Annotated in this window: 53 protein-coding genes, 1 pseudogene and 3 riboswitches (1 of these 57 running past the window's edge); of the genes and pseudogenes, 47 read left to right on the top strand and 7 right to left on the bottom strand. The window is 38.1% G+C overall.

Translation table 11 applies throughout. The features are described 5' to 3' along the window. The 13 genes from FCI53_RS13025 to FCI53_RS21915 form a co-directional block, all read left to right on the top strand. Window positions 1-195: the 3' portion of an ABC transporter substrate-binding protein gene (locus FCI53_RS13025; protein ID WP_138419547.1), read on the top strand. The gene continues 1113 nt to the left of window position 1, outside the view; the window shows 195 of its 1308 coding nt (coding positions 1114-1308); its start codon lies beyond the left edge, outside the window; the stop codon is at window positions 193-195. 356 nt (window positions 196-551) lie between these two features. Beyond that, window positions 552-1436: a carbohydrate ABC transporter permease gene (locus FCI53_RS13020; protein ID WP_425457181.1), complete on the top strand. Its 885-nt coding sequence runs from the start codon at window positions 552-554 to the stop codon at window positions 1434-1436. Further along, window positions 1436-2257 carry a carbohydrate ABC transporter permease gene (locus FCI53_RS13015; protein ID WP_138419497.1) on the top strand — a complete coding sequence of 274 codons (822 nt, stop codon included), beginning with the start codon at window positions 1436-1438 and terminating at the stop codon, window positions 2255-2257. The genes FCI53_RS13020 and FCI53_RS13015 overlap by 1 nt, the downstream gene beginning before the upstream one ends. Before the next feature lie 847 nt (window positions 2258-3104). After that, window positions 3105-4112, top strand: a complete 1008-nt coding sequence (locus FCI53_RS13010; RefSeq protein ID WP_138419496.1) for a Gfo/Idh/MocA family protein — start codon at window positions 3105-3107, stop codon at window positions 4110-4112. Window positions 4113-4794: 682 nt separating this feature from the next. Further along, on the top strand, window positions 4795-5283 hold the full coding sequence (locus tag FCI53_RS13005; RefSeq protein ID WP_138419495.1) for a VanZ family protein: 489 nt from the start codon (window positions 4795-4797) through the stop codon (window positions 5281-5283). Window positions 5284-5420: 137 nt separating this feature from the next. Then, entirely contained in the window at window positions 5421-5567 is a 147-nt protein-coding gene (locus FCI53_RS21485; RefSeq protein ID WP_171038169.1) for a hypothetical protein, read from the top strand. A 454-nt stretch (window positions 5568-6021) separates the two neighbouring features. Next, window positions 6022-8040: a flagellar assembly protein A gene (locus FCI53_RS13000; RefSeq protein ID WP_138419494.1), complete on the top strand. Its 2019-nt coding sequence runs from the start codon at window positions 6022-6024 to the stop codon at window positions 8038-8040. Between the two features lie 62 nt (window positions 8041-8102). Next, a complete protein-coding gene (locus tag FCI53_RS12995) occupies window positions 8103-9233 on the top strand; it encodes an EAL domain-containing protein (RefSeq protein ID WP_138419493.1) in 1131 nt (376 codons plus the stop codon). A 2-nt stretch (window positions 9234-9235) separates the two neighbouring features. After that, a complete protein-coding gene (locus FCI53_RS12990; RefSeq protein WP_138419492.1) occupies window positions 9236-11287 on the top strand; it encodes a PAS domain S-box protein in 2052 nt (683 codons plus the stop codon). After that, entirely contained in the window at window positions 11284-11475 is a 192-nt protein-coding gene (locus FCI53_RS12985; RefSeq protein WP_138419491.1) for an aspartyl-phosphate phosphatase Spo0E family protein, read from the top strand. The genes FCI53_RS12990 and FCI53_RS12985 overlap by 4 nt, the downstream gene beginning before the upstream one ends. Before the next feature lie 818 nt (window positions 11476-12293). Next, window positions 12294-13715 carry an RAD55 family ATPase gene (locus tag FCI53_RS12980; protein WP_246050106.1) on the top strand — a complete coding sequence of 474 codons (1422 nt, stop codon included), beginning with the start codon at window positions 12294-12296 and terminating at the stop codon, window positions 13713-13715. 13 nt (window positions 13716-13728) lie between these two features. Beyond that, entirely contained in the window at window positions 13729-13956 is a 228-nt protein-coding gene (locus tag FCI53_RS12975; protein WP_138419489.1) for a hypothetical protein, read from the top strand. Window positions 13957-13965: 9 nt separating this feature from the next. Next, window positions 13966-15981, top strand: a complete 2016-nt coding sequence (locus tag FCI53_RS21915) for a helix-turn-helix domain-containing protein (RefSeq protein WP_246050101.1) — start codon at window positions 13966-13968, stop codon at window positions 15979-15981. A gap of 617 nt (window positions 15982-16598) precedes the next feature. Here the strand turns inward: FCI53_RS21915 and FCI53_RS12965 are convergent. Then, window positions 16599-17234 (bottom strand): YigZ family protein, encoded by a 636-nt coding sequence (locus FCI53_RS12965; protein ID WP_138419488.1) that lies wholly within the window; start codon window positions 17232-17234, stop codon window positions 16599-16601. Between the two features lie 640 nt (window positions 17235-17874). Here FCI53_RS12965 and FCI53_RS12960 point away from each other — a divergent pair. The 17 genes from FCI53_RS12960 (at window position 17875) to FCI53_RS12875 (ending at window position 34984) form a co-directional block, all read left to right on the top strand. Then, the gene (locus FCI53_RS12960; RefSeq protein WP_138419487.1) at window positions 17875-19020 is read left to right on the top strand and encodes a sensor histidine kinase; all 1146 of its coding nucleotides are present in this window, start codon (window positions 17875-17877) and stop codon (window positions 19018-19020) included. A gap of 134 nt (window positions 19021-19154) precedes the next feature. Further along, the gene (locus FCI53_RS12955) at window positions 19155-19835 is read left to right on the top strand and encodes a response regulator (RefSeq protein WP_138419486.1); all 681 of its coding nucleotides are present in this window, start codon (window positions 19155-19157) and stop codon (window positions 19833-19835) included. A gap of 581 nt (window positions 19836-20416) precedes the next feature. Then, entirely contained in the window at window positions 20417-21259 is an 843-nt protein-coding gene (locus FCI53_RS12950; RefSeq protein WP_138419545.1) for a DegV family protein, read from the top strand. 653 nt (window positions 21260-21912) lie between these two features. Continuing rightward, the gene (locus FCI53_RS12945; protein ID WP_138419485.1) at window positions 21913-23373 is read left to right on the top strand and encodes an ATP-dependent helicase ComFA; all 1461 of its coding nucleotides are present in this window, start codon (window positions 21913-21915) and stop codon (window positions 23371-23373) included. After that, a complete protein-coding gene (locus tag FCI53_RS12940) occupies window positions 23373-24056 on the top strand; it encodes a ComFC family protein (RefSeq protein ID WP_138419484.1) in 684 nt (227 codons plus the stop codon). Before FCI53_RS12945 ends, FCI53_RS12940 begins: the two co-directional genes overlap by 1 nt. A gap of 74 nt (window positions 24057-24130) precedes the next feature. Continuing rightward, on the top strand, window positions 24131-24544 hold the full coding sequence (locus tag FCI53_RS12935) for a TIGR03826 family flagellar region protein (protein ID WP_138419483.1): 414 nt from the start codon (window positions 24131-24133) through the stop codon (window positions 24542-24544). A 79-nt stretch (window positions 24545-24623) separates the two neighbouring features. Then, window positions 24624-24890 carry a flagellar biosynthesis anti-sigma factor FlgM gene (gene flgM, locus FCI53_RS12930; RefSeq protein WP_138419482.1) on the top strand — a complete coding sequence of 89 codons (267 nt, stop codon included), beginning with the start codon at window positions 24624-24626 and terminating at the stop codon, window positions 24888-24890. A gap of 15 nt (window positions 24891-24905) precedes the next feature. Continuing rightward, window positions 24906-25406, top strand: a complete 501-nt coding sequence (locus tag FCI53_RS12925; RefSeq protein ID WP_138419481.1) for a flagellar protein FlgN — start codon at window positions 24906-24908, stop codon at window positions 25404-25406. 19 nt (window positions 25407-25425) lie between these two features. After that, window positions 25426-26970, top strand: a complete 1545-nt coding sequence (flgK, locus tag FCI53_RS12920; RefSeq protein WP_138419480.1) for a flagellar hook-associated protein FlgK — start codon at window positions 25426-25428, stop codon at window positions 26968-26970. A gap of 10 nt (window positions 26971-26980) precedes the next feature. Beyond that, window positions 26981-27886, top strand: a complete 906-nt coding sequence (gene flgL, locus FCI53_RS12915) for a flagellar hook-associated protein FlgL (RefSeq protein ID WP_138419479.1) — start codon at window positions 26981-26983, stop codon at window positions 27884-27886. A 704-nt stretch (window positions 27887-28590) separates the two neighbouring features. Further along, window positions 28591-29826 carry a group II intron reverse transcriptase/maturase gene (gene ltrA, locus FCI53_RS12910; RefSeq protein WP_246050100.1) on the top strand — a complete coding sequence of 412 codons (1236 nt, stop codon included), beginning with the start codon at window positions 28591-28593 and terminating at the stop codon, window positions 29824-29826. 697 nt (window positions 29827-30523) lie between these two features. Then, a complete protein-coding gene (locus FCI53_RS12905) occupies window positions 30524-31108 on the top strand; it encodes a DUF6470 family protein (RefSeq protein ID WP_342774213.1) in 585 nt (194 codons plus the stop codon). Between the two features lie 16 nt (window positions 31109-31124). Next, window positions 31125-31577, top strand: a complete 453-nt coding sequence (gene fliW, locus FCI53_RS12900; protein ID WP_138419477.1) for a flagellar assembly protein FliW — start codon at window positions 31125-31127, stop codon at window positions 31575-31577. A gap of 1 nt (window position 31578) precedes the next feature. Continuing rightward, window positions 31579-31809, top strand: coding sequence for a carbon storage regulator CsrA (csrA, locus tag FCI53_RS12895; RefSeq protein WP_138419476.1), 231 nt, complete (start codon window positions 31579-31581; stop codon window positions 31807-31809). Between the two features lie 121 nt (window positions 31810-31930). After that, on the top strand, window positions 31931-33823 hold the full coding sequence (locus tag FCI53_RS22055) for a flagellin N-terminal helical domain-containing protein (protein WP_281279534.1): 1893 nt from the start codon (window positions 31931-31933) through the stop codon (window positions 33821-33823). Window positions 33824-34145: 322 nt separating this feature from the next. Next, on the top strand, window positions 34146-34280 hold the full coding sequence (locus FCI53_RS12880; RefSeq protein WP_425457180.1) for a flagellin: 135 nt from the start codon (window positions 34146-34148) through the stop codon (window positions 34278-34280). 464 nt (window positions 34281-34744) lie between these two features. Next, the gene (locus FCI53_RS12875) at window positions 34745-34984 is read left to right on the top strand and encodes a hypothetical protein (protein WP_138419475.1); all 240 of its coding nucleotides are present in this window, start codon (window positions 34745-34747) and stop codon (window positions 34982-34984) included. Between the two features lie 11 nt (window positions 34985-34995). On the opposite strand, the gene FCI53_RS12870 is transcribed toward FCI53_RS12875, so the two are convergent. From FCI53_RS12870 to FCI53_RS12860, 3 genes and pseudogenes are all read right to left on the bottom strand, one after another. After that, on the bottom strand, window positions 34996-35544 hold the full coding sequence (locus tag FCI53_RS12870; RefSeq protein WP_171038168.1) for a transposase: 549 nt from the start codon (window positions 35542-35544) through the stop codon (window positions 34996-34998). 123 nt (window positions 35545-35667) lie between these two features. Continuing rightward, window positions 35668-35982, bottom strand: a pseudogene (locus FCI53_RS22220) (IS110 family transposase); the annotation flags it as partial. A 423-nt stretch (window positions 35983-36405) separates the two neighbouring features. Continuing rightward, entirely contained in the window at window positions 36406-37107 is a 702-nt protein-coding gene (locus tag FCI53_RS12860; RefSeq protein ID WP_138419473.1) for a hypothetical protein, read from the bottom strand. 770 nt (window positions 37108-37877) lie between these two features. Between FCI53_RS12860 and FCI53_RS12855 the strand changes: the two genes are divergently transcribed. The 7 genes from FCI53_RS12855 to FCI53_RS12825 all read left to right on the top strand — a co-directional run bounded on the left by FCI53_RS12855 (window position 37878) and on the right by FCI53_RS12825 (window position 44248). Beyond that, window positions 37878-38084, top strand: a complete 207-nt coding sequence (locus tag FCI53_RS12855) for a hypothetical protein (RefSeq protein ID WP_138419472.1) — start codon at window positions 37878-37880, stop codon at window positions 38082-38084. Continuing rightward, complete coding sequence (locus tag FCI53_RS12850) at window positions 38078-39613, top strand: flagellar hook-associated protein 2 (protein ID WP_246050099.1); 1536 nt, start codon at window positions 38078-38080, stop codon at window positions 39611-39613. Before FCI53_RS12855 ends, FCI53_RS12850 begins: the two co-directional genes overlap by 7 nt. Before the next feature lie 268 nt (window positions 39614-39881). Further along, window positions 39882-41423 (top strand): flagellar hook-associated protein 2, encoded by a 1542-nt coding sequence (locus tag FCI53_RS12845; RefSeq protein WP_138419471.1) that lies wholly within the window; start codon window positions 39882-39884, stop codon window positions 41421-41423. Between the two features lie 712 nt (window positions 41424-42135). Next, entirely contained in the window at window positions 42136-43116 is a 981-nt protein-coding gene (locus tag FCI53_RS12840; RefSeq protein WP_138419470.1) for an HD-GYP domain-containing protein, read from the top strand. A gap of 13 nt (window positions 43117-43129) precedes the next feature. After that, window positions 43130-43318: a hypothetical protein gene (locus FCI53_RS12835; protein WP_138419469.1), complete on the top strand. Its 189-nt coding sequence runs from the start codon at window positions 43130-43132 to the stop codon at window positions 43316-43318. Between the two features lie 24 nt (window positions 43319-43342). Continuing rightward, window positions 43343-43543, top strand: coding sequence for a YjfB family protein (locus tag FCI53_RS12830; RefSeq protein WP_138419468.1), 201 nt, complete (start codon window positions 43343-43345; stop codon window positions 43541-43543). Window positions 43544-43791: 248 nt separating this feature from the next. Beyond that, window positions 43792-43874: riboswitch (cyclic di-GMP riboswitch) on the top strand. Window positions 43875-43939: 65 nt separating this feature from the next. Then, entirely contained in the window at window positions 43940-44248 is a 309-nt protein-coding gene (locus FCI53_RS12825; RefSeq protein WP_138419467.1) for a hypothetical protein, read from the top strand. A gap of 96 nt (window positions 44249-44344) precedes the next feature. Here the strand turns inward: FCI53_RS12825 and FCI53_RS12820 are convergent, their stop codons facing one another. Beyond that, window positions 44345-44764, bottom strand: a complete 420-nt coding sequence (locus FCI53_RS12820) for a flagellar basal body-associated FliL family protein (RefSeq protein WP_138419466.1) — start codon at window positions 44762-44764, stop codon at window positions 44345-44347. Window positions 44765-44931: 167 nt separating this feature from the next. Further along, the gene (locus FCI53_RS12815; protein WP_138419465.1) at window positions 44932-45555 is read right to left on the bottom strand and encodes a helix-turn-helix transcriptional regulator; all 624 of its coding nucleotides are present in this window, start codon (window positions 45553-45555) and stop codon (window positions 44932-44934) included. Between the two features lie 152 nt (window positions 45556-45707). Continuing rightward, window positions 45708-45800, bottom strand: a riboswitch (cyclic di-GMP riboswitch). A 414-nt stretch (window positions 45801-46214) separates the two neighbouring features. Here FCI53_RS12815 and flaG point away from each other — a divergent pair. From flaG to hpf, 10 genes are all read left to right on the top strand, one after another. Continuing rightward, on the top strand, window positions 46215-46607 hold the full coding sequence (flaG, locus tag FCI53_RS12810) for a flagellar protein FlaG (RefSeq protein ID WP_138419464.1): 393 nt from the start codon (window positions 46215-46217) through the stop codon (window positions 46605-46607). A 97-nt stretch (window positions 46608-46704) separates the two neighbouring features. Then, window positions 46705-47103, top strand: coding sequence for a flagellar export chaperone FliS (gene fliS / locus FCI53_RS12805; RefSeq protein WP_138419463.1), 399 nt, complete (start codon window positions 46705-46707; stop codon window positions 47101-47103). Beyond that, window positions 47103-47456 carry a flagellar protein FliT gene (fliT, locus tag FCI53_RS12800; RefSeq protein ID WP_138419462.1) on the top strand — a complete coding sequence of 118 codons (354 nt, stop codon included), beginning with the start codon at window positions 47103-47105 and terminating at the stop codon, window positions 47454-47456. Before fliS ends, fliT begins: the two co-directional genes overlap by 1 nt. An 8-nt stretch (window positions 47457-47464) precedes the next feature. Beyond that, window positions 47465-47848: a DUF8042 domain-containing protein gene (locus FCI53_RS12795; protein ID WP_138419461.1), complete on the top strand. Its 384-nt coding sequence runs from the start codon at window positions 47465-47467 to the stop codon at window positions 47846-47848. A 149-nt stretch (window positions 47849-47997) separates the two neighbouring features. Beyond that, window positions 47998-48092: riboswitch (cyclic di-GMP riboswitch) on the top strand. A 102-nt stretch (window positions 48093-48194) separates the two neighbouring features. Continuing rightward, window positions 48195-48653 carry a chemotaxis protein CheX gene (locus FCI53_RS12790; RefSeq protein ID WP_138419541.1) on the top strand — a complete coding sequence of 153 codons (459 nt, stop codon included), beginning with the start codon at window positions 48195-48197 and terminating at the stop codon, window positions 48651-48653. Between the two features lie 48 nt (window positions 48654-48701). Continuing rightward, entirely contained in the window at window positions 48702-50411 is a 1710-nt protein-coding gene (locus tag FCI53_RS12785) for a methyl-accepting chemotaxis protein (RefSeq protein ID WP_342774211.1), read from the top strand. 287 nt (window positions 50412-50698) lie between these two features. Then, a complete protein-coding gene (locus tag FCI53_RS12780; RefSeq protein WP_171038167.1) occupies window positions 50699-53461 on the top strand; it encodes an EAL domain-containing protein in 2763 nt (920 codons plus the stop codon). A gap of 532 nt (window positions 53462-53993) precedes the next feature. Continuing rightward, window positions 53994-55703, top strand: a complete 1710-nt coding sequence (locus tag FCI53_RS12775) for a methyl-accepting chemotaxis protein (RefSeq protein WP_138419459.1) — start codon at window positions 53994-53996, stop codon at window positions 55701-55703. 770 nt (window positions 55704-56473) lie between these two features. Then, window positions 56474-56761 carry a hypothetical protein gene (locus tag FCI53_RS12770; RefSeq protein WP_138419458.1) on the top strand — a complete coding sequence of 96 codons (288 nt, stop codon included), beginning with the start codon at window positions 56474-56476 and terminating at the stop codon, window positions 56759-56761. Between the two features lie 185 nt (window positions 56762-56946). Then, complete coding sequence (gene hpf, locus FCI53_RS12765; protein WP_138419457.1) at window positions 56947-57501, top strand: ribosome hibernation-promoting factor, HPF/YfiA family; 555 nt, start codon at window positions 56947-56949, stop codon at window positions 57499-57501. A gap of 86 nt (window positions 57502-57587) precedes the next feature. Here the strand turns inward: hpf and FCI53_RS12760 are convergent. Further along, window positions 57588-57671: IS3 family transposase (locus tag FCI53_RS12760; protein ID WP_138419539.1), on the bottom strand; the 84-nt coding region annotated here is incomplete at its 5' end.

The following is a 57671-nucleotide window of genomic DNA, read 5'->3' as shown; positions in this document are numbered from 1 at the left end:
AATTATGATGAGTATGGTCAAGATACGATGGAAGATTTCACTAATTCCCGCCTGGCACCAAGTCTAGCACACGGTTCAGCAGCACCTGAAGGGTATTTAACAAAAGTCAATCAAGCTGTAAACATCTTTGTAACACAACAAGATACGGATAACTTCATTAATACACTAGTAAACGCAGCTGCTGACCTTCAATAAACGGGGCGCCCCCGTATTGCTACAGCGATACGGGGGTTTACTCTAAGCCTAAGTTTGGTGTCGTGGCCGGCAAAGAAGTGATACAAAAATAGCGTGATATGTTCAAAATGAAATTGGCACAGTGCACGATTCAAGAAAAGAATTTTGAAAAGCAAATCTACGCTAAAGTTGCATCGGAGTCTATGTTTTTCGCGAAAAAATAACACTCCGTAAGCAACCAGCCAAGATGAAAAAAGAGCGATTGATACCTCTGAAGATAGGAGGATTTCACAATGAAACAAGAGATAAGCACCAATCAACACCTGGAGAGGCAACCAAAACTAAACAAGAAAAAGAAAATTTCAAAAGATAAACTAATGGCAATTGCGTTTTTAGCACCGTCCTTTATTTTGATTGTGATTTTTGTTTATGGATTTATTGGTTGGACGGGATGGGTGTCTGTCAGTAATTGGAATACATTAGTTCCTGACTTCTCTTTCGCCGGTTTAAAAAACTATATTTATTTGTTTAATGATTATCGCTTCCAAGCAGATTTACGAAATACCGTATTCTTTACGATTTTGTTTATTGGATTAGTCATTATTATGGGACTTGGTTTATCGACATTGATTGATCAAAAACTAAAAGGGGAATCATTCTTTCGTAATATTTTCTTATTCCCAATGGCACTATCGTTCGTAGTAACGGGGGTTGTTTGGCAATGGTTATTAAATCCATCAACAGGTTTTAATCAGTTTTTACAAGTGTTCGGTATTCAACCAAAATGGTATACCGATACGAATATCTTAGCAGGGTTTGAGTGGGGAAGTATTGAATTTGGTCTTCCTGTCGCCATTATTGCAGTCGTGATTGCAGCTGTCTGGCAGATGACGGGCTTTTCGTTGGCGATGTATTTAGCGGGATTACGAGGTATTCCTGAAGAACTGCGGGAAGCAGCACGAATCGATGGAGCGTCTGAATTTCAAATTTACCGTAAAGTTATTTTGCCGATTTTAACACCAATCACGGTAAGTGTCGTTATTATTATGGCACACATTTCATTGAAAATATTTGACTTAATTTATGCCATGACAGGATCTGGTGCAAATTTCGTAACTGATGTACCTGGTGTGTACATGTTTGAGACGACTTTCCGCGGTAACTATTATGCAAATGGTTCTGCCATCGCAATTATCATGTTATTACTTGTGGCTATATTTATCGTTCCATACTTAATAACTAGTCGAAAGGGTGATAATTGATGGCAAAGCTAAAACTATCTACCATTTTAAAATATGCGGTATTAATTGTGATGGCGATTATCTTCTTAACGCCCGTCTATGTCATTATCGTTACCAGTATAAAACCGCTTGATGAAGTGTCCTTGGACCATATGTGGGCATTACCAACGGCAATTGATTTTAGTAGTTATATAAAGGCCTTTACAGAACTTGCACCAAACTTTATGAATAGTATCTATTTAGTTGTACCGGCGACGTTATTGTCAGCATTATTAGGGGCAATGAATGGGTATGTGTTATCGAAGTGGCGGTTTAAAGGATCGGAACTATTGTTTACCATCATGCTATTTGGCATGTTTATTCCATATCAAAGTATTTTAATTCCGCTCATTCAATTTCTTCGTTCCATTGGATTGTATAACTCGATTGGTGGGTTAATCCTCACCCATGTGGTTTACGGTTTACCAATAACAACGTTGATGTTTCGAAATTTTTATGCCAATATCCCTGATTCGATGATTGAATCAGCAAAAATTGATGGCGCCAACTTCTTAGGAATTTTTAGGCACATCATTATTCCACTTTCGATTTCAGGATTCGTTGTTGTTGCCATTTGGCAGTTTACCAATATTTGGAATGAGTTTTTGTTCGCGGTAACGATTACGAATTCGGATAGTCAACCAATTATGGTTGCCTTGCAAAACCTATCTGGAAGTCAAATTGTGCAATGGAACGTACAAATGGCTGGTGCGTTGCTTGCTGCATTGCCAACCTTACTTGTCTATATTTTACTGGGTAAATATTTTGTTCGCGGATTACTAGCAGGGTCTGTTAAAGGGTAGGGCGGTGATTATACTATCTTTCTTCCGTTTTTTATTGCGTAATTGATATATAACACGCAATAACCTCCACTGCCCTTTATAAAAATAAGTGCTAATATATCGCTGCGGAAATACACTCCGCTTTCCACGGGCGGCTGATGAGCCTACTCGCTCGTCCCTCGCTGCGGGGTCTCACCGATGCCACTAGTCCCACGGGAGTCTCCGTGTATTTCCTCCGCTTATTCCAGTACTCTGAAGTTTTATAATGCCTTGCTTAATGAAGTCATATACTATATCTTTTTTATGTTAGTTAGTATGTTGTTACATTACCTTGCAGTAAATTCTTTATTTTTCTTTTATAGAGTGGCTATCGCTGATCAGAAAACTTATACCAGTGAAGGCAAAATACGGAGACTCCTCGAAAATACAAACCAATTTGCTTCGTGCGATGTATCGCTGCCTATTGAAAGCGGGGAGTATTCTGCCGTAGCGATTGTATAGCACTTATTTCAATCAGAATAGAAGAAAGCAGAATAATAGTACGATAGTTATTGCGCATTATATAGCTAATGCGCAGTAACGCAATAAGAAAAAATAGAGTGATTTCTATTAATATTATTGTTAGTGAAGCTCGGGTTCATGCCTGGGTTGTTTTTGTTTAGGGAAATTGACTGGAAAGCTATTTGTCGTAAAAAAACGAAATGCCTTGGCAAATAGAGGAATAGATCCAGGAAGTCCTACGCGTACGTGGTCACACATTTGACAAAGATAATTGTACGTAATAGTAGAGATATTTGAAGGGGACCCATCTAATACGATAGAATAATAGAGAAAGCGATTTCTACTAGATGATGAAGGGAGCGAGAATATGAAAAAAATACAATGGGGAGTTCTTAGTACAGCTAAAATAGGCCGTACACAAGTAATTCCAGCCATCCAACGATCAAAAAATGGTGAAGTAGCTGCGATTGCTAGTCGGGGTGGAGAAAAAGCAAGAGAAGTGGCAAAGTCGTTAAACATTCCAACAGCATATGACAGTTATGAAGCGTTGTTAGAGGATCAAACAATTGATGCTGTTTACATTCCACTACCAAATAGTTTACATAAAGAATGGGTCATTGAAGCGGCCAAACAAGGAAAACATATCTTATGCGAAAAGCCAGCAGCCTTAAATTCATCAGAATTAAAAGAAATGTTATTAGCTTGTGAGATGTATAAAGTTACGTTCATGGAAGCATTTATGTACCAATTCCACCCTCAACATCAATTGGTAAAAGAGTGGATTCAAGCTGGTGAGATTGGTGATGTGGCCTTTGCACGTGCTAGTTTTTCATTTGTATTGAACGATGGCTCAAACATCCGTATGAATTCTGACCTCGGTGGTGGATCTCTGTATGATATTGGCTGTTATACGATTCATTCCCTAAGGCATGTGCTTGACGAGGAACCAACGAATGTTTATGCAAGTGCCAAGCTTCATCCAGAGCTCAACGTCGATACGACTGTGGCAGGGGTATTAAATTTTGCAAGTGGTATCCGAGCTTCGTTTGATTGTAGTTTTGCCTCGATACCAAGAAACGAATATGAAATCATCGGATCCAAAGGGAAGATTGAAGTGAAAGGTGCCTATCGTCCAGATCAAAACGAAGATGGCAATGGAAGCGTTCGATTGATTAAAGATAACAACGAAGTGATCGAACGCTCAATCGAGGGTGACCAGTACAAACTTCAAGTCGAGCATTTTGCAGATTGCTTGCTAGAAAATAAACAACCAAGCTATACGATAGAAAACATGATCCATCATACAACAGTGATGGATAGCTGTTATGAATCGATTGATACAGGTAAACCTGTTGCGGTCCATTATAGTGAGTAACTGCTATTGCTGATAATGTCCACATTTTTGGAGTAAAGTACTTTTTAGCTTATAACGGAATGGGGAGCCGGTTGCTAGTTATGGACGGATCCTCATTCCGTTAAATGTTTTAAGTATGACTGAAAGAAATTGCTCGATCCTCTCATAACATAATCCACATCTCCTCGATTAGTACACTCAATATAAAACCCATTTGTAGTGATATACTTGATCACTTGGAAACTTTCGGAAAGCTGTATTTTCTATTAAGTCTATATCATGGTCGACAAAAGGGAGTAGTCGGTTGATGGCTAATTTAATCCACGATTGATGACCAAAGCGATTATTAATGATAGGATACCAAAGAGACCTTGCTGCCCCGTATGCTTGTTCAGAAAATAGAGCATGGTTTGGTACATAAAAATGATTTACTGTCCCGAAAAGGGATCTAGAGTCAGGTTTCGGTACACAAAAATGATTTACTGTCCCGAAACGAGAACTAGAATCAAATTATGGTACACAAAAAGCATTTACTGTCCCGAAAAGAGAACTAGAAACAAATTTTGGTACATAAAAACTATTTACTGTCCCGAAACGAGAACTCGAATGAAATTACGGTACACAAAAATGATTTACTGTCCCGTATAGACAAACCAACACACCTAAACCCTATGAATCTATCAAACTAGGAGGAACACCAAAAATGAAAAAGTGCCTCTATTGGCTACCAGCAATTATATGGATGGGAGTAATCTTTTATTCTTCCTCACAACCCTATCAAAATCAAGATATTAAACCATTTCTTTCTGATTATGTCGACTTAACATTTTTAATACCATTTGTTGACTGGGTATCTTTCACGTACCATAACTCTGTTGTTAGTGTGCATGAAATGGGGATTTACTCTTTTGTTGAATTTTTCATCAGAAAAGGAGCTCATGTCACTGTCTTTTTTATTTTAATGCTGGCATTTTATTATGCATTTTCGAAAACGTGGCAAAAAAGGACTTCTTCTTTTCTACTGGTGATTTCGTTTATATCAACGACAGTTTATGCTGCGTTTGACGAGTGGCACCAAGGGATTACGCCAAACCGAACCCCATATGTGGGGGATGTACTATTAGATGGCTTTGGTGGATTAATTGGAGTAGGGCTTTTGTTGCTATTTACACGAATCCGTCGAAAGCAATAGCATATATGATATTAGATAGGAGTATACTATAGGACCGACTAGGAATAGCAGCTGGAACCAAAAATGAAAAGCACTAATTAGACAACACCATCATAAGCTAAAGTAACCAAGATGGTTCAGCCATGTGAGGTGATTATTTGGATGAACGAGAGATCTATAAACATGTGTTACATGAAGTGATTGATAAGTCTGAAAATCATCAAATTAATAATACGGAAGAAATGATTCGGACATTAATTCGAAAACTAGAAGATTACCAATTGCCAAGAATAAACAGAGAATAATAGAAAAAGCGGAGTGCTGAAGTAAATTCAGTGCTCCGCTTTTTTGTTAACTCCAGCTCCTATACGTCGAGATCCTAAGTCACTTCTTTTTGTGGCAAAAAGCTCCACATCGAGGTCCCCGCCCAAAAGCTTCAGTTCTAGCCACTCATAAATAGCTAGTCCTACCAGATAGGAGGCCACTCCTAGTTTTGATAAGTATAAAAATAAGAGAGCCAGGGGAGTGTTTTATTGTTAGTTTAGCACTAAAATTAAGTGTGAATAAGCCGTATAGAGTAGAAACATCATTGCAAGATAAAAAAACAACATTGGGCAGTACATACATAGAACCATGTGCTAGTTTCTGGTGGATACGGATGGACCTATCCGCCAGAAACGTAAATGCAACCTATGAAAGACGAATAAATCTACCAACGATATATTTTTGCAGTAAAGCACCTTAAAGGGAGGGTGGAACATGTCCAAACGAACATCAGAAATGAAAGGAATCAAACAGTTAATTTCATCTGCACTGTTTGCGTTTACAGGGGAGAGTAAAAAAGTTGTTCATGATAACGATCATTCTACTACCAACAAGGAAAAATATAGGACAACAACAAGACACCAAAGTGACGATCAATCGATTGCTCCAATCGGTCAAACAGCTATAACGAACGAAGATAATGACAATCATGTAGTCACGCTCGACTTAAGAAAAAATAAACATGTCTATCAGCAGGAAGGGACACCCGAGACAAGTAAAGTTTGGGTGAAAAATGGAGCATTACAATTTGGAAAATTAGAACAGGGATACCCAGTCATTGCTCCGACGCAAGGGATTGCCATGTTTGTCAATGGTGTACAAATCATTCAACCAACTGTCGTAAAACCTACCGATGACATTGATTTTGACCTAGTAGAAACAACTGTACCAAGCAAATGGAAAATCGAAATAAGTAAGGATAAAACCAAAGCATATGTCAACGTCACCCCTGGAATTGTACGGAAACGACAATTAAAAGATCACAAGCCAACGACACGGTTACAACTGCAATGGCATGAACAAACAAGTGTCCAGCAAAGCCTAACGGTGAAAGATATTTATGATAAATTGAGCGAAATGGGAATTGTCGAAGGGATTCAACACCCAGAAATACAAGCGGCAGTCGCAACGCAACATCCTGAACGTTTTACGATTGCGAAAGCTACACAACCTCAGGATGGAACAGACGGATATGTGAAATTTTTAAAGAACTTTAAACAAATTAACCGCCCTCAACAACAGAAAGACGGCAGTGTTGATTATAAAGAAATACAAGCTTTTCCAAAAATTTCAACAGGAGAAGTATTAGCAGAAGTGTACCAACCAACAGAAGGGATTCCTGGGAAAACAATATTTGGACAACTCATTCCGGCAAAACAAGGGAAACCAGTGCAACTTAGGTTAGGACATGGTGTTCAATTAGTAGACGACGAAAAAATTATCTCAATGGAAAATGGCAGTCCTAAAGTTGACGCAAGAGGAAGATTTGTGCGAATCGACATCCGTCCAGTGCTTGTATTACGTGATGACGTGACCGTACAAACGGGAAATATTCGATTTAACGGCAATATTGAGGTTCAAGGATCTGTAGAAGATACGATGGTCGTCGAAGGAAATGGGAGTATTATGATTCACGGCCATGTCAGTTATGGAAAAATCTTGACATCAGAATCGGTGACGACTGGGAAAAATGTTCTATCGAGTACAATTCGTGCTGGTGAAGAGAATTTAATGCTAATAGGAATGGAAAACAGTATAGCAAAAATGAAACAGACCCTTTCTGTCATTCATTCTGCCATGGATCAACTGATGCAACAACCGAGTTTTCGACAGTATCATATGGACGAGCTAACAACCATGCTCCACCTGTTAATCGTGCAAAAGTTTCCTAAATTTCCTAGCAAAGTAAAGGCATTTTGTCAAAAAGTAACCAAGCATGAACATGTACTAGATGAAAGTTGGAAAGAGCTTGCCGTCAAATTGAATCGTACGTTTGTATTAAGACGATCCAATGAAATGCAAGATATTGTTGATTTACAAGCATTACTAGAAAAAATCTCTACCTCTTCTGAATGGTTAATGGCGACACCTGATCCGAAAAATAGGATCCAGATTCCTTATGCCGTTAATAGCAAGCTTTATTGCGATGGAGATATTGAGGTGTTTGGCCAAGGGTGTTACAACACGCAAATGGTAGCTGGTAGCGAAGTAATCATTAACGGCTTTGCCAAAAATGGAGATATATATGCAAAAGATAAAATCGTGATTGATGAAGTAGGAAGTGAATACGGGATCAGAACGAGTTTAAGAGTTTCCGCGACTGGTGTGATCGAAATTGGCTATGTCCATGAAGGAACAAGGGTTCAAGTAGGAAACCGTTCCTATACATTTAATCAACCAACAACAGATGTCAACATTCAATTAAATAAGAAGAACCAGTTGATTTTTCAATAAATCATACGACTAATTATGTTTTCTCAAACGGACTATGTGAAATTGGAAAGGAGGAGAGGGGAATGGAACCATTGAGAAATCCGATCACTACGAGGAGTGTCAGAATGGATAAGTCAGCTACCTGTACGGTGGATTGCAATGGAATGATTAGAAGCTATAATGATGAAGCGAAACAGCTGTTTCAATTGCCATCTCCAGTAGACACTTACTTTTTTGATTTAATTGATCCTGTTGATGTAGAGTCCGTTCAAACAAGTATGAATCAGTTCGTGCACCACACGGAGTTTAAACAATTTTATGTTCGACTTAATCAACAAGCTCATCAAACTTATTTGGTACAAGCTTTACCGCTGATAACAACAGATGGACGAGAGATTTTATTTCATTTTCAACCATGCCATCGTTTTGAAAAAGAAATCCAAGCAGCAAATATGACGGAGCAATTTATCGTCTACTATCAACCTCTATACAATATGGAACAGGAAAAAATTACTGGATTTGAAGCGTTATTAAGGTGGAATCATCCTGAACTTGGCGTCATTCCACCGGTTGACTTTATTCCACTGCTTGAGGAAAATGGCATGATCGATCAAGTAGGTGAGCATGTCTTTTATCAAGCGTGTAAACAGATGAAAACATGGCATAACAATGGATATACAGACCTGAGTATCCATATCAATCTTTCCGTAAAACAATTAGAATCGGACACATTAACCGATACATTCGCTAACATCATTCACGATCTAGCTATAGATCCGACAAAAATAGTTGTGGAAATAACCGAAAGTATGCTTGTAGACGGCGATCATCGTTTACATAAAATCATCGCAGATTTGCAAGCATTGGGATTGGGAGTAAGCATGGATGATTTTGGCACAGGTTTTAGCTCGTTAAGTTATTTAAGTAAATTAAGTATGGATAGCATTAAATTGGATAAATCATTTCTCGATCAAATGGTCAATAAACGCGAGCAAATGGTGTTGAAATCGATTATTTCATTAGCCAATGATTTACGCCTAACAATCATTGCGGAGGGTGTGGAAAGCCGAGAGCACATTTCTTTTTTATTGGAACATGATTGTTATTTGATGCAAGGGTTTTATTTTAGTAAGCCTCTTCCAGTCTCAGAGGCGAATAAATTGTTAGATAGTACGGTGGGACGCGGCAAGACCGGGAAAGAGGTGCATAGTTAATCATGAAAAACTTTTTTCAACAAGTTTTTAGTACAAACCAGTCAGACAAGTTATTAGATCTCATTTTAAATGAGATTTCAGACTTTATTTATGTGATGGATGTGACTAATGACGAGTTCTATTACTACTATATCAATCAAGTAGGACAGGAACACCTAGATATGACGGATTGGCAAGGAAAATCACTCGATCAATTGATGCCTACAGAATTGGCTGCCACGATCAAGGGGCATTATCAACAAGTTATCCAGACAAAATGCTCGGTCACCTACGAAGACAAAGTTTGGAAAGATGGCGTCTGGATGTACGGTCATAACATCGTAACCCCATTATTTAATGACCAACAAGAAGTGGATAAGATTCTTTGTGTTACAAGAGATATTACAGACCGAAAAATGAGAGAAGATGATTTAAAAAGAACGAACGAACTTTATCAATCGTTGTTACAAAATTCAGGCGATGCAATCTTAATTCTATCAAAACAAAAAAAGATTCTAGAGGTAAATCCTGCCTTTGAAACGTTATATGGATGGACGGAGCAGGAATTGCAACAGCTAGAGTTACCTTTCGTTCCAGCTGAGCAAAAAGAAGAAGTAGATTACTTATTAAACCGTGTTTTATGCGAAGAAGCGACTCCTACTTATCAATGTAAACGGATGAGAAAAAATGGGGAAGTAATTGATGTCTCTGTTTCACTATCACCGATTCATAATGCCGCAGGAGAAGTTGTCGCAATAAGCAGTATGATAAGAGATATTACCAAACAAAAACAAGAAGAAATGCTGTTAGAGGATGGAAAAGCTAGACATAGTTCACTATTTGAATTTAATCCATTTCCAATGATCAGGATTGATTTGAATGGGTTAATCAATAAGGTGAATCCAGCCTGTGAGGAAAAGTTTTCCTACTCCAAACACCAATTCAAGCAGATGTCATTACTTGAGTTGGTAGCAGATGATGAAATCGAACATGCACGAACAAATATCCAACAAATCGTTCAAGGAAACCAAACAAAATTTCAAACAAAACTAGTGAAACAAGACGGCGAGTCACTGGTTTGTGAGTTAACAGCGTCACCGATCGTTGTCAAGGAGACTATAGTTGGGTTTCATTGTATTATCGATGATAAAACCGAAAAGCTAGCAATGCTTCAAGCGATGCAAAAAAGTGAAGAGAATTATCGTCTCATTACCGATCATTCGCTTGACTTAATTACGGTGCATGATGCAAATGGAATGATTACCTATGCATCCCCATCCCATGCTAGCTTACTTGGTAAAGCGGACAAAGACTTTATCCATCAGCTATTAACCTATGAAGTGCATGAAGATGACCAAAAACAGTATAAAACAGCCTTTTATCAATCATTGATTTCCTTACAAGACTTTACGGTTAATATTCGCAAATGGAGCATCGATGGTTGGGTGTGGTATCAAGCAAAGGGAACACCGGTAGCAAAAGACAATGGTGAGATTAGCCATGTCGTCATTGTTGCTCGTGATATATCCAAGCAAGTCAAGTATCAACAACGACTGCAAGAGATGGCCTATGTCGATCATTTAACACAATTACCAAACCGACGACTATTTGAAGATCGTTTTTCCAAGCTGCTAGCCTTTTCCAAACGCAAGCAAAAGAAGTTCGCCGTTCTCTACTTAGATGGTGATAATTTCAAAGAAATAAACGATAAGTGGGGACACGACTTTGGTGACAAATACTTGCAGATGATGGCACAGCGACTCTCTTCAAATGTTCGCGAAGAGGATACGGTCGCGCGTTTAGGTGGAGACGAATTCGCTTTGTTATTAACAGATATGGACAAGGCAGATGAGGTAACAGATGTGGCAAATAAGCTACGTGAGTTATTAGCAAAACCTTGTGTGATCGATGAGGTCGAACTACAGTCTACCTTTAGTATCGGTTTTTCGATTTTTCCAATAGATGGTACGACTGGTGACACGTTAATGCGAAATGCCGATCAATCGTTATACCTTGCAAAAGAGTATGGAAAAAATAACGTACATGCGTACGAACAAGTGGTGGGGATAAAATGAAAGCATTAACCGTATATCAAAGTGAGGGTTTTATGATGACGAAGCAACAATTAAAGAAAGAGATCGAATTGTTAAGAACAGAATTGTATGCAAAATGGAAACGTTCTGATTATACGGATAAAGATATAGTACAGATCAGTAAAAAGCTAGATAAAAAAATAGACAAATATATGAAATTAAAATCGTAGTGAAAATTGTGACAATTTCATTTACATTCTAAAAATATAAAGTATGATAGGATATATACTATATGTTGATAGGTTTGTTTTGAAAGTCTGATGCACTTTTGTACGCAATTGCTGTATACTGCGCAATAGCTATTGTAATTCTGCTTTCGTCTGATTGAAACAAGTGTTATACCAACGCTACGGCAGGGTACTCCGCTTTCCATGGGCACGGCCTCGGGCCAACACGATGTTGGTCACGCTGGCGTTGCTCGCGTGTCTGTGGCGGCCTTAGCCTGTGTTCCTTTACCAAGTGGATCTTCGGCTCGTGCTGTTCCCATAGGACAAGGAAGGCTTCGGCAGCGATACAACGCACGAAGAAAATTGGGTTTGAATTTCGAGGGAGTCTCCGTATTCTACCTCCGCTGATATAAGTTTTCTGATTAAAGATAGATGTATTATTCTATATATTAAAAAATAAAGAAATTACTATTAAGGTTATGTTACAACATGCTAACTAACATAAAAAAGATATAATATATAATTTTATTAAGCATAGCACTATAAAACTTCAGAGTACTGGAAATAGCGAAGGAAATACACGGAGACTCCTGTGGGACTAGTGGCATCGGTGAGACCCCGCAGTGCGTCAGCGCGAGGAGGCTCACCAGCCCCCCCACGGACAGCGTAGTGTATTTCCGCAGCGGTATATTAGCACTCATTTTAAAGGGATAGTGGGGATAAATGCGCATAATATAGCTTCTATACAATAACAACAATTTTCTCAGAAACAACCTACTAACATAATGCAACCATTTTTGGAGTGATGAACTTTGAATTACGTGACTACAGGCATCGAAGGTTTAGATCAAGTGGTAGGCAAGGGACTACCAGAAGGATCTGTTACCATTATAGAAGGTGCACCAGGTACTGGTAAAACGAATCTATCGTTACAATTTTTGTTAGGTGGAATCGAACAAGCAGACAAACAACCTGGCGCATACATTACCTTTGAAGAATTACCTGAACAACTTTATGAAGAAACAAAATCATTTGGATGGGATCTACGCGCCTATGAAAAACAAAATTTACTACGCGTGATCTGTCTTTCACCAGATATATTTTTAGAAGAACTGTTAAAGACAAACGGATTTGTGACCCAATTACTAGATGAAATTGGATGTAAGCGACTAGTGATTGATAGCATTAGTCTATTTCGTTATTTAAGTGACAATGAACATGATTACCGTAAGACGTTTTATTCATTACGAAATAGCTTGCGACGTAAAAAAATCACTTCCTTGTTTATAAAAGAAGCGGATGCACATAGCGACCAAAATGCGACATTTGAACAATTTGTCGTAGATGGCGTCATTTCTTTAAAATTAGACCCATTACAACAAATTTATCGTAAACGAACATTAGAAGTGAAGAAGATGCGTGGCTGTGCGATCGAAGAAGGAGAGCACATTTTTAATTTCAATGATAAAGGTGTAAAAGTAGTACCAGCCCTTTCGATGATTGAAGATAAGACCACGTTAAATGCAAGTGATCGTTTCTTACCAACAGGAATTACCGGACTTGATCGAATATTACACGGCGGCATTCCTGAAGGATCCATGTACATGATTGATACGAATAGTAAAGCGAACTATCGCTATCTACTCGCCTCGATCGTTGCTGAACAATTGAAAAAAGGGAAGAAAGCACTTGTTTTGTTAACCCATGCGCTAAGTACAATGGATTTTGAGGCATTATTAGGGCTGTTTGGTCTTTCCCTTCACGATTTAATTAAAAATGACCAAATCTTATTTTTAGATTTTTATGATCGAATTGTACCAAAAGAATACGAGAATGCTGTGATTAATCTATTTGATCAAACTGGAGAAGAATTCAATAGCGTGATGCACTCGAACTTTATTTCACTACTGAAGAGCGGTCAGTATGTTGGGGATGATTATCTAGTGACGATTGATTCTCATACATTGATTTCATCTTTTGGAGAAGATTTTGTGATTGATTATTTAGCTAAGATTGTTCCAACATTAAAAGGGTTTAACGTAAGTTCGATTATGTTAAACAATTATCGACAAATCAGCGAACGAAACGCATCATATTTTGAACGGATTAGTGATGGAATCATAAAAACATGGGTTGATGGAAGGTATCAGTTTGTTCAAGTGAACAAATCGGCACAAGGTGTGATCTCCAAGCCATTGATTGTGGAGAACAGTCAACAAGCCCCTTTCATCGAACTTGTATAGAGTAGGTGAGATTTTGAGTAAAGCAGAGTATTTACCTTTACAAATAGAATGCATCCATTTTTTTGAAAGCAATCCTTTTGCATTTGAAACAGTGGAAGGGTTGTCGACACGATTAGGGAAAAGTCCAAAAGAGTTAGAAGTGGTGCTAGTAGAATTAGAAACATTGGCGATCGTGGAGAAAGTAGGGTTGGGCAGTAATGAAATCTATCGTTACGTTCAACCCGTGGAAGAAGTATTATAAGGAACCCTTATGATGAAAAGGCTGATTGAGCCGCTTCTACCTGTCTATCAATCGGTGCTTAAGGTACCGGTTGTGATTTTGGATCAACAAGCTAATGATTTCTACAAAAGCGCAGAGACCAATCCCACTTACTATACCGAGACATTACGAAATGTCGTTGATGAATATACGTCCTTTCAATCAGTGGCAATGATTGAGTCCCCATTTTCGTTTCCAATTGGGACGAAATACTTGATTGTTTCGTTATCTGAAAACGATTATCTGTTAGCGGGTCCTTTTGTCACTTCTGAATGTGATAAGAATTTTCCAAAACTGTCCGACCAGGAAGTCGAGTCAGCTCGACAAAGATTATCAAGTCTACAAAAAATTCTCCAACAACTAAATAGTGAAAAAAAGCAAGTAATGTATGATATATTGTCGCTTGCACATGAACTTACCAATGTCGAGCAACAATCAGATATATTGGACCGTACTTGGTTCTATGAGCGGATGGTTAGCGACTTTTCTGACCTTGATTTTGCTGGCATTGCAAGGCCGACAATGGAGGATAGCTTTGAAGTAACCTCTTTTTTTGGATCTGAAAATGTATCGCTAGAGGGCTACAAATTTTCTTTTGGCCAAGGATTTTTAGGACAAGCATCCATTTCCAAAAACTATAAAGTCTGGAACCAGGTTGAACATGATTTGCGCAATGGATATTTGCACCCGTATGGCTTACGTCCTAAGGCGCTATTTTGTTATCCACTCCTAAATGACAATCAATGTGTTGGGCTTGTGTTTGGTGGAACAACGCTTTTTCATGAAATTTCGTTAGAAACAAGCTTCGTGATACGACATACGTTTGAGATGATTGAACAAAACCTTACGATCGAAGCACTAAACACGAAGTTATACAATGTGAATACAAGGTTACAAGTGCTTAAGGAAATATTTTCAATTATTTCTAACATGAAGGATCTAAGACAGATCGCTTACGTGCTAATCGATATGACAATGGTACTGGTAAAAAGTAAATTTTCTTCTGTGTTTGTTCATCAACAAGCTAATTTGGCTGCCCCACAGCTATATGCGAGAGGGATTTCTCAAGATTTGATTGAACAATATACCCAATCGATCAAGGCGAGGTATGTCAATGGAACTGTCAATCCTAAGAACATGGCCGCACAGAAATGGCAAACACCATGGAATGAGTTTGTCTATGAATTTCCATTAGTTAGGAATGAGCGGTTTATTGGTTTGCTAACGATTCATTTACCAGACGAGCAAACAGACCAACAAGTGATCGATTTGGTGGCAAGTATCAGTCAAGTTGGTGCAGTTACCATCGATTTAATAGGCCAAGAGCAAAAAAATGCTGGACAAGACCAGGTTGCCAATTTTTTCACTGCAGTGGAGGCATTCAAGCCAGAACACTATCACCATAGCCAAAAAATGTTGATACATATACAAGATTTTGCAAGCGTATTAGATTTTAGTTATGAGGACATCACTCTCTGTAAAGAAGCGTGTATGTTGTCGGCTTATTCTGAATCGTTTTTGCTGAAACAACAGATTGATCCTAGAGTGGTTGATATCATCGTTAGTTATAACCAATTGAATAATGGCAAGCAACCAATAAAAAAATCTCGTTCCCCTCTAGGTCATTTTTTGTATATAGTCGATTATTTTGCCGAACATCAAGCATTTCCAGAAACGAAAACAGACATCCAACAAGAACTCGTGTTACGATTATCGACATTTACGTTTCGACAAACATTGGAATCGGATGTTGCTAACGCTGCTCCAGTTCAACAAAAGGAGCAATTGGATTTAGGAATTATTAAAAATCAATTTAATTTATCGAAGCGTGAATTGGAAGTACTTGAGCATGTGATTGCAGGGATTCACAACAGTGAAATTGCTGCGACTTTATTTATAAGCGAGCATACGGTGAAAAATCATATCACGAGTATTTTTAGGAAGTTGCAAGTAAGGGATCGTTCTGAGGCAATTGCGAAGAGTTATCGGTTGTGTTTGGAGCAGTGACGTGGTTTGAGCTGAGTGTAGATGAGTGATAGTTGGCGCTTTGAATTGCGGGAAGTTCGGACTCATACTGTTTCCAAAGGTGGGGCGGACATTTATTCCTTTATTTTATGAAAAACATTCTTTTTTGATGGCGAACTGGACATTTTGTTCCTCTATTCGTTCGTTTTATATTAGCCAGTTTTTATCTTATTTCATCATTTTAACGGAATAAATGACCGTTTCTCCCTTCAAAAAGGCAGGACGTGCTAAATGTCCGCGAAGAATTGAAACAGGAAATCACTTTCGTTTTTTCTCCTCAAACAACTGGCTTTGGATAGGAAAGAGAGTGTCAAAAACGCTCAGAGTTCTTTTTGAAATCTGAGCGTTTTTCTTACCAATGTAATGTTATTTAGTTTGTTGATTGTGTAACTATTTTCCTCTTAAATACGTTTTGTACTTCAATGTAGAACTGCTGAAATTGTTTTGATGTCTCCCATGAAAAGGACAACTACTAACAAAAAAACCTCAATCAAGTCTATGACAAGTTTCACTCAATGTTATGTACGTTGGCTCGACATATTTGTGTATCATTACCTATAATTCATTTCCGAGGAAATATTTTATTGGTTTCGACAGCGTCATGTGACATCGATTTCGATGTAGGTGACATCACCCTCGGTTACGGTCACTTGATCACTGGTGAAGTCGATCATCCAGTCACGAAATGCTTGTTGTTCTTCATTTTCGACATATACTTGTAATTCAACATGATCTAGATAGTTAATGTTTTCTAATAGGTAGTGAGAATTACGTAACGCGTTTTCAAGTTTGCCAAGAAGGGTATAGTCAGCTGAGACGATCATTTCTTTCATGAGTTGACGTTTGACAACACCGGTCGTGTTGATTGCTAACGAGGTTGTACTTGAATAGGCGCGAATTAAGCCACCTGCACCTAATTTAATACCACCGAAGTAACGAGTGATTACGACTGCTGTATCTTTTAAGCCTTTTTTCTTTAATACATCTAAAATAGGGACACCAGCTGTACCGCTAGGTTCTCCATCATCATTTGCTTTTTGGATTTGATCATGTTCACCAATCATGTATGCAGAACAGTTATGGGTGGCATCATGATGCTTCTTTTTAATTACTTGGATGAATGCTTGTGCTTGTTCTTCCGTTTCGACACGTTTTACATAGCCAATAAATCGAGATTTCTGAATGGTCTGTTCATCAGACCCTTCCAATTTAACGGTATAATATTGATTTAACACCTTGCAATCTGCCTCCTAACCAATCATTATATAAAGTGACATTATATATGAGTAATAATGACAAAATTTGCTATGAGTACATTATACAAATGATTTGGCTTTTTACCTATTATTTTAATTTGAAAAAAGATTAACGTAGCTAAGTTGCTATATATTTTGGAAGTTGATATTAATCCAATAATTGATAGTATTGTTCATTCTAATGATAGTAAAGTGCTGTGCTTTGTTTTAAGGCTTTGGTATGATACATCGTATCCAGAAATCTGTTTTAATGAGGTGTCTCTGTATTATGAATCCGCTGTTTGCAGTGTTCTGATTATCGAGAGATATAGTTATTAAAATTTAATTTTTTATGGATTTTTATCTCTAGAAACAGAAAACTTTAAAAGCTGCGGAAAAATGCGAGACTCCTATGGGAAAGGAACAGTCTGAAGACCCCGCAGTGAGCGTTCTTTGCGAGCGAGGAGGCTGAAGCGTTCCCCATGGAAAGCGAGTGTTTTTCCGCAGCGCTAGTTTAGCACTCATTTTAAAGAGTATGTTAGAACGTCTCAATATAGGTATGGTGGATTTTCCCCCATGGTTATAAACAAAAATTTTTTTACATAATAGCCAATCAAACAAGTAAGGTGGCGATGGACTTATGACTAAGAATAATGATTACGATCAAAAAACGTTAGATTATATTATTGATGAGATGGTAGAAACGGTTCAAAACAGCAAGGATGAAGTATTTTCAATTAGTGAAGATTCTCGCAAAGAATATGAGCAATTGCAACATGAACTTGAACAAATCAAACATCAAATCGTTGAAGTGATTGATGCAGGTGATGAACTGGAACGGAAAACACGACTCTCGAGAAATCGTTTGTCAGAAGTAAACAAAGATTTTCGAAATCATTCGGAAGAACAGATACGTGAAGTGTATGAGCAAACCCATCAACTACAAACCGAATTAACGATGAAACGAGAAAAGGAAAAAAATCTTCAAGAAAAACGTAATGAACTCGAACGTCGCTTAAAATCGATCGAGCAAACAGTCGAACGAGCAGATGGACTTGTGGGGAAAATTTCTGTCGTACTGAATTACTTGAAAGATGATTTTCAGCAAGTAACCGAAATCATTCAGGATGCACAATTAAAACAGCAATTCGGCCTGCAAATTATCGAGGCACAAGAAGAAGAACGACAACGACTAGCGCGGGAAATGCATGATGGTCCTGCGCAAGTACTTGCCAATATATTGATTCGAAGTGAAATTGTCGACAAAACATTTCGTGAACGTAGTGTAGAAGAAACACTGACAGAAATAAAAAGTGTCAAACAAATGGTACGAGGTTCGTTGCAACAAGTAAGACGCATTATTTATGATTTACGTCCAATGGTATTGGATGATTTAGGCTTAGTACCAGCAATCAAAAAATATTTAGATACTGCATCAGAGACAAGTAATGCTTCGATTCGGTTTACACCGATATCCAAGGAAAAACGGTTGGATAGTAAATATGAAGTCGCGTTATATCGATTGGTTCAGGAATCGGTACAAAATGCGATCAAACATGCTTCACCAACTAAAGTTGATGTGAAATTAGAAATAACCAATGCTCGTGTCCAGATTCTAATCAAAGACAATGGCAGTGGATTTGACGTGAACGAAACAAAAGCCAATTCATTTGGTATTGTTGGAATGAAAGAACGAGTGGACATGCTTGATGGTGATTTAACAATTGATTCGATACCAGGTAGTGGAACGAGAGTGATGATTGTTGTGCCGATAAACCAAAATTAATCGACACAATTCGTTTAAAATCATGTATAATAGAACCAAATGCTGTCCGTACAACAGTTTTAAAAACAGGATAATATTGATTTTAATCGTTGAAATACGTTTCATAACAGAGAAAAATGATAGGAGGAGCAGAAATGACAACCAAACTATTATTAATAGATGATCACAAACTATTTAGAGAAGGCGTAAAACGCATACTAGAATTTGAATCTTCATTCGAGGTCGTAGCAGAGGGCGATGACGGAACGAATGCGATCCAACTTGTTGAGACATACCAACCTGATGTCGTGTTAATGGATATTAATATGCCGCACCAGAACGGGGTCGAAGCGACAGGAGACTTAGTGCGTAAGTTCCCTGACGTGAAAGTGATTATTCTTTCGATTCACGATGATGAAAACTATGTAACCCATGCACTGAAAACGGGTGCACAAGGATATTTGTTAAAAGAGATGGATTCCAATGCACTAATTGATGCAATCAAAGTTGTTAGTCAAGGAGGTTCCTACCTTCATCCCAAAGTAACCCATAACCTTGTGCGTGAATACCGTCGCTTGTTGGAACAAAGCTCAAACTTTGAAGAGGCACCGAAAGATATAGAGATACGCAAACCATTACATTTACTAACTAGACGGGAATGTGAAGTACTACAACTGCTTGCAGATGGGAAAAGTAATCGAGGCGTTTCTGAGACATTGTTCATTAGTGAAAAAACCGTCAAAAACCATGTCAGCAATATTTTACAAAAAATGAAAGTAAACGACCGGACACAGGCTGTCGTAGAAGCAATCCGCAACGGCTGGGTGGAAGTATAACGATTTGCTAAACATGTTCATGTTTTTTGCTGAACATGTGAATAGTAGTACTAGTGATCGATAATAACGAATAAGTTTGTAATATAAACTTAGGCTGTTTTTGTATTGTACTTATTTATTTTTATACACATAATTGTGATGAGTTGCCTATTTCCATTCTACTTTTAAAGGGTTATGCTGCTACCTTGACAGAGTTATAACTCACAAAGAAACTGGAACTTTTTTGATGTTTCGCATCATGTGTATGATAGTATAAGTTTTGTATTAGTGATAAGGAGTAGCTACATCACTTAAAATGAATGCTATTTATTCAATTTGTTTATCATAATAAATCTTACAAAATTACAAAACACATAATCAGCGGAGGAAATATACGGAGACTCCTACGGGAGGAAAGGCCTAGGTGAGACCCCGCAGTGAGGAACGAACGAGGAGGCTCATCAGCCGCCCGTGGAAAGCGCAGTGTATTTCCGTAGCGTTATGATACTCATACTTTTTTATAGGATGGGAGTATTGCGCGTATAAACAAATATCAATACTTATGAGATATACAAAACCTAAAATGGAAAGGTACGATGTATGTGAAGATTGCTGTGTTAACAGATAGTACGGCATATATTCCAGCTTCGATTCGTGATCAATGGAATGTACATATGGTGCCACTTAACGTTTCATTTGGTAATGAGTCTTATCGTGAAGAAATTGATTTAACGACAGATGAATTTTATGAAATGATAAGAGACGCCAAAGATTTACCGAAAACATCCCAACCGTCGATTGGTGCGCTAACTAGTATTTATGAAGAATTAGCGAAAGACTATGATGCCGTCATCTCGATTCATTTATCAAGTGGGATTAGCGGTACGTACCAATCTGCTGTTGCGGCAGGAAATATGGTGGAAGATCTTGAGGTCTATCCTTATGATTCAGAAATTAGTGCGATGGCACAGGGCCATTACGTTTTAGAAGCAGCAGCGATGGCCGAACAACGTGCATCGGTTGAAGAGATCCTTGCCCGTTTGGATGAAATGAAACAATCCATCCGTGCTTATTTTATGGTTGATGATTTAAGTAATCTTCATCGTGGTGGTCGATTAAATGGTGCTCAAGTCTTGGTTGGTAGCATGTTACAAGTAAAGCCATTACTCCATTTTGTCGATAAAAAAATTGTGCCATTTGAAAAAATTCGGACAAAAAAACGCGCGCTCAACCGTATTCAAGACTTGTTTGCTAAAGATGCCGACACAGGTGTGCCAATTAAGGCAACCGTTATCCATGCCCAACGCCAACAAGATGCAGAAAAGTTCAAGCAAGAACTGGAAGCGAAATATGATAATGCGGAAGTTTCGATCAGTTATTTTGGCCCTGTCATCGGTACCCACCTTGGGGAAGGTGCAATTGGGCTAGCTTGGTATAAAAAATAAGGATTCCGACATAACTTTAATAGATGATTACCATTTTTCTGATTGCAAATGAGTGAAGTACCATCGCTTCGGTAGAATACTCCGCTTTCCATGGGCACGGCCTCAGCTAACTTGGTAAAGGAAACCACTTTACCAAGTGGATCTTCGGCTCGTGCTGTTCCCATAGGAGTCTCCGTATTCTACCTACGCTGTTGGTGGTTTTCTGATTTACGTCAGATAAAATAGCTATACCAATCATTGTTGAATCTGAGTTCATTGTTATCTACTAAAAAAGGGATTTTTCTGTACGTATAATAAAGCAAACATCTATAAAATTACGATGCTAAATAAAGTGGAGGAAATACACCGGATACTCCTGAGGCCCGACGAGGGTCATGCAGGCGTTGTCCGACAAGGATGTTTTAGCCTGTGGTCCTTAATTTATTATCGGTGAGAACCCGCAGTGAGGTACGAGCGAGGCTCGCCCCCCCACAGGAAAGTGTAGTGTATTTCCGCAGCGCTATCCAGTGCGCTAACCATATTAATAATGGACATAAGTCATGTACAGTTACGTCGTATAATCTATCAACTATGACACAAAAAGCAACAACCCATAAATAAAAAATGGAGGTGTCAGGTATTCTGACACCTAGCCAATTATTGGAGATGATCAAATGAAGTCGTTCATTCACTCGGCTCGGTCATTGATTACCCCCACCTATGAATGGATTCCCACTCCTAGTCAACCTTCATCAGCACCCTTCAACGATGATCATGCCAGTCAGTTCCACGGAAAATTACTAATTCGAGAAGAAATTCCACTTGACGATCCCACCTTTCGTAGCTATCTTATCAATCAATTATTCACTGCCATACCATCAATTGAAAAACATCTATGGGGACATCGCTGCAGACGTTGTGGTACCCGCGCCAAAAGGCATTTCGCTCCCATTCCTTGTGCTAGATGCGATGAAACCCACGTGTATTGTCGCAACTGTATCGAAATGGGCCGCGTGCTAGCCTGTGAACCGCTCTATTATTGGACAGGCCCATCGCCTAATTGGTCACAACAGGACCATGCCTGTCACTGGGATGGTAACTTAACCACCTACCAACAACATGCTTCCGATCAAATCGTCAAGAGCATGACTACACCAAAGGCAGAATTACTTTGTTGGGCGGTCTGTGGGGCTGGGAAAACTGAAATGGTGTTTGCTGGCATTGCTGCACTGCTTGAACAAGGTAAACGTGTTTGTTTAGCAACACCACGAGCGGATGTTGTTCGTGAGCTAGTGCCACGCTTTCGCACCGCCTTTCCTCATACCTCCATTCAAGGGTTGTATGGAGGAAGTGAACAGAAAGATACCCCAGGTCAATTTGTGATTGCCACCACGCACCAGTTACTGCGATTTGCTCACGCGTTCGATGGGATGATTATAGATGAAATCGATGCTTTCCCATTCCACCATGATCCATCATTACTGTTCGCAGCCAATCGTGCCGTCAAACCAACTGCTGCTCGCATTTACTTAACCGCCACTCCACGAAAACAACACCGCAAACGAGTGCGTGCAGGTAAACTTGCTACCGTATTTGTCCCTGTCCGCTTTCATGGTCACCCATTACCTGTCCCAATCTTACAACTGTGTTGGCAATTAAAAAAGGACCTAGCAAAACACCAACCGCCAAAAGCCTTTTTTACATGGTACAAGCAACGCTCCCACCCTGATCGGCAGTTATTGATCTTTGTGCCAACCATCGAACTTGCAGAAAAGCTAACACGTACATTGCAGAAATATTTTGCTAGCAGTGGTCAAACAATCAAATCCGTTCATGCCGCTGATCATGATCGTGCCGAAAAAGTCCAACAGTTCCGTAACAAAGCCTATAACGTGCTCGTAACCACGACGATCCTCGAACGTGGTGTTACCTTTCCATCGGTAGATGTGGTGATTTTGGATGCGGGACACCATGTGTTTGATGAAGCTGCTCTAGTGCAAATCGCTGGTCGCGCCGGCAGAAGTCCGAAAGATCCAACAGGAGAAGTCGTGTTTTTTCATGATGGAAAAACAGAGGCAATTGTAAAAGCGGTGAAGTCGATCGAAGCAATGAATAAACGGGGGAGGAGGTTGTAGTGCATTGTTTAAGTTGTGACCAAGAAATCATAGTGGAAGTGAACTGGAATACATTGTTCAAACCAGCACCTGAACCTAAGCTGTGTCCCAGCTGTGAAGCAAAACTCGAACGCATTGCCGGTAAACAATGTAAACGTTGTAGTCGGCTGACCGATCAAACCGTCTGTCCCGACTGTCAAAAATGGGAACACCATCCCACATTGGCAGGAGCACTTGCATTTAATCAGTCCGTCTATACGTACAATGATTTTTTGAAGGAAATAATTGCAAAATGGAAGTATCGAGGAGACTACGTGCTGAGAGAGGCGTTTGCAGATGCGTTTCGAGACCAATTTAATATAACCTTTAAACAAATAAAAAAAGATGCTGTTCTAGTACCGATTCCCCTAAGTGACAGGCGCCTCCAAGAACGCAGCTTTAACCAGGCAGAAGCACTTGCGCAGGTTTTAGACACCCCTTATCAACAGGCGTTAACACGGATCCATAGTGAAAAACAGTCCAAAAAAACCCGCCACGACCGCCTTGCATCTGCCAACCCATTCCAAGTAAAAACGCCATTAAACAAACCAGTCATTTTGGTCGATGATATTTATACGACAGGTGTTACCTTGAGACATGCGGCGAATGTGTTGCGAGAAAGTGGATGCCCAAAAGTATATGCTTATACATTGGCACGGGGGTGAAACGAGCATTTTGGAGTATATATACGCAGTCGTGCATGTGATATAATAAAAAAAAAGTGCGTGAGGTGTTAGTAATGGGAGATTTAGCAAACTGTCCACAATGTGGTGCATTATTTGTCAAAGGTGCAATTCAAGTTTGTCGAGACTGTTATAAAAAAGAAGAAGCAGCATTTCGAACGGTTTATGATTTTTTAAAACAACGAAAAAATAGACAAGCGAATATTCCACAAATTGTCGAGGCAACTGGTGTGGAAGAAGAAGTTATTATGAAATTCGTTAAGGAAAAGCGATTGCGCCCCTCTCAGTTCCCCAACCTTTCTTATCCTTGTGAAAAATGTGGTGCAAGTATTAACGATGGTATCATATGTGAAAAATGTGCAGATGAAATCACGTCTGACTTGCAAAAGCAGGAAGAAATCGATGCACTGTCACAGAGAAATAAAGAACAGGAAGCTAAAAAGGCTCGAACGTATTATAAATTTAGATGATCGTACTAAACAAATTCGTAACTATGCCGATATAAGGTATAGAGGAACAAAATCGTAGTGTTGAAAGAGGTGAAAGGTCTTGAAAATCCAAGGACCAAACCACTCAAACTTTAATCCGTATCAAAAACAAATGCAAAAACAAGCGGAAATAAAAAAAGAAGTCAATAAAAATGACCAATTGCAAATATCGAACGAAGCGAAGAAATTACAGCAAAATGAGAAAGTGGATCCTGCCAGACTCGAACGTGTTGAGCAGATTAAACAATCTGTAGAATCTGGCGAGTATACGGTCGATCCAAAACAGACAGCAAAGAAAATGCTCCAATTCTGGAACAACCAAGCCTAAAGGAGAGAACGACACATGTCCGTTCAACCAATTGTTGACGTATTGAAAAAAATAACGACATTACATGACAACTTATTGTCCATTTCTAAGAAAAAAACGGAATCCTTAACGAAAAATAACATCGATTATTTACAGGAACTGTTATTGCAAGAGCGTAAATATGTTCAGGCGATCAACCAATTGGAAACAAAACGAATGGAATTAGTCGAGAACTGGGCTCATGTAAACGGACTGGATTCACAAGCAATAACGGTTTCCGTAATGATTGATGACGATCTAGTTGGAACAGATAAACAAGCTTTAGAATCGGTTACAACAAGGTTAGCCGAAACGTTAGTGGAATTGCGCCAACAGGAACAATTAAACCAACAATTAACCAAGCAGTCGATGCAGTTTATTCAATTAACGATGGATATGATCTCCCCATCGCTTACAACGATGAATTACGGGAACCAAGCAAATAAACAACAGGCCACACAACAAGTGAAACGATCCTTGTTTGATTCGAAGGCATAGGTGGCAAGGAGGAAAAAACGTGTCAACATTTCATGGTTTAGAAGTTGCCAAACGTGCGTTAAGCACCCAACAATCTGCTCTATATACAACAGGGCATAACATTTCGAATGCGAATACAGAAGGCTATACCCGCCAACGTGTGAATTTCGAACAAACAGGTCCGTTTCCACCAGCCTCACGTAACCGCCCAGAAATTCCAGGACAAATTGGAAGTGGGGTAAAAGCGGGGTCAGTAGAACGTGTTCGTGATGCTTTTTTAGATGTCCAATACCGGGATGAAAATAACAAATTAGGATATCATGAGACGAAAGCAGATGCGATGAAGCAAATGGAAGATGTGATGAATGAGCCATCCGAACAAGGGTTATCGAAGACGATGGATCAGTTCAAGGATGCTTTACAGGATCTATCTGTGAACCCAGAGGACTCTGGTGCTCGATCGGTTGTTAGACAGCGAGGGATTGCTGTTGCAGAGACATTCAACTATTTATCAGGATCCTTAGAAGGAGTACGTGAGGATTTAAAAGGGGAAATCGATGTTACAGAAACAGATATGAATTCATTGATCACGCAAATCAATAACGTCAACCAGCAAATTGGTGCTGTTGAACCACATGGACAGCTGCCGAACGATTTATATGATGAGCGCGATCGCTTGATTGATCAACTATCAGAAATAGCTGATATTGATGTAGAATATACCGCAAGTAAAGGCCAACCTAGTGACATGGCAATGGGAAAAGCAACGGTCAGCCTAGCCGGTAGTGGTACGGAGTTAGTTAATGGAGAAAGCGATACTATTAACCATGTGCATGTGAACATGAATGACGACAATAACGTGGATGAATTAGTGTTTTATAATCCAAATGACTTACCTAATGGCGAAGAAACGCCTGAAACTATTGCTGATGAAGATAAAATAACGATCGATGCCAATGATTTTGAATCTAACGGGAAACTAAAAGCATTAGTCGAAGCGAATGGATATGTGGACGGCGATGGAAATGTCAGTGGTGAATTTCCTAACATGCTTGGTAAATTAGATGAAATGGCTAGTACCTTTGTTGATGAATTCAATAAGGTACATAAGCAAGGTGCTAATTTATCAGGGAATGAACCACCAAGTTTCTTTGAAATAGATGATGCCTCACAAGCTGCTGCTACGATGAAAGTTAGTCAAACAATCATTGATGATGCTGATCATATTGCTGCAAGTAAAAATGGTGATGCTGGTGATGGAGAAAATGCACAAAAACTGGCAGATGTTTTTACAAATCCAGAAGTAGGCATTGGAAAAAATACATCGATTAAGAGTTACTATGAATCGACCATTGGTGAAATGGGTGTCGTGAAACAAGAAGCAGATCGCATGGTCGAGAATGCTTCTGCCCTAAAACAACAAGTACAAGAAAACAGGGAATCTGTTAGTGCTGTTTCATTAGATGAGGAAATGTCGAATATGATTAAATTCCAACATGCCTATAATGCAGCGGCAAGAAGTATGACGACAATTGATGAAATGCTCGATCGAGTAATAAACAATATGGGATTAGTAGGAAGGTAGGTGAATAACAATGCGTGTAACCCAAGGGATGTTATCGAACAACATGTTGCGTAATGTTAGTAATAGCTATAGCAATCTCGGTAAATATATGGACCAACTTTCTACTGGTAAGAAAATTAATAAACCATCGGATGATCCGGTTGTGGCGATGAAGGGAATGAATTATCGCTCCCAAGTTTCGGACATTGAACAATTTCAGCGTAACATTGGGGAAGTGCATAACTGGATGGATAACTCTGATTCTGCGCTTGATAAATCAACCCAAGCCCTACAACGTCTCCGCGAGTTAGCTACCCAAGCAGCCAATGGAACGTATGAAGAAGGCCAGCGTGAAAACATTGCTGAAGAAGTTGACCAGTTAAAAGAACACCTTGTTGAAATAGCGAATACGAAAGTGAATAATAAATACATTTTTAATGGAACAGCTACGACGGGAACCGATGGTGAACCGCCAGTATCGATCGATGATGACGGAACCATCGATCAGCTTTCTACTAATACAAATACTGTTAAAATTGAAGTTGCAGATGGGACAAACCTTCCAGTAAACGTTAACCCTGAAGAAGTATTCGGAGATGAAAATAGCAATGTCTTTAAGGATGTTGAAGCATTTTCTCAAGCACTAAAAGATGATGACCAAGCTGGATTAGAGGATGCTCTAAATAATCTTGATAATCGAATTGATGATGTAGTTAGCGTTCGTGCTGACTTAGGTGCACGAATGAACCGGGTTGAATTAATCGAGAATCGTATTAAAGACCAAGAAGTAACAGCAACCAGAATGATGTCAGATAATGAGGATGCGGACATGGAAGAAGTCATTATGAACTTAACCACCCAAGAAAGTGTCCACCGCGCAGCACTTAGCGCCGGATCACGGATTATTCAGCCTACATTGATGGACTTTTTACGGTAAAACTAGGCTCTTTTCTTTAAAAATGTTGTAATTGCCTTATAACTATATAATGCGCAAAACTCCACTATCCCTTATGAAATGAGTGCTAATATATCACTGCGGAAATACACTCCGCGAGCGCCGAGAAAGGGCGTATGATTTAGCAGGTGGGACTCCTGCTTGGTAAGACTTAAGCCAAGTTGCCAATACCGAGTCTTGGGCTACCTATAGAGATGTAGGGTGCTAAGCGTAGACAGGAAGGTAATAGGCCTGAAAGTGATTGAGCCTCGAAAGTATTTACATTGGGAAGGTCGACGGTTTGCGTAGACTGGAAGACAACATTTCTTTTAACGTGAAAAGGGCGAGTTAAAAGAAACTTCCCCGGGGTCAAAGAGCCAGGCATGTTAACCAATGATCATACGAGACCTCGGGAGGCCCTGCAACTCTTTTGTGGTAAGTACTCTTCAGGAACAGCACAAGAGTATGCCGAACAACCGATCAAAAGGAAGTGAGGCAAATGGTTCGCAGGGAGTCGGATAACTCCATAGTACTGATGATTCTGGGTAATGCCAGAGGAGGAAAGGGATGTTACATGAACATCGATCTTGGTAAGGAAACAAATGCTACACACAGAGGTAGGGAAAACAGATGAAAACGAAATTAGCAAGAATAGCAGAAGTTGCAAGGACTAGACCAAAAGAACGATTTACCTCCTTAGTCCATTGTTGAACAAACAGACATTAGAGGAATGTTATCTAGAACTGCCAACAGGAAAGGCGGCGGGGATAGATGGACAGACTAAAGAACTTTATGGAATGAACCTTGAAACCAATTTAGAGGATTTAGTTTCTCGGATGAAAAGGCAAGCATATAAACCACAAGCATCAAGACGGACATATATTCCTAAGGACAGAAATAGTGTCCGACCGTTAGGGATACCTGCATTTGAAGATAAGATTGTTCAGAAGGCTATAGGCAAAATACTGAACGCAATCTATGAGCAGAAATTCAAAGATCTTTCATTTGGATTTCGTCCTGGAAGAAACCAACACCAAGCTCTGAGGGCTTTGGATAATAGTATTATGCACCCAAAGAGTCAATATGTGGTAGATGCGGACATTAAAGGATTCTTTAATTACGTTGACCATGATTGGTTAATGAAATTCTTAGAACACGATATTGCGGACCCTAACTTCCTCAGACTGATCAAACGATTCCTAAAAGCAGGAATAATGGAAGAAGGTAAATTTATAAGTACAGAGGAAGGAACACCCCAAGGAGGTGTCATCTCACCAATACTAGCTAACGTTTATCTTCATTATGTCCTAGATCTCTGGTTTGAAGTTTATGTCAAGAAACGACTATGCAAAGGTAAAGCAGAAATAGTTCGTTTCGCTGATGACTTTGTATGTTGCTTCGAGAGAAAAGATGATGCAAGGATATTCTATGCAGAGCTAATCTCAAGGTTAAAGAAATTTAAATTGAGTATAGCCGAGGAGAAAACGAAAATCATTCGATTTGGTAGAGGTTCAGAGAACGGACGAGGAAATGGAGGTAATGGTAAACCAGAAACCTTTGATTTTCTAGGATTTAGACACTATTGGGGCAAAGGAAAGAATGGGCGATATCGGCTCAAACGTAAGACTAGTCCCAAGAAATTCAAAATGAAAATCAAGACGTACAAGCAATGGATCCGAAGGAATAGACACATGGATGAAAAGGAATTGGTGGATTCAATTAGAAGGAAACTTGGAGGACACTATAATTATTATGGGGTGTCAGATAATTATAATGAAATCAAAACCTTTTATCGAACAGTGTTGTATTTAACTTGGAAATGGAGAAATAGACGAAGTCAGAAACGAACATTTACATGGGAAAAATTCGAGAAATTTCTCGCAAGAAATCCGTTGCCAAAACCCAAAATTAGGGTCAATTTATTTTCAAGTAAAGGTCTTTGAAACTGATGTGAATGATGTCATGAAGAGCCGTATGCCTTAATTGGGCACGTACGGATCTGTGAGGGGTAAGGGGCGCAATCCCAGAGGAGAGGCCCCGCCTACTCGACTTTCCACGGGCGGCTGATGAGCCTCCTCGCTCGTCCCTCGCTGCGGGGTCTCACCTAGGCCTTTCCTCCCGTAGGAGTCTCCGTGTATTTCCTCCGCTGTTTGTGTGCATTGAATTTTGGAGAGTTGGTTGTTTCATATTTAAGTAATAAATGGCTCTTCTTAATCTTTCTAAAGGATAGAGTATACACACGTATCATTAATTAGAAAACATACATCAGCGAAGGCAGAATACGGAGACTCCTATGGGAACAGCGCGAGCCTCAGCTAACTTGGTAAAGTGGTTTTCTTTACCAAGTTAGCTGAGGCCGTGCCCATGGAAAGCGTAGTATTCTGACGTAGCGATGCTATAACACTTATTTTAATCAGAATAGAAGAAAGCAGATTACAATAGCTATTCTGCAGTATATAGCTACTTCGCAATAAAAAGCAACGTTTATGAAAAGAACTTAATATAATTCACAAAGCACTTGTCATCTTATTTAGTGGCAAGGCTTTTTACTATAGGTTTGAAAATTAAGGAAGTTTGTTAGGCTAGGTAATAATAGAATCTAACCAAGTTCAATGCAGTTAGGGGGTAATAAATGTGGAGATGCCTCAAATTCGTATACAAACTCAGGATGCGCAAATTAGCATGAAAACAAATCCAGCTAAGCAACATATCGAGCAACCGCAAGCAGAGCAATCGATTCAACAACCGAAAGCGGATGTCACCATCGAACGCACACCATCGAAACTGTCGATTGATCAGAGTCAAGCTTGGTATGACATGGACTTGAAAAATGTGTTTGAACGAACAGAAGAAGCAGCCCAAAATGCGAAACAAGCCGTCGCGGAAGGAACTGCTCGTCGCGCTCGAGAAGGCGATGAATTAATGAAGATAGAGAATGGTGGTAATCCAATTGCTCAACAGGCGAAACAGAATAGTGAAGGTCAACCAAAACAATTTAATATTGGCTGGATCCCATCACATGGAGCGGTTAAAATTGATTACCAACCAAGCGAAGTACATACGAATGTGAAACGGAATGAGCCAATTATTGATGTGCAAACAAACAAGCCAACCCATCAGTATCAACAAGGAAATGTAGAACTTTCCGCAAATAAACCGAATGTGGAAGTTGATTTTGACAACCTTAAGTACAAAGGCGTAGGCGGTTTTGAAATTATGATTTAAAGAAAGGTCGGAAATAATGAACATAGAGACGAAATACTTTGGTGAACTAGCTATTAATGAGGAAAAGATCGTTACATTCCCACAAGGTGTACCAGGATTTGTAGAGGAAAAACATTTTGTGCTACTACCACTAGAAAAGGACTCTGTTTTTCATGTGTTACAATCGACACAAAATCCAGACCCTGCTTTTATTGTCGTCAATCCCTATCATTTTGTGCGCGACTATGCATTTGATCTTGATGACAATACAGTGGAACTATTAGAGATAGCTTCAGAAAAAGATGTGTTGATTTTTTCAATAGTATCCTTAAAAGACCCGTTTGAAGAAAGTACCGTCAATTTGCAAGCCCCCGTCGTGATCAATCAAACAAAACAAAAAGGGAAACAATATATTACCAACCTGAAGCAGTATTCGACTAAAGAGATGCTATTCAACCAACAACTTACCTCCCAGGTAAAGGAGGACTAATATGTTAGTGCTAACAAGAAAGATTAATGAAGCGATTAAAATTGGCGATGACATTGAAGTGAAAGTTCTAGGTATCGATGGTGAGCAAATCAAGCTAGGAATTGAAGCCCCTAAACGAGTGGATATACACCGCATGGAAGTATATCTAGATATACAACAACAAAACAGCGAAGCAGCAAGCGTTTCGACAGATTTAATCAATTTATTAAAAAATAATACAAAAAAAGATTAAACATATCAAAAATTCCTCCGATAATATATATGTAAGCGACTAAAGGCGGCCGACTTTAGTTTACTTAGTTAAAACCACAAGGATGTGGGACAAACATATATACTCAAGGAGGAATTTTTAAATGAGAATTAATCATAATATTGCGGCGCTTAACACATATCGTCAGTTAGGTAATGCAAACCAAGCACAACAAGGTTCAATGGAGAAGTTATCATCAGGTCTTCGTATTAACAAAGCTGGAGATGATGCAGCAGGTCTAGCAATTTCAGAGAAAATGCGTGGACAGATTCGAGGATTAGAACAAGCACAAACTAATGCGCAAGATGGCATTTCTCTAGTTCAAACTGCTGAAGGTGCATTAAATGAAACGCATAGTATTTTACAACGTATGCGTGAATTATCAGTACAATCTTCTAACGACACAATGACAGATGAAGATCGCCAAAACCTTCAAGATGAAATGACTCAATTAACCGATGAAATTAATAGAATTGGAAATAGTACTGAGTTCAATACAAAGAAGCTTATTAATGGTGATGTTTCTTCAAACATTCCTGAAGCTGCTAAGTTAGTTGGCGGCGACCTAGGAGATAGTGTAGAAATTATTGATGCTGCTACTAGTGGTACAGCTACAGGTACTGCAATTACTGGAGCAGTTGATATTCATGGAGATACTGAAGGGAAAGCTATAGGTAACGTAGATTTAACTAGTGCTTTTGATATTACTGCTGATGACAATGAGTTAACACTTAAGGTTGATGGACAAGAAAAGACAATAACGTTAACCGAGGCTAGCTATGCTGCGGATGAAGAGTCAGACTTTTTATCTGATCTAAATACTCAATTGGGAGCAGCGGGTTTTGATAATGCACCCACAGCTTCTGTTGATGGAAGTGGTAATTTAATAATTGAAAGTGGAACGACTGGTGAGGATAGTAAAGTTGAAATTACGGGAGGTAATGCAGTTTCAACTATTTTAGATGATGGATCTGGTATCACTTATGAAAATGGTACAGTAGCAAATAATGAACTAACTTTTAAAGTTGATGGATCTTCTGAAAGCATTACTTTATCAAACGAAGTTTATAATGATCAACAAGATATTGTAGATGAGCTAAATGATGCCGGTGTGTCAGGCGTGGACTTTTCACTAGAAGGAAATGCTATTGTAGCTACCAGTGGTTCAACTGGTTCGTCAAGTGAAGTTACTGATTTTGGGGGATCTGCTGCAGCAGCCTTAAAATTACAAGGAGCAACTGAAGAGGCTGGTCTAGATCGAAATGATACTTTTGAAATTGAAGTGAATGGAACTACTGTTGAGGCGGAAGTAATGGATTCCGAATACAAAGACATGGATGTATATGCATCTGCTGTTCAAAGCGCGATTAATGATGCATTATCTAATGAAGGTGTAGACGACACTGTTTCCGTCAATAATTCAAATGGTAATCTAACTATTGAGGATAGTAAAACTGGAAGCACTAGCTCAATAACTTTAACTACAGATAGTGAAAATGCGTCTGATGATCAATTAGCAGCGGCAGAGGCATTAGGATTTGCTCAGACCTCAGGTACTAATACATCTGATGTAGGAGAAGATGGTGCTGATAAAGCTTTAGACTTCCAAATTGGTGCCAACTCTGGGCAAGAAATGGAAGTCTCCATTGATGATATGCGTTCTGAAGCATTGGGACTTACAAGTGCTAGTTCTTCTACAGGAGGTATTCAGGGTGTAGACGGAACTACTATTGACGTAGAATATTCTTCAAATTCGAAGGTTGATAATGAAGGAAATGAAGAATTTGTTCTAGACATTTCTACTGGCGATGCTGCTAAAAAGGCAGTAGATGTATTAGACAATTCAATTAATAAAGTTTCACAGCAACGTTCTAGTTTAGGTGCTGTTCAAAATCGTTTGGAACACACAATCAACAACCTAGGAACATCTTCTGAAAACTTAACTGCTGCGGAATCTCGTATCCGTGACGTAGATTATGACTTAGCTGTTGCATAAGCAGAAAAGTCACAGTCGTCCTAGCTGGTAACGGTTAGTGATCATTATCGGGTGAATTGCTGGAACCCCCTAATAGCTTTTCTTACCACAACGTAGTTGGAAACAACAAGCGTGAAGGTTCAAAAAAAGAAAAGATTGGGCAATCAGCAGCCAAACTCCTGTTTCGAAAGAATGGAGAAGGTTCAACGACTAGGATAAACCATCTAAAGGCTATGTCTAAGATGATGAAATCCATAGGTGAAACAATGTCCATCAGCATTTGTGAATCCGAAGTGCCCGACCCCTTATAGTATATAAGGGTGAAGATATAGTCTAGTCATTTATGAAAGTAAATGTTCGCACGATGGCGAAAGAAATGATGGAACAAACGAAGAATTCAATTCTTGGTCAAGCATCACAATCTATGTTGGCTCAAGCGAATAACGCGCCCCAAGGCGTATTGCAACTTCTGCAATAACTATTCGCAGGGCGTCTTATCTAGCAATGGGTAAGAGCATAACTAGGTGAATTGCTGGAACTTCCTAAAATTCTTTCCACCACAACGTAGCTGGAAACGGCAAGCGTGATGGTTCAAAAAGGAAAGAGATACATGGATAATCAGCAGCCAATCTCCTGTGCAGAAATGCTGGAGAAGGTTCAACGACTAGAGAATACGGTCTAAGGTGAAAACTATGACTATGAATCTCGTAGGATGGCAACAGCCATTCGAAGTGCCTAGCCCCACAAATGAAACAATGGTGGGTGAAGATATAGTCTATTCTATGATCGAAAGACATAGCGGCAAAGCAAGCCAACCAACAACCACAAGGAGTACTACAGTTACTTCAATAAGGTTAAATTATATGGAAGAGACTCTAGATTTACTAGGGTCTCTTTATTTTACAACATTTATAAAAGCTAGATTTAGAAGGTGAAACCGAAATGGACAATAATCAACGAGATACAAGAAAGTTCCTTGAAGAACAACTCCAATGGGTTATAGAACAAGACAACATATTAAAGAAAATAGAAATAAATCTTTATGAAATGAGAAGTCTAGCTGAATATGCGCGTGATCATGAGCTGTCTTCAAAGGAATATAATAGATTAAATTACCAAATAAATGAATTGAAAAATAAAGTTGTTGTTTTGCAACAACAGCGTGAAACCGCTGTTCATTAAAAACGAGAAGATTACGCACTTTTTTCCCCTGCTTTTGTCTCAGGTTGCACATAAGGTTGTTTATTTTTCATAATACTAAACACAATATTCACCAACCGTCGCTCCACATACACCATTGCTTGTTTCTTTTTTCGACCTTCTTTGATTTTCTTTTGATAATATTCATGCATAATAGGATTTACATCTTTTCTAATTTGCGTTAGAGCAAGAGGGTAGAATGCATTATTTAAGTCACGGTTTCCTAACTTGTTGGCATATTGTTTAGACGTTTCGCCAGAGCTATTTTCAATTGGTGCAATACCAGCTATTTTTGCTAGTTTACTACTTTTCGGGAAACGGTTATTGTCACCAATATTTGCAATGAGAGTTGCCGCTAGGAGGGTGTCAACACCCGGTATGCTTTTTAATGGATAACCTGTTTCTTTAATTAGTATGTCCATTTGCTTTTCTAATTTTTCTACTTTCTCTTCCAAATCATTCAATGTAGAGATATAAGATTTGATTAAGTTGCTTCTTTCTCGTTTATATCCATTCTCCCAGCATCCATGTTCCTTTACCACTTGCAAAATTTCTCCTGCTTTTTTTGCTGGCGTTGATTTGTTAAACTCTTTTAGGATTCTTAAAAGTTCATCATTATTCATTTTCATTAATGGGCTTGGAGTAGGAAATCTTTTAAAGAATCCTTATGCTGTTTTGCTATCTAAGTCTTTGAAGAATGATTTATAATTAGGATAATTATGCACCAAAAGGTTGTGTAAACTTACTTTTATGTTTGCCATCATTTGCATGTAATTGTTTCGGCTGCTAAGTGTTTGTTTGATGGTCCAAAAAATATCTTTTGGATTTGCAAAAGGCAAATCATTAAATTCCATAATAAGGTTCTTACAAATTGCGAGTGCATCAGTTTCATCTGTCTTATTACGATTTGTACCTTTTTGTCTCTTTTTCTTAGTGTATGAAGAATTTACTTCCTTTACAGGGAAACCCTGCTGGATTAGAAATTTGGCAAATGAACGTCCTTAAAAGTTTACGTCTTCCAAACCAAATATTATGGGAAAACCGGTACCTGGTACTCAAAAAGGACAAATTAGTAGTTTGTCTTTCACATATGGACTTAAGTGTGAATTTATTACAGTTATTAAAAGCAAGACACTAATCGTAATTGTACCTGTGTAACGATTTACTCTCCCAAATAACGTGGTTCTAAATTATATCTTTATAAAAACAATAAGTAACCAAATTACTATAGGTGAATCCTGTATACTGTTTTAACAGTTCTAGATACATGATGTTTTTTTCATTTAGTATAATTTGGTAAGGTTTAGTTTGCTCAATAGTATGAATCAAATCGTTAATGTTATGATAAAGCTTTGGATAGAAATTATCGGCTTTATAATGTTAAAATAAGTATGGTAACCACTTTAATTGTTCATTAATTGTTTTGGTAGGTTTCGAAATAGATAGGCTTTCTGGAAGGTAGATAGACGTATTTTACTGTTACATAAAATGGGATAGTAACGTATTGTTTTTCTTATCATAGCAGGATGCATATATGGTTGCACAAGATGAAGAAAGTAATAAATTTGGGAAGCATGATAGATAACTAGTCTATTTTGTTTATCCAGAGAAAAGTGTAAGTTATACTTCTCTTTCAACATGGCAATCAAAGCTTTGTTTTCCCCTTTAGAAAAACTATCAGTAGACAGGATGATTTTCCGAGGAACATTTGATATACTATCTGTTTTAAGAGAACCGTCGTCTTGAAACCACCATGCTAATGATCGCTGATCAAAGTATTGTTCTAAAAAGGAGAAAGGGATAGTCTTTTTTCTTGTCATATACCATATGGACTCTAACTCAGTGATAATAGGATAAGTTTTAGAAAGAACAAAGTAACTCTCTGTAAATCCTTTCTTCATTCGAGCATCTTTTATTCTCCGCAACTTTGGTTCAGTTAAAGGAATAACATCCTTTAACTCTTGATAGCAATATTCAGTCCAAGCATAATCACTTTTTGTATGTGTAAATTGGAATCTAGGTTTACGCCCTTGTTGTTTCGTAATGGAACCATCCCCTAATAACTTTCCTATCATTTTAGAATAAATTGCATGATTGTCCGGCATTATAGTAAAACCTCCTCATCCTATATTTGATCCATATACTTTTTTATTAATTATACCTGAATTATTACTGTATAATGGATTAAAGTTTTACAATTTTGGTAATTAGCTCCTAAAAATAAAAAAGACAAGTGCTCATATTTCCATGATAGCTGGATACGTGTGCATTGACTGGCAGTTACTAAAAATACCGGTATCTTTAAACGGCCTTGTTGATCCGGCATTTGCTTCTTTTGAACTATGTAAGGCGATTAAAAGATGATAGTCTAACTACTTCTATAATCGTTACCAAATAGCTGCTAGGTGTCTAGGCTATCTAAAAATAATAAGATTTGTGCGCACATCCTCCTCATCTTCTTTTCCTATTTCTTTTTCTTTAAGTATGTTCCTGGAATTGATCCGGGTGTTCCTTCGCTATGGCTCCAGAACTTATGCTGGGCATTAGTTTGTTAAGGCTTCCTGAAGATTAAAAAATAGCCTCATTTTAAATTAAATACTATTTAGGCATCTAAAGTATTGTTATGTTAAATAATGAAATTGTATTTTTCTAAATATGAACGTTTTCTAACAATTAGTGAGCTTTATGAACAACCTGCTAGGAATACAATTATCCATATCGGAGGGGCATAACATCTAACTAATGTAATAACTAATCAAATCCTGCAACAATATCACAAATAACTTCCAACCTCAAACATTTTTTTCATTTCCACTTAACATTTTCTATCTTTTAGCCGATAAATAAGAAAACACTAAAGGAGTGGGGAGTGACAATGGGCATCAGAACAACGTTTTCTGGATCCCACCTCATGCAAAAGGCTAAACATAAAGAGCCATCTTTAATCGCAAGAGAACGATCCGACGCACCATTATTTATGAATAGAATGGCTTTACAAGAAACCAGTATTAATAATAGACAGATAGCAACAACAAGAGAAATAGTGACAGTAGAAGTGAAGGCGGGTGGGGATAGATGGTAACGGGTGTGAATATGCGAATTGGTGGACTTGCTACCGGAATGGACACGGATCAGATTGTCGAAGATTTGATGAAAGTAGAAAAAATGCCACTAGATAAGTTGCAGCAAGACAAAACGAAAATGGAGTGGCAACGAGATGCATTCTGTGATGTGAATAAACTATTTTCTGAACTAGATGATCAAGGATTTGATATGAGGTTACAGAAAACGTATAACTCCAAATCGACGACTTCATCGATGTCGAGTGCGGTGACTGCGACTGCCTCAGCAAGTGCATCAAATGGAACATATGAGATTAAGGTGGAACAACTAGCATCAGCTGCCATTAATGCAGGTAGCGAAAGCATTGCAATTGATGGAGAATCGATTGATCCAACCAGCTCCATGAGTAGTCAAAACGATCTTCTTAAAGGGGAATTGCAAACAGGTGAATTTGCCTTTGCTACCTTTAATGAGGATGGAGAAGAAATCATCCACACGATAACGGTTTCGGAAGATGATAGTCTAAATGATGTTTTAAAAGATATTACGTCTCAAGATAATGGTGTTCGAGCTTTCTTTGACCCCCAATCAAACAAAGTAGTGATGGAACGTACGGAAACAGGTGATTTTAATCCAGATGGTGCGGAAATCAGTTTTAATGTTACGGATGGGGATTCGAGTTTTTTTACCGATATACTAGGATTAAGTGAAGCAAACGAACAAGGTGGAGAAAATGCCATATTCACGTATAATAATGCGTTAACCTTAGAGTCGAAAACGAACACCTATACATTGAATGACATGACACTTACCTTCACAGAAACGACTGGTGATAGTTCGGCAAGAATTGCAGTATCCAATGACGTTGATGGTGCTTTAGATAAAATCACGCAGTTTGTTGACAAGTACAATGAAGTGATTGAAACGGTAAATGAGCGTTTAAGTGAAGAACAGTTTCGTGATTATAAACCCCTGACAGATGAACAGAAAAACGCCATGTCTGAAAAAGAAATAGAGCTTTGGGAAGAAAAAGCGAAGAGTGGCCTATTAAAAGGGGAAAGTATTCTAAGCTCAGGACTTTCTAATATGCGGCAAAATTGGTATAACACGGTTGAAAATGAGAGTAGTTTTAACCACTTATCACAAATTGGCATCACGACTTCGTCTAATTTTAGAGATGGTGGTAAATTACTGATCGATGAGGATAAGCTGAAACAGGCGTTAACCGATGATTCATCATCTGTTTATAAACTGTTTTCTAATGACGTGGAAGGTAGTGGCCGTGGTATCATCAATCGATTGGATGACTCGATTAACAATACCATCAAAAGGATTGAATCGCGAGCAGGTAAGAGTACCCACACATTGGAACAGTACACCATGGGGAAACGGATTAAAGATATGGATAGTAGAATTAGTTCGTTTGAAAAAAAGTTAATCGATATCGAGGATCGTTACTGGCGGCAGTTTACACAAATGGAAAAAGCAGTCCAACAAATGAATTCTCAACATGGTTATTTAATGCAACAGTTTGGTTTTGGAATGTAGTATTAGAAGGGAACCTAAACAAATCTATTAAAAGTGGATTGGTTTAGGTTTTTTAGTTCTTTTTAATAGGGGTGTATAGGGTATGACCGTACTAGTAAAACGCACTTAAGCTAAAATGAGTAATTCCAAAGCTCTATTAAAAAGAATAGATTTTTTCTAACAGGACTTAACTTATTATAAAATATTCCGATAATAAAAAGGATACATAATTTTTGATGGAGTTTTAAAAAAACCATCACCAAATGCCAAAAGCAAAGGGTGAAGGAACATGGTAGATCCAGTAAATAATAATATGAACAGTCCAATGCGAATCAGTGGTTTAGCAAGTGGAATGGATACAGACCAAATGGTAGATCAATTAATGCAGGCTGAAAAACAGCCCTTAGTGAAACTACAACAAGATCAACAACGATTAGAATGGAAACGTGATGATTACAGAGAAATGAATCGTACACTTGCCGATTTAGATAGTACCGTCTCTAATGGAGTTGGAAAAGGCAGTACCTTTCGTACCACAGAAGTCCAAAGTTCCGACGAAAGTGTAGTGGAAGCCTCTGCCAGTACGTCTAAGAATGAGGTTACGAATGCAATAGAGGTGGATCGACTTGCGACAACGGAACAATGGATAGGCGAAAAACCCACTGATGCAGAACTAAATGCAAGTAAAGAGGAAATAGAAAACAATATTTATGAAGTAAACTTAGATGTCAAAAGCCCAGCGAATGACGAACAAAAAGAAGTGGCGTTTTCTATAGAAGAAGATGACACATATGAGGATGTTATATCAAAGCTTAATGATGAAATCGACAATGTTACCGTTCTTGAAAATGATGGTCAAGTTGCTATGTCGATGAATGATACAGGATCTGATGCAACAATAACATTAAATAATCAAGATACTGCTGATCTCTTTAATGAACTTGGCTATTCAAATGCAACTAGTGGTGCTAACTTGGAGGCTGAAGGAACTGGCCAAGATGCTAAATTTCATTTAAACGGCCTTGAAATGACACGCTCAACAAATGATTTTACAATTGACGAGATAAGTTACTCACTTAAAGACACAGGTTCTTCAACCGTTACAACGTCGAAAGATAATAATGCCATTGTTGAGTCGGTGACGGATTTTGTTGATAAATATAATGAAACAGTTGAGAAAGTAAATGGAAAAGTATCAGAAAAGAAGGATAGAGACTACGATCCATTAACAGATGAACAAAAACAAGAAATGAGCGAACAAGAAATTGAAATGTGGGAAGAGAAAGCTAAAAGTGGAACATTGCAAGGTGATCTCACTTTATCGAGCGGTCTCACAAATATGCGACAAGATTTATATACACCAGTTGAAGGCATTGACAGTGAGTTTAATTCGTTAGCACAGGTTGGCATATCAACAGTGTCGTATCTAGAAGACCCTGAAGGATCAAGGATGGGGAAATTAGAAGTAGATGAGGCTGAATTACGTCAAAAACTTCAAGACAACCCTCAAGCAGTAGAGGAATTATTTACAGCTACTGGAGAGAAAACGGAAGAGCAAGGTATTGCCCAACGGATTCAGAACCGAATCAGTGGTGAAGATGGGATCATTGACCAAATTGAGACAAAGGCAGGAAATCAATACCGCACACCACAAAATTACTCAATTGGAAGAGAAATGATCGGTGTAACGGATGAAATTTCCGACTTCCAACAGCGACTTGTTGATAAAGAAAATCAGTACTATAAGCAGTTCCAACAAATGGAACAAGCAGTCCAAGAAGCAAATGCGCAATCAGCCCAATTGATGCAACAATTTGGTGGAGGCATGTAGTTTGTAGATTGGGTGCAGGCGCCCAAAATAAGATAGAAATAAGTGTGCTGAAACGATTTTTGGCACACTTATTTTATTTCAGAAGTTGGTGATAGACTGTAATTATTGTAACAAGTTGTTTGGAGGGATTTAACTTGAAATTTGGCAGAAATGCCCCTTGCCCTTATGTTACCTATGATGTGGATACTAATTACATATGGACTTATGCAAGATGGCCTTGAGCTGTAAAACCCAACCATGATTTCCAACAATCCAGATGTCGACTAGGTAATAAACATATATGAATTCACTTAAAAGGGCAAAGATTCCGGTGATCGTGAAAAAAGTAAATAGGTAGCAAATCGATGAGATATACTGGGCATCGGACCTTAACAAAGTATAGATCACTGTTTTAGGTTCATTAACGACAATCATTCTATTTCTATAAAACTATCTCCACGTATCCCCGAAATATTTAACCCAATAATTTAGACAAAATCGGTGTTGGATACAAAATTAAACCCAACCCCAAAGAACTACATGATGAAATAGTTAAGTTAATAATGTCTATCTACTCACTACCACCTCTATCATTCTACCTATTTAAAAATTGTTTTCTTTTCATTTCGTAAATAAATAAGCATAAAGTTACATTAACACTGGAAAAATCACTAGGAAAGTATTACTATTAATAGTATCTATTAATTTTTCTAGTGAAAGAGGTAAGGCGATCATGAGGTTAATCCAAATTTCTGATTATCAGCATCAAACAATGGTACTAGCGAAGCCAGTCTATGATAAGAATAAACGAATTTTACTTGCGGCGGGTCGGACGATTGATCCAAAGATTAAGGCGCGGTTAGAAAATATGGGGATCAACTTCCTATTTATTGAAGATGAAGTTTCCAAAGGGATAACGATCGACGATATGCTTGATATGCCAACGTGGACAGATGCGATTCAAATTGTCCAAGCGTTTTATCAACAAGCAGGTACAACCCGCACACCAGATATTCAAGGATTACAACAAGTGGCGAATCAACTGATTCAAGAAGTGAAAAACAGACCAACACTTGTGATGATCCCTACTGCCACTATGACAAAGGAACTGCAACCATATGCTCATTCCGTTAATGTAGCCATCCTTGGTCTATTAATTGGAAAAAAATTGTCGTATAATGATGTTAAATTGCGAGATTTAGCAATTGGTTGCTTGCTACATGATATTGGTAAGGAATTAACAGATACATATGAAGATCATCCTGAACAAGGATTTCATTATATTCGAGGCATTAGCCAACTAAGTGCCCTTTCCGCACATGTTGCCTACCAACACCATGAACGCTTCGATGGTAAAGGTTTTCCACGTCAAATAACTGGAAAAGATTTTATTGAATTTGGTCAAATTGGTGCGATTGCCGATCGGTATGATCATTTAATTAGTATAGAAAAAATTGCCCCGCATGATGCGATGGAAGCGATTATGGCATCATCAGGTACACATTTTTCTCATCCGATTGTGACAGCTTTTAGTCGGTCCGTTCTTACTTATCCACCAGGGACAAAAGTGCGTACCAATCATCACGAACAAGCGATTGTGACGGAAATAAATAAGCATTTGCAACGACCAAAAATAAAAATACTAGCAACAGGTAACGAAATTGATCTTACCAAACAAACAACATATGTCATCCAACCGCATGAAACTGCATAATGGAGGGTACTTTATGGAACCAAATCAAGCGCTTGAAAAAATCATTCAATTAATGGAATCGGATCAACAAGTAGAAATGAATCAAGATACAAAATCCCGATTAACCCTCTTATTGAAGCAACTATATGGTTCCGCCTATCAAGCAGGAATCGAACAAGGAGCATCGGTTACTAACCAGTTTGAACTATTTAAAAATAGATAAATAGACTAGAAGGAGGGTTTATGTATGGATGTTGCAGCAATGTCAATGGCAATGAGTACTGCCAATGTGAAGCAACAAGCAAGCGTTGCGGTGATGGATAAAGCCATGTCACAATCGGAAACACAAGGACAAAGCATGGTTAACATGCTCGAACAATCCAATGTGCAGCAGATGGAACAATCTGTTAGCCCCCATTTGGGGAGTAGTGTGGATATGAAAGCATAAAAATGAGAGCCAATATGGCTCTCATTTTTTTAGTAACAATCGTTTTTTAATTAGCGAGCCCTATCTTCAAGCAATGAGCAAGTCTGAAGAAATTGGGAATTTATCCCCTTGGACAAAGGTGACTTTAGAAACAATGGGATAGCAACTAAAAACAGAGAAAATCCACTCGTAAAAAATTCCTCCGACAAATACTTAATTACAACAAAAAATACTTAACACAAAATTATCCTCATATGCTATAATTATCAAGTTGAAAATGGCAAACTTGCTGAAAAGCAAGGACGCAAAGCTATAGGGGCTAATGTTAAATCAAAGCCAGCCAGTTGCCTTATAAAATCTCCTTAATATGTAGTGTGTTTTATTTGGCATTTTCAAGTATGAAAGGAGTTTTTATTTTTGAATCGGGAACCTGAATTAAAAGCAGCACTTAATAATTTTGAAAAATTACTTAAAGAATATCCGGATCACCTTGGTGACATTATGTCATATAAACATTTCTTAAGAAGTTTCTTGAGAGTTCGAACTAAATCATTAAGTTTACCAACTTCAGAGGTCATAACAGTTATGAAGCATGAAAGGCCAAACACTTTTTACCTTTTAAGAACTCATACAAACAATGATCCGGCCTTTCAGTTTGTTACCGGCGTAGATATGGATTATGAAAGAGCACTTAAAAATTTAGAAGAGATAAAAAATTCCATATAAAATAGAATACCCCGCCTTTTTGGCGGGGTATTCATAGCTTTAATTCATATTTAAATAGAGGTAGATCCATCACGAGATATCTATTTAAGGTATCAATTATGTCTGCATTAATTTCTCAGTAATGTAAAATTCAATTACTTTCCCATCTTCCATCATGCCATTTGTTATATCTTTTACCGTATTTTCAAATTTAGACAGATCGCTCTGTAGCGATTTCGCGTCCATTGAACTTAGTTGTTTAATTAATAGGTTTTTAAGCTGTGATCCACGGTTGTCTAATTCTTCTCTTGCATCCTTACTATCACCAATAAATATTACTTGCATTCTCACATAACTTCCATCATTTAAATCTGTACTAATCTCTTCCATTTCATAGGAATACTCCACTTTATCGTTAATTGTAAGTTCATCGTTAGCTTTGCTATCACCCACGAAAATAAAAAATAGCGACGCAAGCACTCCTCCTAATAAAACCATAGATAGCATCATGGTGATATATAATCCTTTTCTTTTCATTTCACTCACCTCTCAAACAGTTATCATTTTATTATGATTTGGATTGTTAACATATTTTCAAACGACTTCGATCACAAAGCTTCATTATGTAACTCTTTTTCCATATAAGATACATGGTCATGGCAGAATTGCGAAACGATCCAAGTAAATTATTCCGTATTGCTGCCCTAAATAATAATCCATTTATTTTTCAAAGCAGTCAAAACGATGTTGGTACGATCCTGTACATTCATTTTTTTCATAATTAAACTTACATAGTTTTTTACGGTTCTTTCAGATATGAATAACGTGTCAGCGATCTGGCTATTTTTAAATCCTTTTGTCAGAAGCTCCAATACTTCCCATTCTCTTGAAGAAAATATACCAACAGGTTCTATAGGTTGATCCACGGGGCTGAAATGGTCTAAAAGAATCGGTGATAAAGAGTGGTGAATATATGTTTCACCATCAAGGACGGATTGGACAGCTGTGACAAATTCATCTTGCCCCATTCCGTTATAAAAATAACCACTCAATCTTAGTTCAAACAAATCACACAAATTAGTGTGGTTTTTATCCGAAGTCCAAACAATAATGTTCTTATTTTGATTTTTTAAATAATCAACCGTTGTCATAATTTCCATGTCCGTATCTATATCCATAATAATTAAATCTGCAGCACCATATTCGTTGCGCAATTTTTCTAATTTGTTGGGGGAAAGGGTTTCAATGGTATGATTCAGTTCCTCCTGTAATATTCTTACAATTCCTTCTCTTAATAGGGATGGTTTTTTAACAACTACTATTTTCATATTTCTTCTTCCTTTTTTATTTATTTTTTTGACATTAGTTAGGATAGCCCATAACTTAAGTCGATTTTTGTACTACTTTTACAAACAAAAATTGTTGTGAAAAAGAACAAAAACTATCCTCTGAGTTGAGAATAGCCAATAGAATAGAACGTTTTGGTAGTCTGGCGATCATAATGAGAAAAGCCCCTTACCTTAGACCCATGACTTTGCGTCCCATTCTTTCAAATGGTTTGCCTTTTTCAACTCATATTAATTTGATATAACACTAAACCACAACTTTAGTCTGTTAAAATATTAATGATACCAGTAACAAATGACCTATTTCAACACTATTCGACAAAATCCTCTAAAATTCTAAACATTTGGGTATAAAAACCCATAAACCCTATTAGAAACTGGTGTTGAAAGGGGAGCGTAGGATGGGGCGTAGTGGTTCGTCAATAATAGTGGTAAGCGGTGGAGGGGACAGGAGGGCTCGATTCCGCCAAAACAACCAACAATCCCGTAAAACGCTCTGACATCCACCACTTTACCCATGCATCCACTCACCCTCATCCCAAAAAATAAATAAACTTTTCCCTCAATCCCCTTCACATTCCCACCCTACCATCCGATATATAAAGTACAACAAAATAACTGATAAGGAGTTGGCAGTTGCCATGAGTGTTGGGAAAATCATATCTGGATCCCAACTCCTGCAAAAGGCTGAGCACACCGAGTTTTCTACATCTGCAAGAGAAAGATCCATAGGTTCACAGACAAATAATGTTGAGAGTCAATTGGGTAGGCAAACATATCATGATGTAAAGGAAATGGATAAACAGCTTGATAAAGAACAGGTTAATGAGCTTGTTGAAAGTATAAATGAGTTTTTGGAACCAACACGTACATCTCTGAAATTTGAGATGCATGAAAAGTTGGATCGACACTATGTGCAAGTGATTGACCAAGAAACAGAAGAAGTGATCAAGGAAATCCCTCCTAAAAAGCTACTAGATGCCTATGCATCGATGGCAGAATTAATGGGATTTATCGTCGATGAGACTGTTTAGGATAAGAGATTAATAGGGAGAACTATAAACGTGACCTAATGAAACCTTATCCGTTAGCAGAATAATGGAGCAATAGATTGAGGAGTGTGTAAGACAAATGAGTATGAACAAATACCAAGCATACCAACAGAATTCAGTAACAACCGCTTCCCCAGGGGAGTTAACTTTAATGTTATATAATGGATGTTTGAAATTTATTAAACTAGCAAAAAAAGCGATGGATGAGAGCAATTTTGAACAAAAAAATACCAATATCCAAAAAGCACAAAATATTATTCGTGAATTAATGGTGACGATGGATCAAAAGGCAGATATTGCTCAACAAGTTTTGCCATTATACGATTTCATCAACAATCAATTAATGGAAGCAAATATTCATAATGACCAATCGAAGTTAGACGAAGCAGCAGATCTCGTGACAGAATTCCGTGACACATGGAAGGAAGTTATTAAACTAAATCGTCAACAACAATATGGGCAAGGTGTGCAGTCGTAATGAATCGGGTGCAGCCATTCTACCAAACGACTGTCGAGCTGCTTGAATTATTGCAACAGGACAACAAAAAGGCAGAACGCGATCAATTGATTGAACAAATTAACGGGTTGATTGAGAAGCGTGCCGAGCAAATGCAGCAGATTCAACCCCCATATTCAGACGAAGAGGACCAACTGGGTCAACAAGTTGTAGCACTTAATCAGCAAGTTCAAACAAAGCTGGATTTACTATTAAACGAAGTAAAACAAGATGTACGTACCGTGAAAAAACAAAAAAATACGAACACAAAATATACCAATCCATACAAGAACCTTTCAAATTTTGATGGAATGTTTTTAGACTCTAAGAAATAGGTGATTATTTGACACAATTAACGGATGCACAACACGAGATGCTGCAAGAATACCTCCAATTGCTAGCGGGAATGCGCGAAGGCTTCGATTATATCGAAGAAAACTTAACCGAAGAAGCCCCACCACAAGTAGCGCAAATTTTTCAAGATTTAATTAAAGCATTTGAGCAGGTACATAAAACACATAGTCAACTGCTCGTCATTTTCCAGGACGAACCAAAAGTGATTGAATTAGTAGAAGAATGCAAGCAATTGGTCGAACAACTATCTACCTGGTTTGAAGTTGAATCTAATGAAGCGAAACAGCAGCTATTGGCAAACAAAGTGAATCCATCGTTCCGTGAATGGCAGCAAAAGATGGAGCAATTTGTTCAGGCATATATAGCGCATTAATAATTAGACTAAAACTACCAGCCTCCTCATCATAAGCTGGTAGTTTTTTACTAGATTTATGTCGAAATATGTTGAATAAACTCGTTTATTGCGGTAGTATAAAAAAAGCAACTTTCTAATATATAAAGTGAAGCAATTAATATACATAGAAAAGAAAAAGGCAAACTATTCGAAAGGATAGGACGCAAAGCCCGGAATCTAAGGTACGGCATTTTTTTCGTACTAGGATGGTCTAGCTACCAAATGTGATTCGTCTCATATTGGCTATTCTCATGTTGTTTGAGGATAGTCTTTTCTTATGTCTTTTATGGATAGATGGAGAGAAACGATTGACTAAGGGGATGTGATAGGTGTGACAGCGCAGAGAAGCCAACACGTAACAAGTTTATTAAATGGAACGATCGGATCAATTAAAAATGTTGTTCCATTGGATGTAACGGTGGACCAACCCAAATTATTGGAACAAGCTTTAACAATGGAATTTGGTGTGCTTATTGGGATTACTGGTGATTTAAGAGGGAAAATGGTGTTAACCGGAGATATGACTGTTTTTGGCACAATTGGAGAAAAAATGTTTGGAATGGCCCTTGAAGGAGAAATGCTAGCTTCTTTTAGCGGAGAATTAGGGAATATGATTGCTGGAGGACTTTCAACCAATATTGTTGAACAAGGCATCCGCATTGATATTACCTCTCCGACCATGTTTCAGGGTGCCACCACACTTTCTGGTTATGATAAAGCTTTACAAGTACCTGTTACTTTTGAAAATGCAGGGGATATGGGCATTTATTTATTGATCGATTAATCTTAGAGGGGGAAGGAATTCCGTTTCAATTATAAGGGGGAAGCAACGGTGTTAAACAAATTAAAGTTTAAAAACATGCGGATCGGTTGGAAATATGCAACGATCATGATTGTGGTGTTTTTATTATTTGGAATCGCAACAACGGTTGTGTCGATGTTAATAAATGATGTAGGGAACGACATTGAGGCATTGGAACGCAGAGGTGATCGAGCTGTTCAAGTAACCGAAATGGGTTCTTTAACTCGTACAAAGGCATTAAGAGCTGCTAACTATGTATTAGAAAGTGACTCAAGCTATGTGACGGAGTATGAAACACGGTCTGAAGAGTTTACCGCGTTAGAGATGGCAATTACCGACAGAATGGATACAAGTGAATTGCAAATGTTATTTGATCAGATCGTTACAAATGATAATAAAATGAACAACATTTTCCTCAATCAAATTGTTCCTGCAATGGACAGTGGCGATCGATCACTAGCTGAAAATCTACTACGTGAAGTAAATAACATCAGATCCCAAAGTGTTGATCAATTAGAGGAATTGCGAACACTTGTCAATGAGGAACGGAAAACAGCAGTTTCTGAAGCGAAAGCAAGCCAAGAATTGACATTGTTAGTTCTTATCGCAGCGATGGTGGCAGCGATCATTATCGGTGTTGTGCTTATTGTAGTAGTAAGTCGCGTTGTATCTAGAAATCTTAATGAAGTCGTCCAAGTCAGTGATCAAATTGCAGATGGTAATCTTACTGTCGAGGCGATCCAGTATGATGGAAAAGATGAAATAGGCCGATTAGGTGAGTCTGTGAACACGATGGGACAAAACTTAAAAGGGATGATCCAACAAATTTCCGAGATCTCAGAAACCGTAAGTGGACAAAGTGAAGAGTTGACCCAATCAGCAAATGAAGTGAAACAAGGTTCCGAACAAATTGCCTCCACAATGGAAGAACTATCAACTGGATCTGAAACACAAGCAAACAATGCGAGTGACTTGTCGTCTGTGATGGATTCTTTCACATCGAAAATGCAAGAAGCAAACGCCAATGGAGAAGAGATCTATCAATCTTCTAATGATGTACTTGGTATGACTGGTGACGGAGCCCAATTAATGGAACAATCCGTGAAACAAATGGCAACAATTGATCAAATCGTACAGGATGCAGTGGAAAAGGTAAATGGTTTAGATGCCCAGTCGAAACAAATTACCAAGTTAGTTTCTGTGATTAAAGACATTGCCGACCAAACGAACTTATTGGCTTTAAATGCAGCAATTGAAGCGGCACGTGCCGGCGAACACGGAAAGGGCTTTGCTGTTGTTGCGGATGAAGTCCGTAAATTGGCGGAACAAGTCGGTTCATCGGTATCAGACATTACCGGTATTGTTGGAAGTATCCAACAAGAATCATCAAACGTTGCAGAATCCTTGCTTGAAGGATACCAAGAAGTGGAAAAAGGTTCAAAGCAAATGGACACTACAGGAAAAACGTTTAAAGAAATTGAGTCTGCGGTCCAAGAAATGGTAGCAAACATTCAAACCGTTACCGACAATTTATCGTCGATGTCGGCAAACAGCCAAGAAATGAGTGCATCGATTCAAGAAATTGCCTCGGTATCTGAGCAATCTGCTGCAGGCGTTGAACAGACTTCAGCATCTGTGCAACAGTCAAATGGTTCAATGGAAGAAATTGCAGCAAGTTCTGATGAGTTAGCACAGCTGGCTGAAAAGTTAAATGGGCTTGTTCGTCAGTTTAAGATTTAGGCTGTTTACTTGCTTCTAGCCCAATGGAAATCGTTTTTTACAAATTAAACTACATTATTAAAAGCAAAATGAGCTAGATAACGTAAGTAATAAAACATATGTAAAGTGAGTAACAACAATTAATTAAAATAGATTTAAATTAACAAACATGTAAATAGGATGCTTTGGATAGTCAGTTATGTTTACTGGCTATCCTTCATTTTTTCATTGGTAACAGTGAGGAGGGGAACCTTCGTTGCTGCAGGTTCGCACTAGCATCCTTATAAAGAAGGGAAAAGAAACGTATCGTGGAAAAACTAAGCTTCTGGAAATCTAGAACTTTCTGGCGGATGATCTTACTGAATATGACAATTGTTGGCGGTTTGTTCACCTTGTTGCTATTAACATCACAGAAAATCTTTTCTGATCATTCGGAGCAACAATATAAAACATTTTCTGAGAATTCAACATCAAGAATTGAATACCAAGTCAATACTCTTTTAGCAGAATTAAGACAGTTAGCACTTAAAGTCCAACATAATTCCAATTTTGCTGTCGATTCCAGATTAGATTTGAATGAACGATTAAAAGATATAGTTGATTATTCAGAATATCTTGATGGAGCAACCATTGTCGAAAATACTGGTGAAATCGTTGGCTATTACCCAAATGAATTGCAATTTGTTGGTGATTACATGGATGATGATTATTTTCAGCAAGCATTTGATACGAATAGAATTACATTTAGTGATTTAATACGTGTCAATGACCGAGAGATTGTTGTCATGTCCACTCCCATTTCACAAGGGCAAAAGGTGGAACGTGTCGTCAATTTTTCCATGCATTTACAAAGCAATCGGATGATTCAATCTATCTTTGAAGGCCTAGAAATTACCGAGAACAGCTTTGTTTATGTAACAGATTCTAATGGAAACATCTTATTTCACCCAGACTATCAAAAAATAGGGAACAATGATGACCTTGAGCCAATAATGGATGAAAATCAAAAAGTTGCAGACAAAGTGATTAGCCCACAGGGGGAAGTTTTCTATACATCGTCCACTGCAGTTGATGGGTTAGGGTGGGAAGTTATTTCCTTAGTCCCAGTTGAATCGACGTTGATGACATCAGGGAAATTTCAGAAAGCTTTATTCGAGATTTTTATCGTATTAGCGATTATCACATTTATGATCATTACCATTATGATGATTCGAAACCTTAAACCGTATAAAAGGTTGTTCTATGCGGTGGATCAATTAAGCAAAGGACAAGTTACCCCTTATATACAAGGGGTTGATGAAAAGACAGAAATTGGAGCGATTATTGCTAAGTTTAATATCATGGTTAATGAACTTCAAAAAAATAAACAAAAGATACAAGAATCGACGTTACAAATACAGCAACAACGAAATTTCTTGAATCGAGTGATTAATCATAACCCGAATCTTATTTATGCAATGAATATGGAAGGGTATTATACGATGGCAAATAAACAATTTGCCAACATGTTTCAATTAACACCTAATGACATTATTGGAAGGAAAGAGATCGAATTTAATCCAGATAAGCAAGAGGTTAAAAAAAATCTAAGTATGAATCGTAATGTGATTTTAAGTTGCCAAGCAAGAGAGTTTGAGGATCAATTAATAGACGAACATGGAAACCGGCGCTGGTACCATGTTGAAAAAGTTCCGTTAACCGATAATGAAGGAGAATTACTCGTCCTTACAGTTGCAACAGATATTACCGATCGAAAACAACAGGAAGAACTTATTACGTATCAAGCATACCATGATGAATTAACTAAATTACCAAATCGGAAATTATTCAAAGAGACTTTACGAAAGGAAATCGAGCGTGCTGATGTCGAGCAACATTCGATTGCATTATTATTTTTAGATTTGGATCGGTTTAAATATATTAATGATACATTTGGTCATGATGCAGGAGATGCTTTGTTACAAATGGCGAGTGAACGTCTGCGTGAATGTTTGAATGAACAGTGCAGTTTATTCCGTTTAGGTGGCGATGAATTTACTATTATTGTACCGAATATTGCTGACCGTCAAGAAGGTGCTGAACTTGCTAAACAACTATTAGAGGCACTTGCGAGTCCATTTGTCTACGAAGGTAATAAATTCATCGTGACGTCAAGTATTGGTATAAGTATTTATACGCAAGACGTACAAACCGTAAATGCGCTAATTAAGAAGGCTGATCTTGCCATGTATAAAGCGAAGGATCAAGGAAAAAATACGTTCCGTTTTTATGCTGACGATATGGAGACAGAAGTAGAAACAAAATACAGACTAGAAATGGATCTTTATCAAGCGATGGATAATAACGAGTTTTTCCTGCTATATCAGCCAATCTTAAGCACGAAAAATCAAGGCATTACGAGAATGGAAACCTTAATTCGCTGGGAACACCCTGTGCTTGGATTAATATCGCCAGCTGAATTTATTCCAATTTCAGAGCAAACCGGACTGATTCATGCCATGGGTAAATGGGTACTAAAAACGGCATGTATGCAAAACCAACTTTGGCTGGAGCAAGGGCTGCCTCCGATTAAACTATCGGTTAATTTATCTCCAGTCCAATTAAAGAACCCTAGAATCGTAGAAATGGTGCAAGAAGTTTTAACTGAAACTGGCATGAATCCAAAATATTTGGAATTAGAAATAACCGAGTCAACGATTATGGAAAATAAACGCCAAGTCATTAAGGTGTTAAAAGAATTAAGAGGTATGGGAATCGACATTGCGATCGATGATTTTGGTACGGGTTACTCTTCCTTAAACACATTAAAACGATTACCGGTTGATACGTTGAAGATTGATCGATCATTAGTTAATGGCCTGCTAGAAGAGGATAACGATGATGTGATCTTAAATGCTGTCTTTGACATTGCGGAAAAGATGAAACTAACGGTCGTTGCAGAAGGAATTGAAACAGAAGAACAATACAACTACTTGCAAGATAAATATTGTCACTATGTGCAAGGGTTTTTATTTAGTCAACCATTAACAAACGAACAGTTACTTGCCTATGTTCAAAAAAATATTGCCTAAATACAAATTTTGCCAGGTACTTTTCTGATTACGAAGTACCTGGCAATTTTTGCTTTCATTTATGAACATTCGCAAAACATAATATGTTTTTTTGTCGAAAACTGTTGAATCGCAAGGGTTGTTGCGGTATATTTAATTTAGATTAGAAGGTTAAAAAATACATAGAATGGTCAGAAATTTCTTATTACAAATGAAATTTATTACTCGACATACCTATTATTGTATAACCTATTAATCTAGTTTGCTACCCTAGACTGGGATAGCTTTTTTTAGTGCATTTATTTTTTAGAACAGTACGTATTGGAGTATGGAGAAACAATGATTGGCAACCCAAATAAGTTAAGTGGCTACATTCATCCGGATGCAACGAAGAATTTGGATATTAACTAGTAGATGGACATGATACGATGAACATGTCCAAAGAATGCCAACAAATATTAGAAGCCGGAACAAAGTCCTGTAACGGCCACTGTTGTCGAGAGCAATTTAATCCCAATCTCCGTATGATAAAAAATGAAAAGGATGATCGGAGATGAAGCGAAAACGGTTTAAAGGTAAGTTTACGTTATCAAGTCTTAAGGCCAAGATTTTACTTGGTTTTTCAATCGTACTTGTACTTGTAGTGATTTTAGGTCTGTATAATTTCTTTGGTGTCAACCAACTCAATCAAAAAACCGAAACGATGGTTGAACAAGACATTCCTTTATTAGTAGCAGATGAGAAACTAGCAACCAATATGGCGCATCGGACAGGTTTGTTGCGTGGCTATCTTTTATATGGAAATGAAAATTACAAACAAGAATTTAATGACACACTTGATGAAAGTATTGAACTAGAAAACTATGTAATGGAAAACAGTGATTCTGAATATGCTAAAGAACTGCTCGATAAAAAGATTGAGTGGGGACACTTAACAGATGAAGTGTTTGAACAATATGATCAAGGGAACGAAGATGTGGCAATGGAAATTATGTCCAATCAAGTTCAACCACTTGCCGATGAGTTAGTTGCAGGTTTTCAAGAATTAGCGGAAAATAAATACACTTCTGTTGAAGCAAATGGACAAGACAATATTGGTTTAGGGAATATGATTTTATACATTGGACTTGGTGTTACGATCTTGATTATTGTACTAGCTATTTTCGTTGCTCTGTTCACTTCACGAATGATTACGAGCCCAATTCATAAGGTGATGGAAAGAATGCAGACGATTACTGGTGGAGATCTAAGTCAAGAACCACTAGAAACGAAGGGCAAAGATGAGATTAGCGAATTAATGACCACAACCAATTTGATGATGGATAACATGCGTTATTTACTACAACAAATTAATAATGTCTCGGAAACAGTAAGTAGTCAAAGTGAGGAATTAACTCAATCTGCCAATGAGGTTAAACAAGGATCACAACAAGTCGCAACCACGATGCAAGAGCTTGCATCAGGATCTGAATCCCAAGCAAACAATGCAAGTGACCTTGCTGCCACAATGGAGTCATTTTCAGCAAAAATGCAACAAGCGAACGCGAATGGGGAAGAAATACACCAGGCATCCAATCATGTTCTTGGCATGACTACAGAAGGCGCTCAATTGATGGAAACATCGACTAAGCAAATGGCGACGATTGATCAAATTGTAAATGATGCAGTAGAAAAGGTAAAAGGCCTTGATGAACAGTCGAAAGAAATTTCTAAGTTAGTGTCCGTGATCCAGGATATTGCTGATCAGACTAATTTACTTGCATTAAATGCGGCGATCGAAGCAGCCCGTGCTGGTGAACATGGTAAAGGTTTTGCAGTCGTTGCCGATGAAGTGCGAAAACTAGCGGAACAGGTTGGTGTTTCGGTAACAGATATTACAAGCATTGTGCAAAGCATTCAATCAGAATCAACAGTTGTAGCAGAATCATTACAAGGCGGGTACCAAGAAGTGGAAAAAGGTACAAGTCAAATGCAATCAACTAAAGAAACGTTCACGGAAATCGAATCAGCTGTTAGCGATATGGTAACAAACATCCAAACTGTAACGAATAACTTATCAAATATGTCGGCAAGCAGTCAGGAAATGAGTACAGCTGTTGAAGAAATCGCTTCTGTCTCTGAAGAGTCAGCTGCAGGTGTAGAACAAACAGCAGCCTCCGCTCAACAATCAACTAGTTCGATGGAAGAGATTTCTGCTAACTCTAACCAACTTGCTGAATTAGCAGAAGAGTTAAATGAACTTGTAAGACAGTTTAAGTTATAGAAGCAATGGGTTAGATTTTTTTAACAGTCAGTTGATTAGCTGACTGTTTAGTTTTTGGGCTTTATTGTAAGATTTTTTGATTTCAGTGGTCGTGGATTTGATAGAAACTGCGACGTAACTTTTTTGTTAGTTATCCCTGTCCTGATTTTAGTTAAGTGCTGTACACCGCTTCGGTAGAATACTCCGCTTTCCATGGGCACGGCTTCAGCTAACTTGGTAAAGAAACCCACTTTATCAAGTGGATCACCATAGGTCTCCGTATTCTACCTACGCTGTTCGTGGTGTTCTGATTATAGATAGTTATAAACTTTAAATACAATGTATTGAATTTCTTTTTCAAACTTAACAAGCATGATATTAGCGGAAGAAATACACGGAGACTCCTGTGGGAGGAATGGCCTAGGTGAGACCCCGCAGTGAGGGACGAACGAGGACAAGGAAGGCTACGGCAGCGTTACATCGCACGCAGAAAATTGTTCTTTATTTTCAAGGAGGCTCATCAGCCACCCACGGAAAGCGTAGTGTATTTCTGAAGCGGAAATTCAGCACTCATTTTTGTTAAGAACGGAAGGAAGTATAACAAAGTTACGTCGGGGTTTATAGTTATTGCGACTATCAACAGTCTTTCAAAAAACAACCGTACAATCTAAACTAAACGAAAGGGTTATTTTATGGAGTTTATAAATAAGAGGCATCAAAAAAACTATACAAAGTTATGTAGACAGTTTCCCAAATTCTCAATGAGTCAACATTATTTAGTATTATATCTCATGGCGGGCAACAAGGAATTAGAGAATAATATGAAGGATTATTTAAATGAATACACCCTAGAGTTTTCGTACCAGCAGATGTTTAATGAAATCAAGTTTTCCCCGGAGATCTCCATGCTAGCACAACTAGCTGTACATCTCTATCAAGGAAGAAATGATTTTAAAGCTACCAAACTATTTCATTTAAATGAAAATAATTTCAACTTGGCTATGAATGCCTGCGAATATGGACTGCGCAGCTATAAGAATGATGAACAAGAACCTGTTACAAGCCCTTCTACTGTCTAGCGGTTGGGGGCTTTTTTTTTGCATTATTTGTCGAATGGGTCAGAAGCTAGATGTGTGAACATTCCGTGGCTAAAATGTGACGATAATTTGTCGTCAAAAAATATTAATTTTTTTCAGTTTTTGCAGGAATTAGACAGGGTATACTAGAATATGTAATACATAAGGATGAAAGGAGGACACTTTTAATGAAATATAACATCCGAGGTGAAAATGTAGAGGTAACAGGAGCAATCAAAGAATACATTGAGAAAAAGGTTGGAAAACTTGAGCGATACTTTGATACTCCACCAACATCAGATGTAAACGTCAACATTAGTGTCTATAATGATGAACAGCAAATAGAGGTAACGATTCCAATGACTAATCTATTACTTAGAGCAGAGGAACAACATATTGACCTGTATGCTGCCATTGACCTTGTAGTAGACAAATTAGAACGACAAATTCGAAAATATAAAACAAAAGTTAATCGTAAATTCCGTCAAAAAGGTTCCCCTAAACATGTGTTTGCCGAATTAGAAAAAGAAGCAGTTGCGGTTCAGGAGGAAGAAGAGGACGAAGGTATAGATATTGTTCGTACCAAACGTTTTGATTTAAAACCAATGGATTCTGAAGAAGCTATCCTGCAAATGGATATGCTTGGACACGCATTCTATGTATTTACTAATGCAAATTCTGGTGATACAAACGTTGTCTATCGCCGTAAAGATGGACGCTATGGTCTGATTGAACCTAGCTAAAAAAGTAACTAAATATAGAAATATGAAAAAAGAGCCCTGTTTAGTTTAAACTGGCACCCGTGTCAAGGACACTATGAAAAAAGAGATTAAGCTACTTGAAGATGATTCCTATATTGGATAGGGGTCATCTTTTTTAAGTTCCATTGATATCGATAATTGTTATAGTAAAC

The organism is Aquibacillus sediminis, from assembly GCF_005870085.1.
Taxonomy (GTDB): domain Bacteria; phylum Bacillota; class Bacilli; order Bacillales; family Amphibacillaceae; genus Aquibacillus_E; species Aquibacillus_E sediminis.
This window is presented reverse-complemented; position numbering and strand designations above follow the sequence as displayed.

Bases quoted from the DNA above. Each gene is read 5' to 3' on its own strand.
- FCI53_RS12935 (WP_138419483.1), top strand. From the start codon at position 24,131: ATGGGAGATTTAGCAAACTGTCCACAATGTGGTGCATTATTTGTCAAA.
- FCI53_RS12820 (WP_138419466.1), bottom strand. From the start codon at position 44,764: ATGAAAAGAAAAGGATTATATATCACCATGATGCTATCTATGGTTTTA.
- FCI53_RS13000 (WP_138419494.1), top strand. From the start codon at position 6,022: ATGTCCAAACGAACATCAGAAATGAAAGGAATCAAACAGTTAATTTCA.
- FCI53_RS12990 (WP_138419492.1), top strand. From the start codon at position 9,236: ATGAAAAACTTTTTTCAACAAGTTTTTAGTACAAACCAGTCAGACAAG.
- FCI53_RS22055 (WP_281279534.1), top strand. From the start codon at position 31,931: ATGAGAATTAATCATAATATTGCGGCGCTTAACACATATCGTCAGTTA.
- FCI53_RS12860 (WP_138419473.1), bottom strand. From the start codon at position 37,107: ATGCCGGACAATCATGCAATTTATTCTAAAATGATAGGAAAGTTATTA.
- FCI53_RS13005 (WP_138419495.1), top strand. From the start codon at position 4,795: ATGAAAAAGTGCCTCTATTGGCTACCAGCAATTATATGGATGGGAGTA.
- FCI53_RS12995 (WP_138419493.1), top strand. From the start codon at position 8,103: ATGGAACCATTGAGAAATCCGATCACTACGAGGAGTGTCAGAATGGAT.
- FCI53_RS12815 (WP_138419465.1), bottom strand. From the start codon at position 45,555: ATGAAAATAGTAGTTGTTAAAAAACCATCCCTATTAAGAGAAGGAATT.
- FCI53_RS13010 (WP_138419496.1), top strand. From the start codon at position 3,105: ATGAAAAAAATACAATGGGGAGTTCTTAGTACAGCTAAAATAGGCCGT.
- FCI53_RS12880 (WP_425457180.1), top strand. From the start codon at position 34,146: ATGAAAGTAAATGTTCGCACGATGGCGAAAGAAATGATGGAACAAACG.
- FCI53_RS12855 (WP_138419472.1), top strand. From the start codon at position 37,878: ATGGGCATCAGAACAACGTTTTCTGGATCCCACCTCATGCAAAAGGCT.
- FCI53_RS12955 (WP_138419486.1), top strand. From the start codon at position 19,155: ATGACAACCAAACTATTATTAATAGATGATCACAAACTATTTAGAGAA.
- hpf (WP_138419457.1), top strand. From the start codon at position 56,947: ATGAAATATAACATCCGAGGTGAAAATGTAGAGGTAACAGGAGCAATC.
- FCI53_RS12945 (WP_138419485.1), top strand. From the start codon at position 21,913: ATGAAGTCGTTCATTCACTCGGCTCGGTCATTGATTACCCCCACCTAT.
- fliW (WP_138419477.1), top strand. From the start codon at position 31,125: ATGAACATAGAGACGAAATACTTTGGTGAACTAGCTATTAATGAGGAA.
- FCI53_RS12830 (WP_138419468.1), top strand. From the start codon at position 43,343: ATGGATGTTGCAGCAATGTCAATGGCAATGAGTACTGCCAATGTGAAG.
- FCI53_RS12775 (WP_138419459.1), top strand. From the start codon at position 53,994: ATGAAGCGAAAACGGTTTAAAGGTAAGTTTACGTTATCAAGTCTTAAG.
- FCI53_RS12770 (WP_138419458.1), top strand. From the start codon at position 56,474: ATGGCGGGCAACAAGGAATTAGAGAATAATATGAAGGATTATTTAAAT.
- FCI53_RS12850 (WP_246050099.1), top strand. From the start codon at position 38,078: ATGGTAACGGGTGTGAATATGCGAATTGGTGGACTTGCTACCGGAATG.
- csrA (WP_138419476.1), top strand. From the start codon at position 31,579: ATGTTAGTGCTAACAAGAAAGATTAATGAAGCGATTAAAATTGGCGAT.
- FCI53_RS13020 (WP_425457181.1), top strand. From the start codon at position 552: ATGGCAATTGCGTTTTTAGCACCGTCCTTTATTTTGATTGTGATTTTT.
- flaG (WP_138419464.1), top strand. From the start codon at position 46,215: ATGAGTGTTGGGAAAATCATATCTGGATCCCAACTCCTGCAAAAGGCT.
- fliT (WP_138419462.1), top strand. From the start codon at position 47,103: ATGAATCGGGTGCAGCCATTCTACCAAACGACTGTCGAGCTGCTTGAA.
- FCI53_RS12875 (WP_138419475.1), top strand. From the start codon at position 34,745: ATGGACAATAATCAACGAGATACAAGAAAGTTCCTTGAAGAACAACTC.
- FCI53_RS12905 (WP_342774213.1), top strand. From the start codon at position 30,524: ATGCCTCAAATTCGTATACAAACTCAGGATGCGCAAATTAGCATGAAA.
- FCI53_RS12925 (WP_138419481.1), top strand. From the start codon at position 24,906: ATGTCCGTTCAACCAATTGTTGACGTATTGAAAAAAATAACGACATTA.
- FCI53_RS12845 (WP_138419471.1), top strand. From the start codon at position 39,882: ATGGTAGATCCAGTAAATAATAATATGAACAGTCCAATGCGAATCAGT.
- fliS (WP_138419463.1), top strand. From the start codon at position 46,705: ATGAGTATGAACAAATACCAAGCATACCAACAGAATTCAGTAACAACC.
- FCI53_RS12835 (WP_138419469.1), top strand. From the start codon at position 43,130: ATGGAACCAAATCAAGCGCTTGAAAAAATCATTCAATTAATGGAATCG.
- FCI53_RS13015 (WP_138419497.1), top strand. From the start codon at position 1,436: ATGGCAAAGCTAAAACTATCTACCATTTTAAAATATGCGGTATTAATT.
- flgL (WP_138419479.1), top strand. From the start codon at position 26,981: ATGCGTGTAACCCAAGGGATGTTATCGAACAACATGTTGCGTAATGTT.
- FCI53_RS12985 (WP_138419491.1), top strand. From the start codon at position 11,284: ATGAAAGCATTAACCGTATATCAAAGTGAGGGTTTTATGATGACGAAG.
- FCI53_RS12960 (WP_138419487.1), top strand. From the start codon at position 17,875: ATGACTAAGAATAATGATTACGATCAAAAAACGTTAGATTATATTATT.
- FCI53_RS21915 (WP_246050101.1), top strand. From the start codon at position 13,966: ATGATGAAAAGGCTGATTGAGCCGCTTCTACCTGTCTATCAATCGGTG.
- FCI53_RS12840 (WP_138419470.1), top strand. From the start codon at position 42,136: ATGAGGTTAATCCAAATTTCTGATTATCAGCATCAAACAATGGTACTA.